Source organism: Roseburia sp. OM02-15 (assembly GCF_003481835.1).
GTDB lineage: Bacteria > Bacillota > Clostridia > Lachnospirales > Lachnospiraceae > Eubacterium_I > Eubacterium_I ramulus_A.
This window is the reverse complement of sequence record NZ_QULX01000004.1, coordinates 1-57,671: the sequence shown is the minus strand read 5'-3', so window position 1 is coordinate 57,671 and position 57,671 is coordinate 1. Positions and strand designations below refer to the sequence as shown.

The following is a 57,671-nucleotide window of genomic DNA, read 5'->3' as shown; positions in this document are numbered from 1 at the left end:
ATAAACCGGAATCTCAGCTACGCGGTTGATTTCTTTCATGGTATGAAGATTCAGCTCATGCTCCGCGTCATTGTCGGACAGGTCAAACAGGTAGATTTTGTCAATACCGTTGTCGTTGTACAGACGGATCCGTTCGATTAGATCATCCTGCTCGGTATGATCTTTGAAACCGTTGACCAGTTTTCCGTTTTTTAAATATATGGTTGCAATTAAATTTTTTTTGTTCATCGTTATAAACTGCCTTTCGTCGATAAAATATCCGTTACACGCGGATCATAGGAGGAAGCATCATCCAGCGCTTTCCCGAACGCTTTAAACAGTGCTTCTATAATATGATGATTATTCGTTCCGGACAGAACCTTCATATGCAGGTTCATGCCTGCGGCGTAGGAAATCGCATAGAAAAATTCACGTACCATTTCTGTATCCATATCTCCCACTCGATCAGTCGTAAAGTCTGCGTCAAATGCAAAATACGGGCGTCCGGACAGGTCAATGGCACATAAGACCAGGGTTTCATCCATTGGCAGGATCATACTGCCAAACCGTTTGATGCCTTTTTTGTCGCCCAGTGCTTTCCGTATCGCATTGCCAAGGACAATACCGGTGTCTTCGATGGTATGGTGGCAATCTACTTCCAGATCTCCCTTTACCTGCAGATCCAGATCAAAGAAGCCATGTCTGGTAAAACCGGATAACATATGGTCAAAAAATCCAATTCCGGTGGAAATATTCTGTTTACCGTTTCCGTCCAGATTCAGAGACAGGGCAATATCTGTCTCGTTTGTTTTTCTCTGAACCTGTGAGATGCGTTTTTCTGCCATTTTTTCGCCCTCCGAATTATTTGTCTTCGTCTTCAAATCTGACGCGGATAGAATTTGCATGTGCAGTCAGCTGCTCACAGTCTGCAAACTGTGCAATATCTTTGTATACCGCATGCAATGCATCTCTGGAATAAGAGATAATGCTTGATTTTTTAATAAAGTCATCGACACTCAACGGAGAAAAGAATTTTGCTGTTCCGTTTGTCGGAAGGACGTGGTTTGGTCCGGCAAAATAGTCACCAAGCGGCTCGCTGCTGTATTCACCAAGGAAAATAGCTCCTGCATTTTTGATCTTTGTCATAACCTCAAATGGATTTGCAGTTACGATCTCCATATGCTCGGATGCAATCTCATTTGCAGTATCGATGGCAGTATCCAGATCCGGTGCAATCAGGATATAGCCATAGTTTTCCAATGATTTTTCAATAATTGATTTTCTGGAGAGAACTTCACAGAAACCATCTACTTCTTTGGATACTTCTTCTGCCAGTTTTTCACTTGTGGTGATCAGGATTGCGGAAGCCAGTTCATCATGCTCTGCCTGAGATAACAGGTCTGCTGCTACAAAACGTGGATTTGCAGTCTCATCTGCCAGTACAAGGATCTCACTCGGACCAGCGATGGAATCAATACTGACATGTCCAAACACTGCTTTTTTTGCCAGAGCAACATAAATGTTACCCGGTCCTACGATCTTGTCTACTTTCGGGATGCTCTCCGTTCCAAATGCCAGAGCAGCAATCGCCTGTGCGCCACCTACTTTAAAGACGCGGTCTGCACCTGCTTCTTTTGCGGCAACCAGTGTGGAAGGATTGACTTTACCCTCTTTGTTACATGGAGTTGTCATAATAATTTCTTCTACACCGGCGACTTTTGCAGGCATAATGTTCATCAGTACGGAAGAAGGATATACAGCTTTTCCACCCGGAACGTACACACCTGCTTTTGCAATCGGAGTTACTTTCTGACCAAGCATGGTTCCCGGAATGGAGCTGTCAAACCAGCTGTACTGTTTCTGTTTTTCATGATACACACGAATGTTTTCTTTTGCTTTGCGGATAACCTCTAATAATTTCGGATCAACCTGCTCATAAGCCTCTGCAATCTCAGCCTCTGTGACTTCGATATTTTCTGGCGTTACGGTTGCACCGTCAAATTTCTTTGTATAGTTAAAAATCGCTGTATCACCGTTTGTGCGGACATTTGCAATGATCTCATTGACACTGCTTTCATACTGGGTATAATTGTTCGGGCTTCTTTTTAACAGGTCTGTCAATATATTCTGAATGGTTTCCTTTGTAAGTTTTAACGTACGCATCTTAGTTTTCTCCTTTATTCATTACTTCACGCAGATCGGAGATCAGTTTGCCGATTCGCTCCTGCTCCATCTTCATACTTACCGGATTGACTACCATACGGGCAGATAACGGGCAAACTTCTTCTAAAACAGTCAGTCCGTTTTCGCGTAAGGTAGATCCGGTTTCGACGATATCCACGATGACATCAGCCAGACCAACAATCGGTGCCAGCTCAATGGAACCGTTTAATTTAATGATCTCTACGGTCTGATGTTTTTTATTGTAAAAATAATCTTTGGCAATTTTCGGATATTTGGTCGCTACGCGGATCTGCTCATGATGCTGCAGCAGATCTCTGGCAGATTCCGGTCCGCAGACGCACATTCTGCATTTCCCGAAACCAAGATCCAGTACTTCATAAATATTGCGGGCTTCCTGCAGGATCGTATCTCTGCCGACGATTCCGATATCTGCGGCACCGTACTCTACATAAGTCGGTACATCCGGTCCTTTGGAGAGGAAGAAACGCAGTTTTAAGTCTTCGTTTACAAAAATCAGCTTTCTGGTATCTTTATCTTTCATTTCCTCGCAGGTGATACCGATTTTTTCAAACATTTCAAGGGTCTTATTTGCTAAACGTCCCTTTCCTAATGCAAATGTTAAATATCTCATGGCTCGGTCCTCCTACATGTAAAAAATAATATCCTGAATATGATTCTGCTCGGCATATGTCTCGTATACTTCCCGGGTATTCTGCTCGGTTAATGGCATCAGTTCTACCTGCTCGCCACGGCTTCTGAGTACCTGTGCATCTTTGATGGCATCCTGACGGTATTGCCCACTGTAAATAAACCATTTGGTTGTATTCTCAAATGGAATACGTACGTTCTGTCGCTGCAGTGCCGCCATTAACTGATTGATGACAACCGCAAAACCAATGGATGGTGCAGATTTACCGAAAGACTGTAACAGATTGTCGTATCGACCACCGTTTACAATGGCTTCGCCGCTTCCGAATGTATATCCCGCAAAAATGATGCCGGTATAATAATTGAATCCGGATATCATTGCCAGCTCGTACGAAACATATTTGCGGATCTTGTATACTTCCAGAAGCTCATCCAGTTCTTCTAAACGTGTCAGTGCGTGGAATACTCTCGGATAATCAGCAGCCCATGCTTTGGCAGCTGTAATTTTTTCCTTATCCAGCATAACATCCGTCAACAGACCGAATAACTGTTTTAAATTCTCGTCTGCCACATGCTGCTCTACTACTTCCTGTACGCCGTACAGATTGCGGTTTAACAAAAGATTTCGGATCTCTTCCATAACATCTTCTTCCAGATTGGCAGCTTCAAATAAGCCTCTCAGGAAATCTGCATGCCCGACACTCAGCTGAAATTCTTTCAGTCCTGCTGTTTTTAAAAGCTGTGCGGAAAGTGCAAGCATTTCTGCATCTGCTTCTACACTTCCATCACCGATCAGCTCGGCACCGGACTGAGTATTTTCTTTTAAACGTCCCTGATAGCTGGAATTATTCCGAAACGTATTACCGGTGTAGCACAACCGGATTGGAATCGCCTGCTCCATATAATATTTGGACGCGCATCTTGCGATAGACGGTGTGATATCCGGGCGAAGCACCAGGGTATTTCCTTCCCGGTCAAAAAACTTGTATAAATCCTTGGACGGTGTGGTACCGATTTCTTTTCCAAAAATATCAAAAAATTCAAAAGTCGGTGTCTGAATCGGATGATAGCCGTAAGATTTTAATACGGTCAGCAGCCGTTCCTCCAGAATGATTTTGCGTTCACATTCATCATTATAAATGTCTCTGACACCTTCCGGCGTATGTAATAATTGATTCATCTCTTTTTCAGTCCCCTTTATGTTCCATTTTCAACTGTTTTTCACGCATTTTTCCGGAATCACTTTACCGTGCTACCGTGCTAACACACAAAAATCTTTAATCATTATATGAAATTACCTTTAAAATGTCAATCCCTGAGATTCAAATCTGTCTGTAAAGCATCCAGATAGGGAACCAGCAGTCCGTTATGACCGGTAAAAAAGTAACATTCTTCCAGTTCATCCAACCGAAAACTCTTTCTGCCACCTTCTTCCATTCGGATCCAGAACTTCTCTAACTGACGGAAGGTCAGGTAATAGAACTGATCCCGGTGAGAGTAAAAGATCAGGAAAAAAGCGATACCGCCCTGCCGTTCAAATTCCTGCATAAAGTCTACCTGATGCTGATGAATGTTTTGCAGCGGAAACGTATCCGTCTGACATTCCTTTGCATCAAAGCAGACCGGGATGCCCTGTACCGCACCGATATAATCAACGGTACTTTTCTGATCAAAATAAGCCAGCGTGATATGGCGGTTCTGCTGATCAATTTTGATAGGCGTGATCGGGGTTGGGACTTTCTGGATCAGTGCCAGATGATTTTCCCGGTAACATTCATTGGTTCGGTTGATAAATTCCTCCAGTGTGGAGCCACGCAGTCCGCGGGAGTTCCAGGTTGGCATTACAGTACTCCCCGATGCAGCAGTTCCGGATCGTCATAATATAAGATATTTTCCTTTTCAATCGTAAAGATCCCGTTTTCCAGACGAATCCGGTTGACACAGCAGTTTGGTTGATGGATCGACCAGAATTCATCTAACGGCATCTTGCGAAGATAGGTCAGAAATGCCCGGATGACAGCACCATGACAAACCACCAGAATATTTTCAATGGAAGGATCCTGTTCCATCGGAACTATCTCATCCTTTAAAAATGCGGCAATGCGGTCATAGAGATCCTGAAAGGAATCTGCAGTCTCATCTGCCATATACAGGGATGGGTGATGGAAACAGTTCGCGATATTTTCATCTACTTCTTTTACCGCTTTGATTTTCTCACCTTCATATTTTCCGAAACACATTTCCCGTATCCGCATGTCTACCTGTACGTCTGCTTCCTGTTTTTCTGCAATGATTTCTGCTGTACGGACTGCCCGTTTATATGGACTGCTGTAAATGCGCTGAAAATGAATCTGATCTTTTTCAAATCCATCTCTGGTATCACGCGCCAGTTCTTCTCCATAAGGAGTCAGCTCAATATCGGAAGAACCCTGAATCAGTCCTTTTTTGTTCCAGAACGTTTCTCCATGTCTCATAAGATATAAATACATTTGTTTCTTACCTCTTTTTTCTGTTGTTTTCCGTAGGAGCGGTATGCAGCGCCCACTGCTCTGCTTTCTGAAAAGTTCCCGGTTCCGGTGCGGTAACGACGGTTCCTCCCGGAAATTCCATGTGGTATGCATGTAAAAGCTGAGAACGAATGCCACAGGCTTCCCGCAGCTTCTTATTTTTTGCCGGATCTCCGTATTTGCCATCTCCAAGAATCGGATGTCCGATGCTTGCCAGATGCGCACGGATCTGATGAGAACGACCGGTGATCAGATGCACTTCCAGCAGCGTTGTGTTTCCATAAGTCTGAACCGGATGATATGCTGTTTCAATATAGGACGCATCTTTTGTTTCTTTTGATTGAATAGAAACTTTATTCGCTTTGTGGTCTTTAACAAGATACCCCTTTAAATGTGCATCTTCGGTAATCTGTCCTGCCACCAGACAACGGTAATATTTTTGCATACTCCTGGATTTCAGAGCTTTAGCCATCTCCTGCAAACCATGCATGGTTTTTCCGGCAATCAAAAGTCCGGATGTATTGCGGTCTAACCGGTTGCAGATAGACGGATGAAAGGTACGAAGTTCTGCTCTGGTCAACTGACCACTCTCTAACAGGTAGTCGATGACAAGTTCATTGGCAGAATAATCGGTCTTTTCCGCTTTCTGTGATAACATGCCAACCGGTTTGTTCAAAATCAAAATATCATCATCTTCATAGACGATCTGAATTTTCGGATGGCGTACTGCTGTTGTTTTTGCAGCAGTTTTGCCTGTTTCAGATGCTGCTGAAACCTTTGATGCAGCTTCCGGAGTTTCTACCAGTGCAGAAGCAAATTTGGCAAAGGTTTCGTCAGACAGATAGATTTTGATCTGATCCTCTGCCTTTAAAACTTCCTGTCCGGTTGCTTTTTTGTCGTTTAATACAATGTTTTTCTTGCGAAGCATTTTATAGACAAAGCCTTTGGATGCCTGATTTAGTACTTTAAACAGGTATTTGTCCATGCGCTGTCCCGCTTCTTTGGATGAAATAGAAAATTCTTTCATAAAGGATGTTTTTCTCTTTCTATAAAATATTCAAAAATGATTTTGTCATTCTTATTGTGAGATGTGCATCATGCAATACATGATATTTTCTTTTGCACAGCTCTGTAATCTAAATAGTTATTTCTGCTTTTTCTTATGCACGTTACGAATGGATTTTTTCTTTTTCGGACGTGCTGTAACGGCAGTTCCGTTTTCCGGTCTGTTTCCAGTCTGGGAACGGTTGTTACCTTTTGTATGATTGCCTTTTTGGTTATTGTTCTGTCCTTTGTAAGAACCTTTGCCCCGATTAGTGTTGCCGGATTTGCCAGTTGCTTGTCCACGATATCCGCTGTCATTATCTGAATGTCCGCTATGCTTCGGACGAATCAGGCATTTCGGTCCAAATCCAATCAGATCCGTACGATGTGCCAGATGTAATGCTTCATAAACCAGATCATAATTTTTCGGATTCCGATACTGGATCAGGGCACGCTGCATTGCTTTCTCATGCGGATTATTAGTGACGTACACTTTTTTCATGGTTCGCGGATCCAGACCGGTGTAATACATACAGGTTGAGATCGTGGACGGTGTAGGATAAAAATCCTGTACCTGTTCCGGCATATAACCAAGATCGCGCAGATATTCTGCCAGTTCCACCGCTTCTTTTAAGGTCGAACCCGGATGGGAAGACATCAAATACGGTACCAGATACTGTTTTTTATCCAGACGTTCGTTGATCTTTTTATATTCGTCTTTGAATTTATTATAAACAGCTACCGGCGGTTTTCCCATCAGGGAAAGGACCGAATCGGAAATGTGTTCCGGCGCCACTTTTAACTGTCCGCTGACATGATGTTCACACAATTCCCGGAAAAAGGTCTTGTCCTTATCACAGATCAGATAATCAAACCGGATACCTGAACGGATAAACACTTTTTTTACGTTTGGCAGTTTCCGCAATTTACGAAGCAGACTCAGGTAGTCCGAATGATCTACTTTCAGATTCGGACATGGTGTCGGGAACAGGCATTGCCGGTTCTTGCAGACACCTCTGGTGAGCTGTTTGTCACAGGATGGTCCACGGAAGTTTGCCGTCGGACCGCCCACATCGTGAATATACCCCTTAAAATCCGGATCATGCACGATCTGTTCTGCTTCGGTTAAAATAGATTCGTGACTTCGTGTCTGAATGATACGTCCCTGATGAAACGTCAGTGCACAGAAACTGCATCCGCCGTAGCAGCCGCGATTGCTGACCAGACTGAATTTTACTTCCTCAATTGCAGGTACACCGCCTGCTTCTTCATAGGACGGATGATACGTTCTCATGTAAGGGAGTGCATATACATCATCCATTTCGCTGGTTGTCAGCGGTTTTGCCGGTGGATTCTGCACCACATAACATTTGTTTGGATACGGTTCAATCAAACGTTTTGCGGTAAACGGATCGGTATTGCAGTATTGCGTATAAAAGCTGCGCGCATAGGTTTCTTTGCTGGCGCAGATATCCTCAAAGGACGGCAGCATAATGCCATCGTAAACACTGTCAGGGTCTTTTGTTTTGTATACTGTACCATCGATATATGTCAGGTCTTTGATACTGATGCCGCTTTTGAGTCCCTCTGCCATGGCAATGATACTGCGCTCTCCCATTCCGTATAATAACAGGTCGGCGCCTGAGTCCAGTAAAATCGAACGTTTGACCTTATTTGACCAGTAGTCATAATGTGCCAAACGGCGCAGACTTGCTTCCAGTCCACCAATGATCAGTGGATTATGCTTATATGTTCGGCGGATCAGATTGCAGTATACAATGGTTGCATAATCCGGGCGTTTTCCCATAACACCGCCCGGTGTAAAAGCATCTTTCTGTCGGCGTTTTTTGGAAACAGAATAATGGTTTACCATGGAATCCATATTTCCGCCGGTTACGATAAATCCAAGTTTTGGCTCGCCCAGAATAGTGATGCTGTCCGGATCTTTCCAGTTCGGTTGCGAAATGATTCCCACCGTAAAACCGTTTGCCTGTAATATTCTGCTGATGATCGCGTGCCCGAAGGATGGATGATCCACATAGGCATCGCCGATCACGTAGACGAAATCAAGCTGTTTGATGCCCTGTGCCTCCATATCGGCACGACTGATTGGTAAAAATTGCTTCATTTTCTTAAATCCTCATAGGTATGATCCAGAACCTGTCTGAAATCTGTAATATAGTAATCCGCCAGCGCTTTTTTCTCAGCGGTAAGGTGGATGGAATAATCATCTTCGATGGCACACACCTGCATGCCTGCCCGTTTTCCTGCCAAAATTCCCATTGGGATGTCTTCAAATACCAGACAATGTTCCGGTTTTACCTGCAGTTTTTCTGCTGTTTTCAGATAGACATCCGGCTCCGGTTTGCCTTTGTTGACATCGCAGCTTGTGGTAACTGCATCGATATACGGTTCCAGATCCCGTTCTTTCAAAAACACATCCAGTAATAACCGGGAATTACTGGTGGCAATTCCGGTTTTGATGTGATGCTCTTTTAAATATTTCAAAATTTCACCGGCTCCGGGTTTTAACGGTGTCTCATGTGCATATTTATCCAGTGCGATCCGATTCCAGATATCTTTTAATTCCTCTACCGTTTCCGGAAGCTGAAAGGTACGGATAAAATATTCTGCTGTCTCCGTAAAACTCATTCCCTCGATCTCTTTATTTAACGTCGGCGGCATCGGAATCTTTCGCTGTTCGAAAAAGGTACGGTCAATATCTGCCCATACCCACATGGAATCCGTAATCGTACCGTCCAGATCAAAAATAACGGCTTCTTTATTTTCTAACATCATGATTGTTCTTCCTTTAACTGTTGTATTTCGCTTTCGGTCAGCTCCCGCCATGCACCCGGAGCAAGTGTCTCATCCAGCTGTAACGTTCCCATGGAAAGCCGTTTCAGATAAAGCACTTCCATTCCGACAGCATGAAACATGCGCTTTATCTGATGAAATTTGCCTTCTGTAATCGTGACACGAATCTCTGACTGCTCTGCGGAATGTAAAATTTCCAGAATTGCAGGAGCGGTCGGTTTCTTTTCTCCAATCTCCAGTCCTTCAGCAAAAAGTGTCACTTCCCGTTCGGTCACTGTTCCATCAATTTTGGCATAGTATGTTTTGGGGACATGTTTTCCCGGTGCAAGAAGCCGGTGATTTAAGGCACCGTCATCCGTCAGTAAAAGCAATCCTTCGGTATCTTTATCCAGTCTGCCTACCGGAGACAGATTACGCCGGCGTTCTGCCGGGATATAATCCATTACCGTTTTCGCATGTGCATCTTCGGTGGCAGTGACACATCCTGCCGGTTTATACAGCATCAGATAATGAAATTGTTCATACTGAATCGGCGTTCCATCCAGACAGACAACATCCGTCTGAGGAATTACTTTTTCTGCACCATCTTTGCAGACAACCTCATTTTTGCTGATGCGTCCCTGTTTGAGCATTTTTTTTGCTTCTGTGCGCGTTACGTTCAGCGTCTGGGATAAAAATTTATCCATTCGCATTGCTTTTATCTGTTTTTCCATTTATTTATTGTTCCTTGTTCTTTTCTTATCGTTATATGCTTCATTTATTATAGGTGGCAGACCCAAAATCTGCAAGTTTTTTATAATCTGCCAAAATCTGTTTAGATTCTGCTTTTTTCAGGTAGGGATAAGCATTGACGGCAACATCTTCTCCATTTGCATCCTGAACATAGATTCCTACATGCAGATGAACGGCAAACTGCCCGATAGTGCCCTCTGCACCATAGCCGGTATCACCCACAAACCCAAGAAACTGTCCGGCTTTTATGTTACTGCCCTCTGTCAGATCCTCTGCATAAGATTCCATATGTGCATAGTAATAATAAATGCCGGAAGAACTGCGAATACCAATGCGATACCCGCCAAGGCGCAGCCATCCAAGGGCTTCAATCACACCATCCGTCATACTGACGATCGGATAAATGCCGCGTTCGTTTTCGGTTGTCATCAAATCGGTTCCTTCATGATGCCGGTTTCCACCAAAAGTGCGCTCTGCCATCCAGGAATCCACATACTGACAGGGCAATTCTGCTTCGTTACGATCCGATGCAATGGGAAAATATTTGATTTCGTCACAGATCCTTTGATCTAATACCGGATCAATGGTTATTTCCGATGAAAACGGCAATTTTTTTACAAGAAAACAGTCAAACAGCGCACAGCAAAAAATAAGAACAAGCCAGATCAGAATCTTTTTCATATTTCGCTCCGGATTTAGGAATTACTTTATGATATGTCTAATAAAATGCAGTATGAAAAAGATTTTCTCTATCCTGATATTTACCCTTTGCCTGTTATATTGTATCGTTCGTCCAAGGCAGATTGCATTGGCTACCGCCGGTGGACTCGCCCTCTGGTATCATTCTGTCCTGCCGACACTTCTGCCTTTTAGCATTTTATCCGGAATTATGGTGCGTTCCGGCATTTATGACAGTCTGTCAGAGCGGATCTATCCATGGTTTTCCAAAATATATCCGGTCAGAGCGCCGTTAATTTATCCACTTATTGCAGGATTTCTATTTGGCTTTCCCCTGGGAAGTAAAATCTGTGCTGATCTGTATGACACCGGCAAGATTACTGCAAAGGAAGCAGAAGTTATCAGTTGTATCAGCAATAATTTCGGTCCGGCTTTTCTGTACAATTATATGGTGCTTTCTTTAAATGGCGGTTTTCTGTCAGGGTGGATGCTTCTTTTGATCTGCTATCTTCCACCATTGCTGCTTGGACGTTTCGTTCTGTTTTCAGTTCAACATCAACTGTCGGAAAAAAGACCGCAAAAAATGCCGGCATCCAGATCTGCAATAAGCTTGAAAATCATCGATGACGGCATTATGAACGGTTTTTCTACAATGATAAAACTCGCCGGATATATTATGTTATTTGCAATTGCTGCGGATTTTCTAAAACAGTTTCCAATAAAAAACGACCTGATACTTTGCCTCTGTACCGGACTATTGGAAATTACCAACGGAATCCATCTGACTTCCGGGGCTGCATTGCCCTTTCATGTCAAATATCTGATCGACATTTTTATCGTTTCCTTTGGTGGTATCAGTGGTCTGTTTCAGACTGCTTCCATGCTGCGACAACTTTCATTCTCCCTGCGGCATTATGCATGTTTTAAACTTGCATGTGCAATTTTAGCAACAGGATTTCTGGAACTGGTCTGTCGACTCTATGTGATATAAACGAAGCGAAAATCCTGCTATGTATTATAACTGCTCCGGTTTGTTATCAGAACCAATGATATCATACTCTTCCGCATTGGAAGCTCCCTGATCTTCTGAAGCGGTATCTGCTTCCGGATCAGTTGCTTCTTCTTCCGAAGGAGTCAGTTCGTTTCTGTTTGCTTTTACAATATCGTAGCAGTTCTGAAGAGAAGACATCAGTCCGTCATATTTTGCTTTGTTTGTATCAATTGCATGAGTTACGATGTTCTCCAGGTTTCCAAGAAGATTATCGGTATACTCAATTGCAGCTGTACGGATATTGTCTGCATCCTCTGTTGCCTTGTCCAGAATCTCCTGTGCCTGGTTTGTAGCAATGGAAACGACCTCGTTTGCCTGTGCGTAAGCCTGCTGCATGATCTGGTGCTCGCTGACAAGTTCATTGGTCTGAATCTGTGCCTGAGCCAGAATCTCCTCTGCTTTTGCCTGTGCATCTGCAAGGATGGCATCTTTGTTGCTGATGATCTTCTGGTAACGTTTGATCTCATCCGGTGTCTTCATACGAAGCTCGGTAAGTAATTCTTCCAGTTCCTCTTTATTTACAATGATTTTTGTGTTTGACAGTGGCTGAAATTTGCAACTGTCTACGTATTCCTCGATTTCAGAAATAATCTGTTCAATACGGCTGGTCATTTGAATCTCTCCTTTTTATCTCGTTATGTTGAATTTGCTGTAAACTCTGTCAATCAGATCCTTTGGGACGAATTTGGAAATATCGCCGCCATAGGATGCAACTTCTTTCGTGATCGTAGAACTCAAATATGCGTACTGAAGACTGGTCGTCAGAAAAATAGTATCAATCTTGGGATTGATGGCATGATTTGTCTGCGCGATCTGCAGTTCATATTCAAAATCTGTTACCGCACGCAGTCCACGCACGATAATGGTTGCTCCGGTCTCATCTGCATATTCCGCTAAAAGTCCGTCGTATGCAGTCACAGTCACGTTCGGAAGATGTGATGTAAATTCTTTTATCATACTAACACGTTCATCCGCAGAAAACAACGGATTTTTCGCATTATTCTTTAAAACGGCAACGTTCAGTTCATCTACCATTTTGGATGAACGTTCAATGATGTCAAGATGTCCCAGAGTCATTGGATCAAAACTTCCGGGATAGATTGCTTTTTTCATTTTATCTTTGCGCTGTAAATTTGGCGCTCCCCTTTACTGTATTCTTTTCAGGAAAACATGCTGATTTGTCTTATAGCGTTTTATGCGGGTAATCTCAAATCCATATTTTTCCATCTCATAAGGATCGGTATCCAGTGATTCTTCCACAATAATGAGGGTGTCTTCTGTCAGAATGGAAGAATCTTTCAGATGTAATAACACATCATACTCCAGTCCAAGGCCGTATGGTGGATCCATAAAAATAATGTCAAACACATATCTGCGCTCCAGCATACGAAGGGCAGACAGGGCATCCATGCATTTCAAATCACAACTGGATGTAAATTTGGTAAAACGGATATTCTCCTGAATACATGCGGCGGCTTTCTTACTGTTCTCGACAAAAACAGCTTTTTTCGCACCGCGGCTGACTGCTTCCAGACCAATTCCACCGCTTCCGGCAAACAGATCCAGAAAAACAGAACCTGGAACATCCATTTGTAAAATATTAAATAACGTCTCTTTGATTCGATCAGTGGTAGGCCGCGTATCTTTGCCTTCAATTGTCTTTAACGGCATACTACGGGCTGTTCCGGCTATAATTCTCATAGCGGACCTCCTAATATAATATAAATGAAACCAGATGTTTTTGATTACATCTGATTAATCCTGCTCTTTTAAAACAGCTTTGTTCTTGTTCAGATAATCGATCAGGGATACGATGGTCAGAACAAGTGCTACATAAGTTGCGATCGTTGCCAGTACATGGATCACACCAACACCCGCGATATAGAAATCAACATTGATGTTCAGGATAATCAAAATGATCATTGCCATCTGGAAAGTTGTCTTAAACTTGCCCCACATGCTTGCAGCGATAACGATCTGATGCTCTGCGGCAATCAGACGGAATCCGCTGATGATAAATTCGCGGGCAATAATGATGATGACAATCCATGACGGTAACAATCTTAAGTCTACCAGACAGATCATCGCGGAGCACACCAGCAGTTTGTCTGCCAGCGGATCCATAAATTTTCCAAAGTTTGTGACCAGATTGTATTTACGGGCAATTTTTCCATCCAGCATATCGGTGAGGCTGGCAACGATAAAGATCACAAGTGCCAGATAATCCCCGCTTGCGCCAAGTACGTCGGTCAGCAGGAAAAACACAAAAAACGGAATTAAAATCACACGAAAAATCGTAAGTTTATTAGGTAAATTCATAAGTTCCTCCTATCTCATATCATATCAGTTCGCCGATCAGATCATATTCATATGCACCTGTAATACGGACTTTTGCAAAATCACCGCTGACCAGTTCGGCATCTGTGTTGACAAAGACCAGACCGTCAATATCCGGTGCATCGCGGTAGCTTCTTCCGACATAAGCATTTTCATCAGCAACTTTGCCTTCGATCATAACCAGGATCTCCTGACCTATCATGGTCTCATTTTTGTCAAGAATAATTTCTTCCTGAAGTTCCATGACATCTGCCTGCCAGTCTTCTTTCACAGATTCTTCCACCTGATTGTCAAAGGTGGCTGCCGGTGTATTTTCTTCCGGAGAATAGGTAAACGCACCCAGTCGGTCAAACTCGGTCTTATTGATAAATTCCATGAGTTCTTCGTGCTGCTCCGGTGTCTCACCCGGGAATCCGCAGATCAGTGTGGTACGGATCGCAATATCCGGAATTGCGGCACGTAAAGCTGCGATCTTTTTCTCCAACATTTCGCGGTTTGTCTTTCTTCCCATCCGTTTTAAGATGTCAGAATTGATGTGCTGGATCGGCATATCAATATAATGACAGACTTTTTCGTTGTCACGAATTGCTTCGATCAGTTCATCGTAAATCTCCTCCGGATAACAGTACATCAGACGAATCCAGTAAATGCCCGGGATTTTGTTTAATTCGTTTAACAGAATATGCAGAGATTTTTTGCCATACAGATCAATACCGTACAGGGTTGTCTCCTGTGCCACAAGAATAAGCTCTTTGACACCTGCCTCTGCCAGATCTCTTGCCTGACTTAAGATTTCTTCCATCGGTACGGAACGGAAATCACCGCGGATGGACGGAATGATACAATAAGTACAATGCTTGCTGCATCCTTCCGCAATTTTTAAGTGTGCATAATGACCACCGGTAGATACACTTCGTTTTGCTTCGTGTATTTCAATACCGGTCAGTGGCTCGTATGCCTCATATTTATTGCCAAGCAGTACTTTCTCAATGGCATCGCAGATCTGCTCGGTAGAGTTGGTTCCAAGCACCGCATCTACTTCCGGAATCTCTTTTAAAATTTCATCACGGTATCGCTCTGCCAGACATCCGCACACGATCAGCGCCTTACAGGAGCCGCTGGTACGATACTGTGCCATGTCAAGAATTGACTGAATACTTTCTTCTTTTGCATCATGGATAAAACAACAGGTGTTGACTACGATTATATCTGCTTCCTGCTCATCATCCGTCACTGTAAATTTATGCTTTGTCAGTTTACCAAGCATAAATTCAGAGTCTACAAGGTTTTTATCACAGCCAAGTGAAATAAATAATACTTTCATTTGGTTCCTCCACTAAATTTTGTAATTGAAAAATTTTCGGTTCCAGAAATAACAATGCTGCCTTTTCACAGGCAGCATGTAACTTGAGACCGGAATTTCTTCCCGAAAAAGACGGATTAACGATCGCCTTCTTCTTTGATATCGTCGTCCTCACCAAGGATTTTTACATTTCCTGTGTATAACTCCTCAACGGCGATGGATAACGGCTTTTTGCCTGCTGCATTCGGTACAGTCGGCTCTGCGCCACCGATAATCTGGCGTGCACGTTTTGCAGATGCGATCACAATGGAATAACGGCTGTTTACAACCGGCTCCTCACCGTACTCTGCGTTGTTATTTACGACTTTCATTAATTCATTATAAGATGGATGTATCATGATAAATCTCCTTTCACAAACTGTTTTAAATCATTTTTTATTGTTTCAATGGTGTCAAGATTATGCTGCATACGCTGACGCTCTCCGCGGATGATCCGATGTACGTTCTCTACAGCGGCATCCAGTTCATCATTGATCACCAGATAATCGTATACTTCACAGCCATCGGCTTCTTCTACGGCTCTGGCAAGTCTGGAATTGATGACATCTTCTGTCTCCGTTCCACGTCCTGTCAGACGATCTTTTAAAATCTGTGCGGAAGGCGGTGTCACAAACAGTAATAATGTCTGTGGAAACTGCTCTTTAATCTTTAATGCACCCTGAATCTCAATCTCCAGAATGACATTTTTCTTTGCGTCAAGCTGTTCCTGCACATATGCTTTTGGTGTACCGTAGTAATTTTCTACATATTGTGCATATTCTAACAGTTCTCCTTTTTCAATCATAGAAAGAAATTCTTCTTTTGTCTTGAAAAAGTATTCTCTGCCATCTTCTTCGCCTTCACGCGGTCCGCGTGTGGTTGCCGATATGGATAATGCATACTCTTCCGGGTAACGTGCGATCAGTTCTTTCATGATCGTTCCTTTTCCGGAACCCGAAAATCCGGATATTACAATTAATAATCCTGAACCTGCCATGATTCAATCTCCTCTTTACAGCATTTCTTTTGTATTTTGAAATCTGCCTGCCAGTGTCTCCGGCTGAAGTGCAGATAGTATCACATGCTCACTGTCGGTCAGAATGATACTTTTGGTTCTTCTTCCCTGGGTCGCATCTATGATCCGTTCTGATTCTTTGGCCCGCTGAACGATTCGTTTTGCCGGTGCGGAGTCCGGATTAATGATGGTCACGATTTTATCTGTATTTACCACATTTCCAAAACCGATGTTGATTAATCCTGCCATACCTGCTCCTTTTATTCAATATTCTGAATCTGTTCCCGGACTTTTTCGATTTCCGTCTTTAATTCAATCGCAATGTCGGAAGTCTCCAGATCATTGGATTTGGAAAGAATCGTATTGGCTTCGCGATTCATCTCCTGTGCGATAAAATCCAGTTTTCGTCCGATGCCTTCACTTCTCTCCAATGCATTTAACATAGAAGTAATGTGGCTTTTCAGACGAACCGTTTCCTCATCGGTACAGATCTTATCGGCAAACAAAACAATCTCTGTGGATAATCTTGCCTCATCAATCTGGGTATCACCAAGCAGCTCGTTTACTTTTTCCATCAGTTTGCTGCGGTATTCCGCAATGATCTGTGGCGCACGCTGCTCTACTTTATCTACATTATCCCGCATGTGATGCAGTTTTTCAACCAGATCCTGCTTCAGATGTTCGCCCTCTGTGGTACGGGTAGCTACAAACTGTGTGCAGGCTTCACGAATTGCCTGGGACAGATCAGACCATAATTCGTCTTCATCTGCAGACTGTTCTTCCATTGTAAGCACTTCCGGATAACGGGATAAGCTGCTGACGCGGATATCATTTTCCAGGTTAAACTCGTCTGCCATCTGCTGCAGATAAGTCAGATATTCTTTTGCAATCGTGGCATTGTATTTAACTGCCAGAGTCTGTTCGGAATAGTCTTCGTAGCTGATGAACATATCTACTTTTCCGCGCTGCATATACTCTTTTAATAAAGTACGGATCGCTGATTCGAAAAAGTTCAGTTTCTTCGGCATGCGAATGTTAACATCCAGGTATCTGTGATTTACTGATTTCAGTTCCACTGTAATTTTGCGCTTCTCATTGGAAAGCTCACAGCGACCGAAACCTGTCATGCTTTTTATCATCTGTTTTGCACCTGCTTTATCTCGAATTCTTTTGTATACACATAATTACTGCTATACATAATCAATTTATTATAAAATGTTTTCTACCGGAAGTCAAATATTTCCGGCTTCCTTTTTCTTCATATCCTGAAACTGGCGTAAAACAAACCAGATTGTGATCACTGCGGCTGCCAGATCTGCGATCGGTCCTGCGTACATAACACCGTCGATGCCCATAATTAATGGGAGAATCAGGATCAGCGGCAGTAAAAACAGGATCTGTCTGGTCAGAGATACGATCATACCAAGTTTTGCCTTACCGATAGAGGTAAAGAAACCGGAAGACATCGGCTGGATGCCGTTGATAAAGGTCATAAACATAAAAATACGGAAATAACGTTCCGCAAACCGGAAATATGCTTCACTTCCTCCGCCGAACAGAGAAATGATCTGTCGCGGGAAGATCTGGAAGCAGATGAAAAATACAATACCTGCCACTACCGCTGCTGTAGCTGCTTTGCGGTAAGTTTCACGTACTCTGCTGTATTTTTCCGCACCATAGTTAAATCCGAAAATCGGCTGACACCCCTGAGAGATACCGATTCCAATCGACATAAAGATCATATTGACTTTGGAAATAATACCGGCACAGGCAATCGGAATATCTGCTCCATAGTCAGACTGTGCGCCGTATTTTCGCAAAATATTGTTCATTGTGATCTGTACGATTGCCATGGCAACCTGATTGATTCCGGAAGCCATGCCAAGTGCTGCTATTTCTTTCGCATATTTTCCCCGTGGGATCAACTGAGACTTTGTCAGTTCCATTTTGGAGAATTTCCAGAAATAGATCAAAATCATAATTCCGGAAACCACCTGTCCTAAAACGGTTGCCCATGCAGCACCTTTGATGCCCCAGTGACAGACAAAAATAAACAGCGGATCCAGAATCGTATTGATGATCGCACCAGTCAGCATACAAGCCATGGAAAAAGACGGGCTTCGATCAGCACGCACCAGATGGCATCCTCCGGTTGTCAGTGTCAGAAATGGAACACCGATGGCTGTGATCCCCGTATAATCAAGCGCATACGGCAGTACTTCCTCGGTGGCGCCAAACACATGCATCAGCGGACTTAAAAAAGCTAATGTCACGACAGTAATGATCACACCACAGATGACCAGTAACGATAATCCACATCCGGCATAATTTTTCGCTTTTTCTGTATGACCGGCACCGGATTTCAGATTAAAATTGGAGGCACTTCCGATTCCAAGCAGCAAGGCTACCGCGGTACAGATGATATTGACCGGGAATGCAATATTTGTCGCTGCATTTCCAAGCATACCAACACCCTGTCCAATAAAAATCTGATCTACGATATTATATAAGGAACTTACCATCATGCTGATGATCGCCGGAATCGTAAATTTTAAAATCAGGGAGCTGATCTTTTGAGTGGCAAGCGGATTTTGTTCTTCTACAGACATGGAAAAGCACTCCTTTCGCTTCGTTATTTGTATCTTGTTATTTCAGTCGTAAAATCATATATATTTCACTTTTTCATTTTTTACGGTTAAACATCCAATATAATAACACACCATTTCCGTTTTTTCCAGTTTTAATTTGCTTTTTTGCCAAAATCATGCTACCATTTTTTATTAGCGAATCACGCATTTTCAAATAAAAATCGTATCAAAATGATATGTAAAAATTTTATTTGCATCAAAAAAGTGATTCAGACAGTGAAGTTAGGAGGAGTTTTATGGCTCTTGATGGTATTGTAGTTGCCAGTCTGGCAAAAGAACTACAGGAAAATTTTACAAATGCAAGGTTGAGTAAGATCGCGCAGCCGGAAAAGGATGAGCTGCTTCTTACCATGAAGGGATCAAACGGTCAGAAACGTCTGCTTTTGTCTGCAAGCGCTTCTCTGCCGCTGATCTATATTTCAGATAAAAATAAACCAAGCCCGATGACAGCACCGAATTTCTGCATGCTGCTTCGAAAACATGTGGCAAATGGACGGATCACTGCGATCACGCAACCGGGAATGGAACGAATCATTGTGTTTGAGATCGAACATCTGGATGATCTTGGTGATCTCCGGCATAAAAAACTGATCATTGAGTTGATGGGAAAACACAGTAACATCATCTTTTGTGATGAAAATGACATGATCCTTGACAGTATCAAACATATTTCCGCACAGGTAAGTTCTGTCCGTGAAGTACTTCCGGGGCGCACCTATTTTATTCCGGCGCAACAGGACAAGATGAATCCATTAGAAGAAACGGCAGAACATTTTACAGAGCATGCGCTTTCCAAGCCATGCGGAGTTGCTAAAGCAATCTATACTTCTTATACTGGTATCAGTCCGTTAGCTGCGAATGAATTCTGTTATCGGGCAGATGTAGATGGTGATGCGCCATGTGCTTCTCTGAATGAAGCTCAGAAAGAAAAACTGGCAGAGGTCTTTCTGGCAGCGATGATCGATATCCGGGAAGGTCGTTTTTATCCAAATATCATCATGCATCAGGACGAACCGGTGGAATATGCGGCAATCCCGTTGACTTCCTACGCATCGGATACCGTAGTTTCCTATGATTCTATTTCGGAAGTGCTGGAAAACTATTACGCACAGCGTAGTCTCTATACCCGTATGCGGCAGAAATCCGCGGATCTGCGTCATGTGATCACAACACTGCTGGAGCGTAACCGTAAGAAATACGACCTGCAGAAAAAGCAGTTAAAAGATACAGAAAAACGGGAAAAATACAAAGTATACGGCGAACTGATCCATACGTATGGATATCAGTTAGAGGAAGGATGCAAAGGATTTGATGCGTTGAATTATTATACGAATGAGACGATTCATATTCCGTTGGATGCTACGATTTCACCACTTGACAATGCGAAAAAGTATTTTGACCGGTATGCAAAACTGAAACGCACGTATGAGGCGTTGACAGATTTGATTGAGGATACACAGCTTGAAATTGATCATCTGGATTCTATTGCTACTGCATTGGATATTGCAGAGACAGAAGCTGACTTACAGCAGATCAAGGAAGAAATGATGGAAAGCGGTTATATCAAGCACAAATATTCTAAAAAGAAAACACAGGGCAAGAGCAAACCGTATCATTACCGTTCTACCGATGGATTTGACATCTATGTCGGTAAAAACAATTTCCAGAATGATGAGCTTACCTTCAAATTTGCAGAAGGCAATGACTGGTGGTTCCATGCAAAAGGCATGCCGGGTTCTCATGTGCTTGTGAAAACAAAAACAGGTGAAATGCCGGATCGCACGTTTGAAGAAGCCGGACGTTTGGCTGCTTTTTATTCCAAAGGACGTGGTAATGAAAAAGTAGAAATTGATTATCTGCAAAAGAAAAATGTAAAAAAACCGAATAAAGCAAAACCGGGATTTGTGGTTTACTATACAAACTACTCTCTCACCATTCAACCGGATATTACAGGGCTGGAACTGGTTTCTGAATAATCTGTTTCGATCGTATATTATTCTTACAATTATGTGACTATGGTGAAATGAGCGCAAAACATTCAACATGCTAGTATGGTTGACAAATGTAGATCATGAACTGATTTTGCTCATGACATAATATTTGAAGTCAAACCTTTTTGCTTCATAAGTTAACAAAAAATGGATGTCAAGATTTCTGACATAAACTGTTCAGAAAATGGCATCCATTCTTTTTGATTATTTAACTTTAAGATTATTTTTCCGGTAGATTACGATTACAGGTTTTCTTTTGTCTCTGGATTTCGTGCATATTCCTGCCGCTGCTCATCACCCCAGATCGCATGTTCATTCTTTTCATTCGTACGAATCTTGGTAGCGGTGCGGAGTTCATAGCTGAAAATTTTTCCGTCACCGACATTTCCAGTGTAAGCTGTTTTTTGGATCGTATCAATGACCTTTTCTTCCCATTTTTCAGAGGAAACTACAATCTCCAATTTAATCTTCGGCAACAGGTTGATTTCTACCTCAGAACCACGGACATAACGCTTTAATCCACGCTGGGTGCCACAACCCATGACCTGTGAAACCGTAATACCATTGACATGAATGGCATTTAATGCCTCTTTGACATCTTCGAATTTTTCTTCATTTATAATTGCTTCTACTTTGATTAACATAGATATCTCCTTTTGATTGTCCTGATTTTTTCAAAATATCATCTGATTTTCAAACTTTCACGTTTTTCAGAACATCGAATATTTTTCACATATATGTATTAATCCCAACCATTGAAGGACGGATAAGCTTTCTCACCATGTTCGGACAGATCCAGACCGATGGTTTCAGAACGGTCATCCACACGAATCTTTGTAAAGATGCGTACGATTCCGATACAAACCAATGTTCCGACTACTGCGATGGCAATTGTGATACCGATACCTGCCAGCTGTGCCAGAAACAGATGTACATCTCCGAATACAAGTCCATCCCAGCGTGCAGCACTGTTGATCGATGATTTTCCAAATAATCCGGTTGCGATACCGCCCCAGATACCACCGATACCATGGCATCCGAATGCATCTAACGCATCATCGATTTTCAGTTTCTGTTTGATCAGTTTTACGCCGAAGAAGCAGATTGGGCTGACTAATGCTCCAATGATAAATGCGGACCAGATCGGGACGAAACCTGCTCCCGGTGTGATTGCAACTAATCCAACAACTAAACCAGTGGATGCACCAACCAGTGTCGTTTTCTTATCCATGATCACATCCAGAAGCATCCAGGATAATAATGCAACTCCGGCGGAAATAGCGCTTGTCATAAACGCATGTGCGGCAAGTCCGTCTGCTTTTAAAGCACTTCCGGCATTGAATCCGAACCATCCAAACCACAGCATGGAAGCTCCCAGAACAACGAATGGAATGTTATGTACACGATAAGCAACTTTATTATATCCTTTTCTGCGTCCAAGTAAAATAGCTAATGTTAAAGCAGTGATACCGGAACTGATATGAACGACGTTTCCACCTGCGAAATCAACAGATCCGATGGCTGCCAGCAGTCCGCCTTCGCCCCATACCATATGTGCCAGCGGATAATATACAACGACTGACCACAAAGCGATAAAGAAAAATAATGCTTTAAATTTCATTCGACCAACAAGAGATCCTGTGATCAGTGCCGGTGTAATGATGGCAAACATCATCTGGAAAGCGATGTATACCAGATGTGGGATACTGTCTGCATAAGGTCCTGCCTCTGACATGTTAATGCCATGTAAGAATGCCCAGCGGAAATCTCCGATAATGCCTCCGTGGTTGCCACCAAAAGCAAGGGAATAACCAAAGGCTACCCACATTACAACGGCAAGCCCCATGATGGATACACATGTCATCATTGTGTTTACTACATTTTTTCTTCGAACCAGTCCTCCATAAAAGAATGCCAGACCTGGTGTCATAAAAAATACCAGCGCTGAGCAAATCATCATAAAAGCGGTATCTCCTGTGTTCATTTTCAAAATCCTCCTTAATAACCGGAAAATGCGACTCCATTCATTTTCTCTATTTCAACTCTCTGTGTTACCGAAAAATTATCCAGGAACACAAAAAGACGCCTGGATGAATTCATCCAGACGTCTTTGTCTTTCTGCGTCTGATTCTAGCACAGTAAAAATGTAATTGCAACACTTATTTGTGCCAGAGCCTTAAATTTTATACACAATAACAAATTTTACCCCTGCATCGTGGAAATAATCAGTAATTCTACCGCAAGCTGATCGGCCATCTGACCAGTTTTAATATTTTCATCGGTCTGTACGCTGGCACGCACGATCTCCTCTAACTGAGCCAGAGAAAAACTTTTTGCCTGTCCAAGATATTTGCGTACGGCAAATTCCGGAACACCGGCTTTTGCTGCCATTTGTTTGTTGTCAAAGCCTTTTCCCGTCATATCCCGAAGTTGCATCAGAATCTGGAAATGACGTGTCACCAGATACAAAATCCGCATGGCAGGTTCTTTGAGCATCAGCAGGTCATAATACAGATCCAGTGCTTTTTTCTGCTCCTTGCGTCCAATGGCATCTACCATATCAAAAATCTTACCATTGATCTGGTTGGCACAGATTGCTTCGACATCTGCCGCTTCAATCACGTCTTTTTCCATGGTATAGCAAAGCAGTTTTTCTAATTCCTGCGTGATCAGCTCCATATCGGTGCCGGTTTTGTCTAAGAACAGTTCCATCACCGGACGGGTGATCCGCTTGTTTTCTTTCTTTAATTTTCCAAGAATCCATTGCATCAGTACGGCATCCGTCTGACGCTTAAATTCTACCACGCTGCCAAACTTTTTGACCTGCTTATACATTTTGCCGCGCTTATCCACTTCTTCTTCCACAAAAATAAAATACGTGGTTTCCGGCAGTTCTCCCAGATATGCTGCAAGATCTTCGGGACTTTTTTTGAAAAATCCACTGTTTTCCACAAAAATCACACGCCGCTCTGCAAAAAACGGCATGGTCTCCGACAGATCGATCAGCGATGCCGGTCGGATATCTTTTCCGGAAAAGACAGAAGTGTTCATTGTATCTCCTTCTACACACAAACTGTCTCTCAGACGGTCTCTGTACTGCCGGACCAGATATGCCTCTTCGCCATATAGCAAATAAATATGTTTAAAATTTCCTGTTTTTAAATCTTCCTGTAATGTTTTCATGTCTCAAAGTATAATATGATTCCGAAAAAAACACAAGGCAGGAAAGAAAAATCTCTCCCGCCATAAGTAATTATAATATTACAATTTCTCATATAGATTCAAACACAACAATACCCAGTGAATATTTCACACACGCATAATTATTCCCTGAGTATATGACTGTGAACAGCAATACATGATATTCATCAACCGCCAAGTTCTACCATACGGTAAATACATCTGCCGGCACCTTCCATGACATGCTCCGGCAGGGTAATTTCTTCGCCGCCGCAACCTTTCAGGCAATTATAAATATCCATCAATGTTGTGATCTTCATATTCATACAGGTTAATTGTACAGTCAGTGGATAAAACTGCTTCTCCGGGCAATCAAACTGTAAATGCTGTACGATGCTGTTTTCAGTACCGATAATAAACTCTTTATGATCGGATTTTTTTGCAAAATTCATGATTCCGGTAGTCGAACCGACATAGTCTGCCTGTGCAACGACTTCCTGCCGACATTCCGGGTGAACCAAAAGCAACGCGTTCGGATGCAGCTCTTTTGCTTTTCTGACGTGCTCCGGCGTTACGATCATATGACGCGGACATCCACCGGTGTAAAAAGCAAATTCTTTCTCCGGAAGCTGCTGTGCCACATAACGACCAAGGTTCGGGTCCGGAATAAATAAAATCTTATCTGCATCTAATTTTTTACAGATTTCAACAGCAGAGGATGAAGTAACACATACGTCACACTCTGTTTTCAGTTCAGAAGTGGTATTGATATAGGCAACCACTGCATGATCCGGATATTTTTGCTTTAAAGCGCGTAAAAAATCAAGGTCTAACTGCTCTGCCATCGGACATCCCGCTGCCGGATTGGCAAGCCATACCGTTTTTTCCGGACTTAAAATTTTACAGGTCTCTGCCATAAAACGGACACCGCACATAATAACGCCTTTGCAGTTACTTTTGGATGCCTGTACGCTTAAGCCATAAGAATCACCCATATAGTCAGCTACTTCCAAAATTTCCTGTCCCTGATACGCATGTGCAAGGATACAGACATCCTGCTCCTTTTTCATACGCATGATTTCCTGCTGTATTTCTGCTATTGTCATTTTATTTTCTCACTTTCTTACACAAATTCTGAATCAATCTCCTTTTGCATGGCATGACTCATTTGTATAAATTTGTTTCTCTACGTATGTTATGAAAAGAATCGTTCACGAATCTCCCATATTAAATCGCATGTAAATGTTTCATGGAAATATCCAGAATCGGTGCAGAATGTGTCAATGCACCGCTGGAAACAAAATCAACACCGATCTCCCGGATACGGGCAATGTTTTCTTTTGTGATATTTCCGGAACACTCTGTCTGTGCACGTCCATCGATCAGTTCTACTGCCTGACGCATAGTGTCCGGTGTCATATTATCCAACATAATAATGTCTGCACCGGCATCAACTGCCTCTTTTACCTGCTCTAAAGTCTCTACTTCAATTTCGATTTTACGGACAAACGGCGCATAAGCTTTTGCCATTTGGATAGCATTTGTAATGCTTCCGGCAGCTCCGATATGATTATCTTTTAACAAAACACCGTCTGAAAGGTTGTAACGATGATTGCAGCCACCACCAACCCGTACGGCATATTTTTCAAAAATACGACAGTTCGGCGTTGTTTTTCTTGTATCCAGTAAAGTTACTCCACTGCCTTCCAGAAGGTCTGCCACCTGACGGGTATAAGTTGCAATGCCGCTCATCCGCTGCAGATAGTTCAATGCCACACGTTCTCCGGAAAGTAATACGCGGATATCACCGGTAACCGTTCCAATCAGATCTCCCGGTTTTACGCGGTCTCCGTCTTTTACCTGAAATGTCACAACCGTTGCCGGATCCAGTAACGTAAACACGCGGGCATAGACATCCAGACCTGCCATAATGCCATCTTCTTTTGCAATCAGATCTACGGTTCCCTGCTGCGCCGTTGGCATTACCGCATTGGTAGACACATCTTCGCTTGTAATATCTTCTTGCAGTGCCAGACGGATCAGTTCGTCTGCCTGCAATTTCATCGTAATACTATTCATGACTCTTTTTCATCCTTTCGATCTCACTGCGTACTGCTTTATGGTATTCACCCAAAATAGCATCCCGGTCTTCGTATCTGCTGCAATCCAGTCTGCCCGATGCATCAAATTCCGGTTCTTCCCCAAACATAATGTCATCTGCGGCTCTCCGTGCAAATACCAGAGACTCCAGCAGAGAATTGCTTGCCAGACGGTTTTTGCCGTGTACACCGTTACAGCTTGTCTCTCCACAGGCATACAATCCTTTCATGGAAGTACGACTTCCCAGATCAACTTTGATACCGCCCATAAAATAATGCTGTGCCGGAACAACCGGGATTGGCTCTTTGCATGGATCATATCCCTCATCCAGACAATGCTGATAAATATTCGGGAAATGCTTCAGAATCGTATCCTTGCCCAGAGGACGCATATCTTCCCAGACACAATGACTGCCCTCTTTTTCCATCTGTGCAAAAATTGCTTTACTTACTGTGTCACGCGGTTGCAATTCGTCCGTAAACCGCTGACCATTTTTATCCAGCAGCAGAGCACCCTCACCACGAACGGACTCTGATACCAGAAAACGTCTTCCCGGCTTTTTTGAATACAACGTGGTTGGATGAATCTGTATGTAATCCAGATGCTCTAATACAATCTGGTGCTTCATTGCGATTCCAAGAGCGTCACCGGTAATATGTGGAAAATTGGTGGAATTCTGATACAATCCACCCAGACCACCACACGCTAAAACGACATGTTTGGCACGTACCGGGTATACCTCATTTTTTTCATCCATGATAATAATACCGCCGCACACGTTATCTTTGACGATCAGATCTACCATGGTCATATATTCACAGATTTCGATATTATCTTTCGTATTTACCTCATCTAACAAAGTCTGAGTGATCTGTTTTCCGGTCTCATCTTCATGAAACAGGATACGTGGCTGGGAATGTGCACCTTCTCTGGTAAAAGCCAGATTTCCCTGTGCATCCCTTGCAAAATCAACGTGTCTGCGTACCAGATCCCGGATAATACTGTTTGAACTGCGGATCATCAGTTCCACTGCTTTTTCATCGCTTTCAAAATGTCCTGCACGCATGGTATCCTGAAAATAATCGTTGTAATCGCCTTCTCCACGAAGCATGCAGATACCACCCTGCGCCAGAAATGAATCGGACTGATCCGCTTTCTGCTTTGTGAGTAATAATACTTTTTTTCGCTCCGGAAGATTCAATGCACAGTACAAACCAGCAGCTCCCGTACCAACTATAATGACATCATAATACTCTTTCATATTCATACTCTTATCCTCTTTCCGGGCAGCATATATTAGCATGCGATTTCCCGATTTGGCTTATAGGGAAAAAGCGTTTAAACTGACCTAATATACACTGCCCGGATTCTTTTTGTGCTTTTGCCATTATACTATCATGGTTTACAGGTGTCAAGACACCTGTTATTATATCTGTCAGGATATGTAAAAATACATAATAGTTTACACGCGACATTTGTAAAAATAATCATTTCCCGAATACATGTGATGCGTAAACTATAACAAAAATACCTACCTTTTATCTTTGATAAAATACACTTCCTTCCATTTGCCATGCTCTTTTACAACGGAAATCTGTCCGCTTTTCATCGTATATGCAATGGATGTGTCTGCCTGTTCCAACCGTTCGATTGTCTCCGATGCCGGATGCCCATATCGGTTCTTTTCTCCACAGGAAATTACAGCTACCGCTGGTCGTATAGATTCCAGAAACGTTTCGCTGCTGGAATAAGCAGAACCATGATGTGCTGTTTTTAAAACAGTTACTGGTTGCAATAAGTTTCGTTCCACCAAAATCTGTTCCTGTTCACTGCCAAGATCCCCTGTCAATAGAACAGAAAAACCATCGGATTCATAACGCCACACCTGCGACAGCGCATTTTTCTCCGTTTCTGCTTCTTCTGCCTCTGGATACAGACAGGTCATCGTGGCATCCTGCATCGTTAAAGTGGTATTTGCCTGAACAAATACAACTTCTGTTCCGTTTTCTTTTGCCAGCGTTACCAGATGTTCCAGTGCATCATCCGCCGGTGCTGCTTTTGCCAGCAATAATCGGCGAATCGGATAGCCGGATTCTAACGCTTCTGTCAAACCGGAAATGTGATCAGCATCTGTATGTGTCACGATCCATGCATCGATCTGCCGGATACGGTGATATTTCAGAAATGGCAAGACGCGATACGTTCCCACAGCACTTTCACTGGTGCTTCCACCATCAATAAAAATATGTTTCTGCTTTCCATCAGAAATCATAATGCCGTCGCCCTGCCCCACATCCAGAAAATATATTCCAGACAGATCTTTGGGCGGCACCAACAGGCACAAGGCAAAACATGCAACACATATTCCAGCAAAAACAGATCTTATTTTAGAATAAAGATTCCACTTTTTCCCAAAATGATATACGATCACATATCCACCAAAGATTCCATAATATAAGATCAGTAATTTCATAGACGGTTGTCCTGTAATCCACAAATGTCCCGGGAGCCTGTCCGTCAGATCAATTCCGGTTTCGTAAATATTTAAAATCCAGTGGCAGAGAATCAGAATCCACTTGGAACAAACCGGTAATTTCATACCGACAACTGCGCCAAGTACTCCAAAGCCAAGCAGCCAGCCACATAACGGGATCACCAGAAGGTTTAAAAACAGTGCATACACCGGAATTTCATAATAAAACCATGCCGTCAATGGCATCAGCCATAATTGCAAAAACAGATTCAGTCGCAATCGTTTCCAAAAGTCCTGAAACCATGTCCCAACACGACCTTTTATATGATTTTTTCTCTTCTCTGATGCAGTTTGTATTGCTTTTTCTCTCTCCGATCGCAGACCGGAATATACCGTAATCGCAAGTAATGCTGTAAAAGAAAATAAAAATCCACTCTGATAAATTGCAAAGGGATTGCGAAGCAAAATGATACAAGCAGCCAGCGCCAGTCCATGGGAAGCATCGTATTTTCGCCCAAGTATTTCTGCGCCCATGATACATAGATACATGATGACTGCCCGCTGCGCGGACACACCAAAACCACTCATCATGGCAAAGTCAATCACACAGAGACTGCTAAGCAGCGCTGCACAGGGGTAAGAACGCCGACAGCGGCGGAGAAAACGGTACACACTAAATCCAAATACCGATATATGTAATCCTGAAACTGCCAGAATATGCGAAATCCCGGCTTTTCGATAGCTTTCCTTTGTCTGCGCATCCAGTTGTGCATTACTTCCCGCTACCAGCGTCGATAAAATGCCGGCATCACGCTCATTTAACTCTGTAGTATATGTTTGCATAATTTTTTGTTGTAACTGATACAGAACTTCCCGTATTGAAAAACGCGAAGGCTTTTGTACGGTAACAGTATCCGCGTAAAAACGGCAGGTAATATTCATTTGCTGATAATAAGCAGCAAAGTCAAAATTGCCTTCATTCCTTGCAGGTAAAAAAACGTCCAGTTCTCCTTCAGCGGTAAGTATTGTTCCGATAGAACAGTTGTCTTTTGTTGTATATAATAAAATATTGCCCAGAAACACGGGCGTTTGATCTGTCTCCAGATACATTTGTTTGATTTGATATAGATATTTGTCAGATTTTTGTTCTTTTTGTGTCAGGATTCCACTGATACGAACCGATGTTTCCATGTGCTGTTCTGCCAGTGAAACCCGTTTTGTGTACTGCATTGCCTGATGCCGTGTCAATCCAAACCCGGATAGCACAGCACCTGAAAGAAGCAATGCTAATATCACGCATTCTTTTTTTGCCGGGTGCAGATAACACACTGCACCAATGCCTGCCAGAATCAAAATGGCAGGAAGTATCTGGTGCTGCGGCATTTGCCCGGCAAGTAAAATTCCCGTCGTATAAGCTGCCGCAAACAGCCAGATGTGATGCCTATTCGCCAGAATCAAGCAATCCCTCCTTCTCCTGTTTCTGTACGATCTCCACATCGTCGCCTTCTTCCGTCACAAGATCCAGATTGCGTTTATAATATTCTTTCAGGGACATCTTATCCCGATAAGTCAGGTTTGTTTTTCCGTTGACTGCGATCTGGACGGTCTTTACCGTATCCAGTTCCGTCAGTGAATCAACGATCGAATAAATGATTACATCTTCCCGAATCTCAAAATTTTGAGCTAAGAATCCTTCATCCAGATTCACCAGACACACACCATCCATAACGGATACGCTGACCAGATTTGTTCCGAACGGAATCGCTGCCTGCGCATTGGAAGAACGCGGTCCGTCTAACAGCTGCTCCATTACCAGTTTTTCAATAGAAGTATTGCTGGAGTAATAAACATGCTGCGTCTCACGTACAAGTCCGTCACCATTCTCCGAAGCAAAATACAAGGTCAGGTTCGCTTCCTGAATGTTGTTGATCTTCTCTCCCGGATTTTCCACAAAGGAATCATTGGTCAGAATGCCAACCTCTACGCCGTTCGCATCCTTCAAAGGCAGGTTATCCACATACATGGAAACGCCTTCGACGCCTTCGATCTGCATCATATTATGCACAATCGCACCCCGGCATAAAACCTCCTCCAGCGGCGCAATCTTGCCATATTCTTTGTTAAAATACAGATAAAGCTGATGATCGGTATATTCATAACGTTCAATTTCCACTTTGTCCGGTAAAATCTGCTGATAATCCACATCGTCGGTCTTTTCCGACATCTGTGTGATAAATTCTTCAATCAGTCCTTCCGTATCTGTAGCAGAAGGATCATATGGTTTGTTTACAATTTTTGTTCGCTGTTTGTTCAGATAATACATGGAATAGCCGCTGCTTTCCGCTTTTTCTTTTTTACAGGCGGTCAGCATACTGCCCATGGAGATCAGAACAAACAGTAAAATACCAAAACGTATTAATTTTCTCATGGAATCCCCCTTACCGGTTACCCTGCAATATAGGTGAGCGGAATACGAACCGTAAATGTCGTACCTTCGCCCTCCAGACTGTGAACCTTAATGGCGCCACGATGCATAATGATCGCATTTCGTGCAATGGCAAGTCCCAGACCGGTTCCGCCGATTTCTCTGGAATGTGATTTATCCACGCGGTAAAAACGCTCAAAAATATGTGTCTGTGCCTCTTTTGGAATACCAATGCCGTTATCTTCTACTGTTACAAAGAAATTCTGATGATCTGCGTTCAAAGTCACGTGTACCCATCCTTCTGCATTGTTGTATTTGATACCATTTTCAATGAGGTTCGACAGTGCAAGTGTCAGCTTCACCTCATCTACTTCTGCCACAACCGGGCGGAAACTTTCCATTACCAGCTCTACATTCTGCCGCTGTGCGATCGGTTTCAGCCGCTTCATAATACGTTCCAGAAGTTCATTGATGTTTACACTTTCGATATTGATATTTCCTGCCGCTTTATCCATTTTTACCAGTGACAGCAGATCGTTGATGATCTTGTTCTCACGGTCAATTTCCGCACCGATATCGGACATAAACTCCCGGTAAAGTTCCACCGGCGTATCCTCCTGACCGATCAGGGAATCTGCCAGTACTTTCATGGAAGTCAGCGGTGTCTTCAACTCATGAGACACATTTGATACAAATTCCTGACGGCTTTCATCCAGCGTCTGAAGACGGCGGAGCATTTCATCACAGGCATTCGATATTGTATCAGTTTCAGAATAAGAATGGACACTGATAAAGTCTGCCTCATAACCATCCTGGACATCTGTAATGGATTTCGTTAAACGCTTAAACGGTTTTACCAACACTCCGGATACAGCAAAGGCAACGATCACTACTGCCACGCCTGCCAAAAATTGAAGCATCAGTGCGTACTGTTTTAAAATCTGCAGCGTTGCAACAATACTGTCGGTAGACACGCTGACCAGCATCACACCAATGACATTTTTGCCGGATTCATCGTTGATCGGCAGTGTCATTTCGATATAACGGTTATCAGAATCGTATTTCTGGACGGTTTCTCCCTGATATGCCTGCATGACTTCTTCGGAAAGAATCGTTTTCTGCTCATCCAGCGCATATGTATCTTTTACAATGTGAAACGCCTGATCAATCAGCATCACCCTTCCATCATAAATGGTAGAAAGCTGTTCTAACTGCGTCGTAATATTCTGCGAGGAAGTATTTTCCAGATAATTATTTGCCACGATCTGTGTTGCCAGCAGTTTTGCCTGACTGGTAATATCTACCGTGCGGGTTTCCACAGCCCGGGATTCGTAGGCAGATAAAATGCCCGCCCGCAGCGAAAAGCCGGGGGCGATGCCAAATACGATCAATAATAGAAAAATTCGAAATTTCAGACTTTTAAAATATGAGATCACTGTTTTCAATGCCATTACCTCTGCTGATCAGAATGATAATAATAGCCGACGCCCCATTTGGTGTGAACGTATTTCGGCTCACTTGGATTGGTCTCCACTTTTTCACGCAAACGACGTACATGTACGTCTACGGTACGAAAATCTCCCTGATTCGGGTTCTGATATCCCCATACAAGGTTCAGAAGTTTTTCTCTGCTGTATACTTTCTCCGGTGTCTTTACCATCAGTTCCATCAGATCAAACTCTTTTGCAGTCAGCTTGATCTCACGTCCGCTGATAAATAACCGTCTGCTCTCGCAATCCAGTCTGACGTCTCCGTCCACAATGACATTCGGATTCGTATCTACTTCCTTCTTCGCGGTACGACGCATAATCGCTTTTAAGCGGGCTTTTACTTCCAGAATGTTAAACGGTTTCGTTATGTAATCGTCTGCACCGTATTCCAGTCCCAGAATTTTGTCCATATCATCGCCTTTTGCGGTCAGCATTACGATCGGAACGGAAGAAAATTCACGAATCTGCTGGCACACCTGAAATCCATCCAGCTTCGGCAGCATAACATCCAATAGAATGATATCATAACGGTTAGCATGCGCCATTTCCAACGCTTCCTCGCCATCATAGGCACAATCCACTTCCATACCATCCTGTTCCAGACTGAACCGGATTCCTTTCACGATTAATTTTTCATCATCTACAACCAGCACTTTCCTTGCCATTTTGTCACCTCATTGCACTGTAATATTATCTTTTAACTTATCAAATGTTCCCTGTTTGATGCCATCCACTTCCATAATTCCTTCAATCGAAGCAAAGGCACCATGTTTTTCTCTGTAAGCGATGATCTGTTCTGCTCTGGTCTGTCCAATTCCCTTTAATGTCATCAGTTCTTCCGCGGACGCTGTATTAATATTCACTTTCCCGTCGGATCGGATACCACTGTTTTGTGTGGCAGCGTCTTCCTGTGTGACAGTCTCCTCTCCCTGAAAGGGAATCCGGATCATCTGCCCGTCCGTCAGCGGTTCCGCAAGATTTACAGCTTCTGTTTTCGCTGTATCCAGCATGCCACCCGCCTGCTCCACAGCTTCATAAATTCGACTGTCAACAGACACTTCATAGACACCCGGTGTTGCCACCGCGCCGCACACATAAACGTACAAAGACTCTGACACGGGTTCCGCTTCATTGACGGAATCAGCGGAAGCCTGTTCTTTCGACGTTTGTTCCGTAACAGACAGTTCGTAAGCATCCTCGGCACCATTATCCAGAAACTGATCCGGATTTGCCCCACATGCGGTCAGCATGCAGATCATACCGATGCTCACGATCATCCTTAACCATCGTTTCAATATAGAATTCACTCCTTTACCTGTCGGCAAAGAAGGTTCCCTCAAATACCTGTAACAATTTTATCAAATATTACAAATATTACAAGCCTTGTTTTTGTTATCTAAAAAATTCTTAATAATTTCTAAACAGCAAGGCAAAAGTTTTTCGCGTTAGCAAAGCGTACTTATCTATTTCGAATTCGTACACCAGTTTTACTACTTCCGCTCCCACTGAAATATAACTACGCCTGTGATCGCAATTGCCATTCCAATCAGTTTCTGCATCGACCAGTCTGCTTTCTCCGTCCCAAACCACCCAAGCAGTTCAATGACGTACGCTGTAATCATCTGAGCAACCACGATAAACAGTACTGCCTGCGCCGGACCAAGAGTATTCATACTTTTTACAACCGTCAGTGTGATAAACGCACCGATCACACCGCCCACCAGCACATATTTCGGTTGTACTTTCCAGAGTGCTGCAAAGGAGCTTCGATCTGAAATGCCCCACGCCGCCAGGCAGACTGCCAGCGCGGTAAACTGTACCCAACTGTTTGCCACCCATAGACTGCTCTGCTTTGTTACATCGGTATTAAATACACCTTGAACACTCATTAACATTCCGGATAAAATCGCAATTAAAATTCCCACCATAAGTCCCGCTTCCTTTTTACTTTACATGATATATTTGCATAAATATTCTGCGCATTCTGGCAATACGCCAATCGCTATATCAAACGAATCGTTAGAAATAATCAAAGCGCGTTATTGATATAGTTTTTTCATTTGCGTCTGATATATTTTTATGCATGTATCTACTATCATGTCACGAAACAGATTTTTTATACTTGAGAACTTTTCCTTTCCGTTGAGAGCACGTATCCGCTTATGCACGCGTAAAAACAGACAGTCATGCTTTCCAAAAGAAAAACACAACTGTCTGCCTGATTTTTCAAGTCAAACGATTCAAATTGGACATATGTAAGACTTGGTGCATGATTCTGGTCAGCGTAAGCTGTCATATTCTTCTCAGAATCACTGCACTCTGCATTTGCTTAAAATGTAGCAAGAACCTCATCTAATTTCGCGATCATCTCATCCACATGCTCTTTTTCAATCACAAGTGGTGGAACAAAACGAACTACGTTAGAACCTGCCGTAATGATGATCAGACCTTTCTCCAGTGCTTTTGCAGCTACCTGACCAACCGGAATAGTCATTTCCAGTCCCTGCATGAGTCCCATACCACGGCGGTCTGTGATAAAGTCATATTTTGCAGCCAGTTCATCCAGCTTCTGCTCCAGATACGGTGCGATCTCATGTACATGGTTGATGATCTGATCTTTTTCAAAAATATCAAAAACTGCGCTGACAGCAGCTCCTACGAACGGGTTTCCACCGTAAGTGGTTCCATGATCACCAGGTGCCAGAGATTTATCTGCCACTTTCTGTGTCATCATAAATGCACCTACCGGCACGCCACAGCCAAGTGCTTTTGCAACGGTCATGATATCCGGCTTTACACCATAATTCTGCCACGCAAACATTGCTCCGGTACGTCCCATACCACACTGGATCTCATCCAGAATGAGTAAGATGTCTTTCTCATCACAGAGTGCACGCACACCTTTTAAGGACTCCGGATCAGCCGGATAAATACCACCTTCGCCCTGTACGGTTTCCATAATGATCGCACATGTTTTATCAGTGATCTGTGCTTTTACGCTCTCCAGATTGTTATACTCTGCAAAACGAATACCCGGGATCAGCGGCTCAAACGGCTCCTGATAATGTTTTGTTCCGGTAACAGATAACGCACCAAGACTTCTTCCGTGGAAAGAATGCTGCATTGCGATCACTTCGTGACCTGCATGTCCATCTCTGGTATAAGCATATTTTTTTGCTGCTTTTAATGCACCCTCGATAGCCTCTGTACCACTGTTGGTAAAGAAAATACGATCCATATCTGCGGCAGCCAGTGCTTTTTCAGCTGCTTCCATGGTTGGTACATTATAATATAAATTAGAAGTATGTAATAATTTATCTACCTGATTTTTCAGAGCATCATTGTACTCTTTTTTGCCATATCCAAAGGCGCAAACGGCGATACCAGCCGCAAAATCAAGATACTGTTTATTGTCTGTATCATACAGATAAACGCCCTCGCCGTGATCTAAAACAACCGGGAAACGATTGTAAGTATGAAGCAGCGCCTGCTCTGCATGGTCAATATAATTCTGTTTATTCATGGTCAAATCTTGCCTCCTCATCTCCAAGGATCGCTGTACCGATTCCTTTGTTTGTGAAAATTTCCAGTAACAGGCAGTGAGCCATACGTCCGTCTAAGATATGAACTCTGGAAACACCGTTTTCTACTGCATGGATGCAGTTATTTAATTTCGGAAGCATACCACCAACAACATAACCGCTGTCAAGCAGGTCTTTTGCTTCAGAAACTGTCAGTTCAGAAATTAGTGTAGACGGATCTTTCGGATCACGATAAACACCTTCGATGTCTGTTAAAAATGCAAGTTTTTCCGCATGAACTGCTGTTGCAATCGCACATGCCGCATCATCTGCATTAATATTATAAGTTTGATAATCATCATCCAGACCGATTGGGCATACGATTGGAAGAAAATCTTTCTCTAACAGATCAAATAAGATCTTTGGATCTACAGATTTTACATCGCCGACAAATCCAATGTCCTGTCCCTGAGATAATTTTTTCTCAACTTTCAGTAATCCGCCGTCTTTACCGCTGATGCTGACTGCCTGTACACCCAGTTTTTCTACCATAGATACCAGAGATTTTCCAACTTTTCCAAGTACCATTTCTGCAATCTCCATGGTTGCGGCATCTGTTTTTCTCAGACCGTTTACAAACTCCGGCTCCATTCCGGCTTTTGCTACCCATTTGCTGATCTCTTTTCCACCACCGTGTACGATGATCGGTTTAAATCCAACCAGTTTCAGCAGTGTTACATCCTGAATAACACGCTGTTTTAATTCTTCATCCAGCATGGCACTTCCACCGTATTTTACAACAATGATCCGGCGGTTGAAACGCTGGATATATGGTAATGCCTCAATCAGCACTTCGGCTTTCGCCCGTAATGCTTCGTATTTATCTTCGTTCATCTATCTGTCCTCCTGTAACAAATCACTTTTTTACATTTTTATGCATATCTATTTCTTATTTATCTATCAAACATCTGTCAAATCAGCCTTTCTGTTTATAACAAAAAGCTGGTTATGCACTCTCACATATTTTACTATAACAGATCAAAGTATATTTTCATTAAGAACGATAATCCGCATTGATTTTTACATAATCATAGCTCAGATCACAGCCCCATGCAGTTCCCTGTGCTTCACCAAGCTTCAGATCTGCAATAGCTGTCACTTCCGGCTCGGATAAGATCTTGGTTGCTTCTTCCTCACTATAATCAAGTGCAACACCATTTTCGATTAGTTTGATCTTACCGCCTTTGCTTTCAAAATACAGATCTACTTTATCTGGATCAAAGGTCGCTCCGGAATATCCCATGGCACAGAGGATTCTTCCCCAGTTTGCGTCATGTCCGAAAATAGCTGCTTTTGTCAGGCTTGAACAAATAACGGATTTTGCAAGTACCTGCGCCTGCTCTTTTGTCTCTGCATTGACAACAGTTACCTCAAATAATGCAGTTGCACCTTCACCGTCTCCTGCCATCATTTTTGCCAGTGTCGTGTTGACAAAATTCAGCGCCTCACAGAATGCATCATAATCTGCACCTTTTTCTGTAATCTCCGGATTTCCTGCCAGACCATTTGCCATCAGAAGCAAAGTATCGTTTGTAGAAGTATCTCCGTCAACAGAGATCATATTGAAGGTATCTTTGACATTGGCAGAAAGTGCTTCCTGTAATAATTCTTTGGAAATTGCAAGGTCTGTTGTCACAAAGGCAAGCATGGTGCACATGTTCGGATGAATCATACCGGAACCTTTGCACATACCACCGATAGTAACGGTTTTTCCGCCAACTTCAAATTCCACTGCCACTTCTTTTTCGTGTGTATCTGTGGTCATAATGGCTTTTGCTGCCGCATTTCCTGCTTTCACACCGTCTGCAAGCTTCGGTGCTAATGCCTCAACACCTGCCATAATACGGTCGATTGGAAGCTGTTTTCCAATGACACCGGTGGATGCCACGCAAACAGCACTTGCCGGAATACCAAGCACTTTTGCTGCCTGATCCGCTGTCTTCTGACAGTAATCTAAGCCTTCCTGTCCGGTGCAGGCATTAGCGATACCTGCATTAACAACAACTGCCTGTGCATATTCACTGTTTTTTACGATATCCCGATCCCAGAGTACCGGTGCCGCCTTTACAAGATTTGTTGTAAATGTTCCTGCCACACGACATGGTACCTGACTGTAAAGCATTGCCATATCGGTACGATTTTCATATTTGATTCCGGCTGCGGTGCAAGCTGCCTGGAATCCCTTTGCCGCTGTCGCGCCACCTGTAATCTGTTTCATGATCCAATCCTCCTGTAAGATACCTGTCACATATGTTTCAATGCATATCCGGTATCATTGTATCTGTTATTTTTATCTTTTTATTTCATTTCAAAGTTCATCTGAAAAATCATTTAAAAACATTGCTTTTTATTCGTTGAATTTTGTAATGTTTTCATCATTTAAAACAAAGTCATAATAATTTACATCGTCTCGCATCTTCCAGCCTTCTTCCTGCCAGAATTGATTGCCAAGTTCATTTTTCTTAAATGCGATCAGATTGACTTTGTTGATCTGTTCACTCTGTAAGGCACGCATTGCTGCAGTTGCCATCTGTTTTCCAATACCGCGGTTACGATAGGCTTCATTCACGCATACATGGTAAAAACATCCGGTTCTGCCATCATGTCCGCATAAAATCGCGCCCACCAGTTTGCCGTCAGCTTCTGCCACGATACTTGTGGTTGGATTCCGTTTCAGGAAACGTTCGGTTCCCTCTCTGGAATCATCAATGCTTCGAATGCCAAAGCCTTTGATCGTCATCCACAGTGCATATACTTCATCGTAATCTTCAATCGTCATCGGACGAATCTTTATTTCCATAAAATCCTGTTTCCTTCCATATATTTACGGGAACATTGGAACAAGATTCAATCCTTCGCTTTCATCCAGACCAAACAACAGGTTCATATTCTGAACTGCCTGTCCCGCAGCACCTTTCACAAGATTGTCAAGTGCTCCCATCATAACGATTCTTCCGGTACGCTCATCAATCTTGAAATTAACATCTACATAGTTGCTGCCCTCTACCCATTTTGTCTCAGGCACAACATCTTTTTCCAGAACACGAACAAATTTCTCATTCGCATAATATTTATCATAAGCAGCTTTCACTTCTTCATAAGCAGGAAGAGAACCGTCTGCTTTCTTCCTTAAAGTCGCATACTCTGTTGCCAGGATACCACGGTTCATCGGAACCAGATGCGGTGTGAAATTGATCACGATCTCTTTGCCGGCCGCATAACCAAGCTGCTCCTCAATTTCCGGGGTATGACGATGCGTTGCCACACCATATGCTTTCATATTTTCATTTACTTCACAGAACAGGTTTGCTACTTTCGCACCACGACCGGCTCCGGAAGTACCGGATTTTGCATCGATGATCAGTGTGTCCGGATCAATCAGTCCTTCTTTTACCAGCGGATAAGCGGTTAAAATAGAACAGGTTGTATAACATCCCGGATTTGCCACCAGACGGGCACCTTTCACTTTATCACGGTTAATCTCACACAGACCGTAAACAGCTTCCTCAATGAACTGTGGGCTCTTATGCTCGATCTTGTACCATTTTTCATAAGTAGCAACATCTTTGATACGAAAATCCGCACTCAGATCCACGATCTTTGTCTTGGACAAAATCTTCTCTGTCAGAACAGATGCTAAAAAACCCTGTGGTGTAGCGGTAAAAATCACATCTATCTGCTCACAGAGAGCTTCCATATTATCATCCAGACATGTCGCATCTACGATTTCAAACATGTTGTGATATACGGATGCATATTTCTGGTCAATGTAACTTCTTGATCCGTACCAGACAATTTCTACTTCTTTATGTCCCATCAGAATACGTACAAGCTCTGCTCCTGCATAACCTGTCGCTCCGATAATACCTGCTTTTATCATTTGCATCCTCCTTAATCTTCAACTGAACTGTTTCTTATAATAATACTTCTCGCGCAATTCGTAAAGTATTGATTTTCTGCTTTGCATATTTTATACATAAGAATGCATAATTATACATACATTCAGTTTTTTATTCATTCTGCCTTTTTCGGGTTTTTTTTGCTCTGCATCAAATAATAGCACAAGTTTTTTCAAATGAAAAGGACTTTTTACTTTTTTTGCCATTCTGTGCGTCCTGAATAAAAAGGTGTATTTTTATAAGTAAAATATGTATAAATTTACACTTGCAATCTCATTCTGATTGTAGTATGATGAATCAGGTCGAAAACAAAAGGTAAATTTGTTTTCAGAAAAATATTCAGAAGAAACGGTCTGTGACAGACAGATCTGCTTAATGATAAGAAAGAAAGGAACTATTACAATGAAAGAGAAAGTTATTTTAGCATATTCCGGCGGACTTGACACAACAGCAATCATCCCGTGGTTAAAAGAGACATACGACTATGATGTAGTATGTTGCTGTATCGACTGTGGACAGGGCAAAGAGTTAGAGGGACTTGAGGAGCGTGCTCAGTACTCAGGTGCTTCCAAATTATATATCGAAGATATCTGCGATGAATTTGCAGAGGATTACATCATTCCTTGCGTTCAGGCAGGCGCTGTATATGAGAATAAATATTTACTTGGTACTGCTATGGCTCGTCCGGGTATTGCAAAAAAATTAGTTGAGATTGCAAGAAAAGAAGGCGCTGTTGCTATTTGCCACGGTGCTACAGGAAAAGGAAACGACCAGATTCGTTTTGAGCTTTCCATCAAAGCACTTGCTCCGGATATCAAGATCATTGCTCCATGGCGTGATCCGAAGTGGACCATCGATTCCCGTGAAGGCGAAGTTGAATATTGTAAAGCACATGGCATTGATCTTCCATTCGCTATGGATCAGAGCTACAGCCGTGACTGCAACTTATGGCACATCAGCCATGAAGGACTGGAGCTGGAGAACCCGGCCAATGAGCCGAACTACGATCACCTGCTTGTATTAGGTGTTTCTCCGGAGAAAGCACCGGATGAACCGGAATACGTTACTATGACATTTGAGTCTGGTGTTCCGAAAACAGTAAACGGCAAAGAGATGAAAGTTGCTGATATCATCCGTGAGCTGAACCGTCTCGGTGGAAAACATGGTATCGGTATCATCGATATCGTTGAGAACCGTGTCGTTGGTATGAAATCCCGTGGTGTATATGAGACTCCTGGCGGAACAATCCTTCTTGAGGCTCAGAAACAGTTAGAGGAGCTGACTCTTGACCGTGCTACTATGGATGTAAAAAAAGATATGGGTAACCGCATGGCCCAGATCGTATACGAAGGAAAATGGTTCACACCGCTTCGTGAGGCAGTTCAGGCATTTGTAGAGTCCACTCAGAAATATGTAACCGGTGAAGTTAAATTCAAACTTTACAAAGGTAACATCATCAAAGCTGGTACTACTTCTCCATACTCCTTATACAGTGAGTCTCTGGCAAGCTTCACAACTGGTGACCTTTATGATCATCATGATGCAGACGGATTCATTACATTATTCGGTCTGCCGTTAAAAGTTCGTGCAATGAGAATGCAGGAACTGGCAAAAGAAAACCAGAAATAAATTTGTGCTTTGCACAAACGATAACTTCTTGAACGACAGTTCAAAAATTTCCCCCGGTAACAGAATGTTCTTATCACTCTGCTGCCGGGGCTTTTATCTCAGTCTGAGTTGAGACTCCCACTTCTGCAAATGGTGAGTAATAACAAATCTTTCTCAGTGGGAGTTCAATCTCCGACTGAGATAAAAGCTCCGCGAGGGCGCACATTGTCTGGGAGACAATGGTTTTGCGCCGACCGGAACGGAGTGTAGAGTGCAGTGATTCTGAGAAGAATATGTCAGCTTTCGCTGACCAGAATCACGCACCAAGTCTCACGTGCGTTCGACTTGAATTATCATAGAAATCAATCCTCTTTCAATGTAATGTCTGCCTTGCAAAAGAAAATTAAAGTTTATTTCTTCTCATTTGGAAACTGTTTCTGCCCCAATACATCCACTCTGCTTTTTCTGATTCTTCTCAAGAATGCATATCCCACCAGACAAGCCACAAACTCTGTTATCGGGAATGTCCACCAAATCAGTGAAACACCTGCTATTCCTTTTATTACCGTTACAGCGACAGTCTTATTTTTAGTTCGTACTCTGTTTTTCCTTTAATAAATAAATTCTGGATTCAAAATCCGTACATGGCTCTGCACCTTGCGGAACTTCTCCTGCACTCACATCCGTAGTGATCAATCCAAGGTTCATCAGTTCATCACCATAATGTTCTGTATTTGCCAGTTCATTCTCATACAGTTTATCCGGATCTAATCCCTGTAGTTTTACGCAGCTATATGGCAGATTTACACCATTCAGAACTCTGTAATAGCCAACAAGTGCTTTACTTTTGTCTTCACTGACAACCATCCAGACCGTTTCATTTCCGTCAAACGGACTTTTCAATCTGTAAAATGTACCGAACTGAAGTAATTCACGATATTCCTTCATAAATCGGATCTGTGCTTTCACTTCTTCTATCTCTGCATCAGACAACTTATTCAAATCCAGTTCATAACCAAACGTTCCAAAATACGCAACATTTGCCCTTGTATGTAACGGTGTATTACGAAAAACCTGATGATTTGGTATTACAGATACATGGCTTCCCATGCTGCTGAGCGGATAACACATGGATGTCCCATATTGTATTTTCAACCGTTCTACAGCATCTGAATCGTCACTAACCCATCCCTGCGGTGCATAATAAAGCATTCCTGGATCAAAACGCCCTCCTCCGCTTGCGCAGGACTCAAAAAGCACCTCCGGGAACGCTGAAGTCAGACGTTCGTACAGATCATAAACGCCCAAAATATAGCGATGAAAAATTTCTCCCTGCTGATCCGCCGGATATGCGATACTGTAACATTCCGTAATGCTCCGGTTCATATCCCATTTTATATAGGATATGTTTGACTCAGAAAGCAATTTTGCAATCATCCCATAAATATAATCCACAATTTCTTTTCTTGAAAAATCCAGTACATATTGATATCTTCCATGAGATACTCGTCGTCCCGGTGTCTGTAACATCCAGTCTGGATGTTTTCTATACAGATCAGAATCTTTATTCACCATTTCCGGTTCAATCCAGAGACCAAATTTCATTCCAAGTTCTTCGATTCGATCTGCAAGTCCACTGATTCCATTTGGCAGCAACTCCGGATTTGCAATCCAGTCTCCCAGTCCAGCGCGGTCGTTTCTTCTGGCACCAAACCAACCATCATCCAAAACAAATAATTCTACGCCACATTCTTTTGCTTTCCTTGCAATCGCAACCAGACGTTCTTCTGTAAAATCGAAATAAGTAGCTTCCCAGTTATTGATCAGAATCGGTCTGCATCGATCCCTCCAGTAGCCTCTGGCCAGACGTCTTCCGTAAAGCTTATGAAATGTCTGACTCATTCCATTTAATCCGTTCTCTGAATAGACCATGGCTGCTTCCGGAGTTTGGAACATTTCTCCAGCTTCCAGTTTCCAGTCAAATCCTTCCGGATTTATTCCCGCTGTTACTCTTGTCACATTGTGCGTGTCTACTTCCGCCTGAATACGGAAATTGCCACTGTAGATCAGACTGAATCCGATTGCTTCTCCCCGATATTCATTCGTATGTTTTCTCCGTAAAACCATAAATGGATTGTGTTCATGAGAAGAATTTCCGCGCCTGCTGTCAATTGCTGTGATTCCCTGTTCCAATGTTCTTTCTTTTATATAGCGTTCTCTCGCCCATGCTCCTGATAGCTGCATCCACACATAATCCTGATCTGGGAGATCCAGACTCAGACTCATTACATTTAACAGATGCACCGTTTCTGTTCCCGCATTTTTCACACAAACGCTCCGTGCAATTGCATTATACTCAGAAAAAACAGTATACAAAAGTTCCAGCAGCACTCCGGTCAATGCATCTTTCAAATAAACCCGAAGTGTCATTGCTTCTTCGTCTGATTCTGTATAAGTAGCCGGAAGCCCCTGTAATTTTACCTTTCCCGCTGTAATCTCATATCCTTCATACACAAATTCTGAGATTCGACTTCCATTTTTTTGCAATATTTCAATTGCAGGATGTCTGTAATCCGTTGTCCCGTATACCGGATATTCCTGCCTGATATGCTCCAGAGAAAAATTCCGGTCATCCTCATATATATACGAAGTCATGGGACGCTGACATTCTTCGACCAGATAAGAAAAATCTGCCTTATCATGAATTCTTTTTCCAAAATAAAGGTGTCCCATATGTCCGTTTTTTAATACGCACATAATGTAACTTATTTTGTCATTATATAAATGAAATGTTTTTGTTTCTTTGTGAAATACAATATTTCTCATAAATGTCTCCTCCAACAGATGCTACCAAATAGCTACATGAAAAAATCAGTTAAAGCAATACCGCATCTGTTCTGTTCCCTGTAAATTTTTCCATATAAATTTGCCATTTTCATATATCATATATCCATGCCAACTTTCCTCTTTTGGAATAGAAACAGATCCGGGATTCATATAAATATAATCCGGATGCTCTACGCATTTTGGTACATGGGTATGCCCATTCAGCAAAATGTCTCCTTTCTGAAGAGGTGGCAGATTGCCCTCATTAAAATGATGACCATGTGTGGCATAAATTATATTTTTTTCATCTGCAATCACACAATAATCTGCCAGAACCGGGAACTCCAATACCATCTGATCTACTTCCGTATCACAATTTCCCCGCACACAGAGAATGTCCTGTTTACGTTGATTTAACAATGTAATTACTTCCTTTGGATTGTAGGCTTTTGGCAGATCATTTCTTGGACCATGGTACAAAATGTCACCAAGCAATAATAACCGGTCTGCTTTTTCTATGTCGTATGCTTCCAGCAATTCTCTGCAATAATATGCTGATCCATGAATATCTGATGCGATCATCCATTTCATAAGTATTTTCCTCCACGTATCGTATTTACCAAATCTATATTATTATGCTTATGTTTTTGCGTTTTATAATAATAGTTACTAAATAATATTTTCTTTAAAGAACCAATGTCTCCAAATCTTCTGGTACAAAAATAGTTCCATTGAAATACTTTCTTCCCTCATTTTGATAAAGTTCTTTTCTCAGCAACAGATTTTTGTCTTCTGTGTGATATAACAGCAGATTTTTTACATGCAATTCTTCTGCCAGTTTACTTGCATCTGCCACTGTGGAATGATGCTTTTCATACGGATGAAAAATATCTGCTTCGCTCTCCAGACAGAATGCTTCATGTAATAACCATGTGCTGTTCTCTGCGTACTGTTTTTCACATGGATTATATGGCTCATCGCCGCAACAGGTAAGTTTTTCTCCATTTCCCAGTTCCATACAGAAACCGAATTGTTTCGCTTTCGTCGACTGGATATCGAAGAACGTAACTTTTTTAGATAAAATGCTGACAGACTCATCATCTGCAACGGAAATGAGATGCAAACGTTTTCCAATAAATGCAACATCTTTCTTTTGCAGAAGTTTCTCTGCCAGATCCTTCAATAGCTCAATTACTTCTTCATGTGCATAGATTGTCGCATCTCCTTCGTATTCACCCTGTCTCATGTGCTGGCAGATCATCCGCATCATCCAAATGATACCAGTAATATGATCAATATGCTTGTGCGTCACAAAAATGGTTTTGATATCTTTCCAGTTAATTCCGGCATGTTTTAACTGATGCAGTATCGTACTTCCACCACCACCGTCTACCATAAAATATTTCTGATCTTCCTGTAATACAAAGCAGGTATTGTAGCACTCCGTCACAAGCGCATTTCCTGTTCCAAGCATTGTGAGTTCCATAATTTTCTCCTTCTGAATCAAAAAACTATGGGAACATTATAACACATATGATTTGTAAATACATATTTTTTCCATTCCTCTACACATTTCTATCACGCAATGTTATAATATACAAACATGATACGAAAACATTATTGAGGTGAAAAAATGACTATACGAACTGCTACTATGAATGACTTAAATGCGATCACTGCTGTGGAAGCAGAATGTTTTCCGGCGGCAGAAGCGGCTTCCAGAGAAGAATTTTCCAAACGACTGACATATTATAACGACCATTTCTGGTTGATGTTTGATGAAGATAAACTCATTGCCTTTGTGGATGGATTTGTAACAGATGAAGAAACTCTGACCGACGAAATGTTCCATGACGCTTCCCTGCACAACCCTAACGGCGCATGGCAGATGATTTTTGGTGTAAATACGATTCCTGATTATCGCAAACATGGCTATGCCGGTGAACTGATCAAATCCTGCATTGCAGACGCAAAAGCGCAGGGCCGAAAAGGACTTGTTCTGACCTGCAAAGAAAAATTGCTGCACTACTATGCAAAATTCGGTTTTGTAAACGAAGGACTTTCTGAATCCGATCATGGCGGCGCAGAATGGTATCAGATGCGTATTACATTTTAAAAAGGAGCCATTTTCGGCTCCTTTTGCTTCTCATATAGAATATTTTCTAAAGATAGCATACTAAGAAATAAATTACTTAACATCCTTAATCCACTGGTCAATCTGGCTTTGTGGTGTCTTTTTGTTGTTGCCTCCTGTGCATTTCTTTTTCTGTTGGTATCATAGCACTTGGAGTTCACTCCATGTCAAGAAATTTTATTCGCTCTACCGTAAAATGTAATGGCAACTTCCTGCTTATAGGACTTAATTCCGGGTAGCTGACGTTAGCCTTATATGACATTCTACTTCCAACGATAATGTCCCACAATATCATCCCGTTTTTCCAAAATATCCTGTTCATAGGATTTCTGCCACGGATCATTGTGATGAATCACATATGAAACACCATTTTTATTTCTTCGGTCTGAAACAATCCCGATATGCTTTTGAAAAATGATGATATCTCCGCCCTGCCACTGCTCTGTTTTGGAAACATCGGTGGTCAGGCTTTCTGCATTATTGGCAAAAAACACCTGTAGATTTTTCACTCTGCGAAAGTCAATGTTTGAATCTGGCTCTTGGATATCATAATCTTCCGGATGATTCTGAATGTCTTCATTTACAAGCTGCATCAGATCATAACCGGCAGCCTGCATTGCAAATGCTACCACATCCGTACACACACCATAATTATCATTCGAATAACCACTGTTATAATATTTACTCTTATACTTCGGTTTTGTGTTAATATAATCCAAAGCTCCCTGAAGGATGTCTGTCTGATCGTCAATGTCATCCTGATCATAATCTATGGAGCTGTGCACTTGCTCATACTTTTGTTCGGATAAATCAGGTAACCTTTTCGGAGAAGTATGCTGATATCGAAGGAAAATGCCAATAACTATGACGACTACTATCACAAGTATAATAAAAATAAATTTCTTCTTTTTCATAAAATCTAACCTATAATTTGTACAAGTCCAAGTTTCATGTGTTCTTCTCTCCAATTCTTTGTAAATGGTGGATCTGCCAAGTTTGTCTGCTATTAGAATATCAACAATCTCAATTTTTGAGTGCATTTATTTCGTTTTGCAGATATTCAAAAAATAACCCGATATGATAGCCATCCGCTACCGCATGAGCAATCGTAATATTTACGGGCATATCTATTCTATTACCATTTTTTTCATATTTTCCCATCGTAATAATTGGGAAAAAAGTCGGTTCCCCATTTGCCACTCTGCTTCCATAACCAGTAAAAGCCGTCCAAGGTGTACAGGAGATACAATAAAAATTTGCCGGTTGTTGTTCTTTTACTTTAATTCCTTTTTTATCCTTATAAGTATGCATATCTGTTGTTATATTCTGAAAGCATTTTTCAAAATCTTCCTCATATTCCGACCAGCAATCGGAAAAAGTTTTGTCATCCTGATGGAAAATCGTATAGTTTGGATTTATTTTATCCCATACGCATAAATTTCCTTCGTTGTCCCGAAACATCTTGAAATTTTCTATTTTATTAAGAACTTTGGTAACAATATATATTACAGTCGGATAAAATTTGTAGTTGTGAATATAGCAGAAATCCATTAAATTTTTAATATCAATTGGTGCTGTCATATTTACTTCAATTTTTAACTTCTCTGTATAATAACGATAATGTTCTTTACGCACCCATTTTTCAATATCTAGCTTTTTATAATTCATAAATTATGCCCTCCCTTTTCATTTAGTTTTCTCCATTCGTTCACTGGAACGCTGAATAACTCGCGCATATGTATTTTCGGAATCCATCCTCTGTCAATATTTTCTCATAAGGTAAAAATCCGGCAAATTCCTCTGCTGCCACCTCGCCTCAATTGACATAACTTACAATACAATCTTCCCGGACAACATATTTCGGTAATTTTACCACATGCACTTCTGCCTGATATTTCAACAATAATTGGCAAATCTGATGAAATTTCTATCATATATCATGCCGCCTTTGCACTGTAATTTGTAAATCAACGATTTTATTTATCTATAAATATCTAAATCAGTATTCTATTCAACCATATTGTTATCGTTTTTTATACTATTTCATATCAAGTAAAATACCATACACAGCTTCATTCCCTTTAACTACAAAAGCCAGATTTTCCTTTGCCTGATTCAATAAGTGAAACAGTTGACGTACCTCGGACTGTCCGTTTTTCATCGGATGTATAGATCTTAAATACAGTTCATCGTCATAGTAATAACGTTCATCTAACACTACAACCATTTGCTCTGTATCACGAACCGCTGTAATCCCAAGCTCTGCATTTCCCATTTGCGAAAAATACTGATATCCCTGTCGTATATAATCCTGCACCAACGTATCTGCTTCTTTTGTATCATTTGCATACACCACAGACACATGCGGAAATTCATTTTGATTTTTCCTTACAGGCAAGTGCATCATATTTTGAATAAAAGAAGAAAGTTCCGCATTAGTTCGAATCCGATTTGTCAAGCGGAATGTCTGTAGATTCGGCAGTTCTTGCATCCGTTTCATCGTGCTCTGATCCATTTCTTTCGGTGAGATCATTTCTTCTGAATCACTGGAAAAAATGATCGGACGATCTTCACTCATATCCAGTAATACATTTAATTTTTCAACCGAAAGCAGATGTGCCTCATCCACCAATATCGCATGATAATCCTCTAACGAAAATTGTGTTTCCAACTGATTATCTGACAAAAAATCAATTCGCTGTAAACGTTTATGTAAAATTTCCCATTTCTTTCCTGCTTCCCCACAATGAATGATACAGACCTGCTGTCGGTTGGATAGTTTCATGGCAATATCATAAAGAAGCAATGTCTTTCCGGTCCCAGGCAGACCACTGAAAGAAAAATATCCGGTCTGTTCCTCGCGGATTTTCTTTAAAATCTGACGTTTGATATCCCGCTGCTGTGCCGTCAGAAAATATTCTTTGTTTAAAAATCGATTCGGTTCTGTCAACGGCGAAAACAGATACCATTCTGCCCGAAACAGATTTTCAATATCACCAGAATAGTCCTTACCCCCTTTTTGCAAAGCCGCACACAACTGATTCCAACTTGCCTCTATTACATGATCGTGATTTGTCAACCGCATCAGACGATTCTGACTGCTGATATAGGTATAAGACTGAATCGGCTTGCCAAGTACAGACAGATAATAACGATTCTGTATCAACTGCTTTTGTATCGCTTCCTCCGAAACAGCTCCACTTTTCAATTCAATATTGATGATCTGATTTTCTTTAATTTGCAGGAGATCAAATTCTTTGCCTAAACGCGGAATCTGAAAAGAATAAAACAGACGAAGTGCCGATACGTCTGGCACATGAAGTTCCAGCTGTTCGACCAGTGCCCGCATACTTTCCAGTTCCCACTCTTTCATTTTCAGCATGTGTTCTCTGCCGGATAACTGCTGCTCCAGTTTCTGTAAATGTTCAATATTCTGTTTTCTGGTTAATGCATAAATAGATATTGATTTCATAAATTACCCTTTATTTATTGTACAAAGATTTACTGCATTGTATCATTTTATGATTTCATTTCACTGTTACAATAATTTTATTAAAGTAGCACCAAACACCATCACGCAAACACCAACGATTTTCTGTACATTCATCGTTTTTTTCGGAGATTCAAATAACCCGAAATGATCTACCAGTATGCCGCCGGTTGTCAGACCAATCAGAATAATGATGACTGCCAGTCCCGTTCCAAAAATTTCTGCCAACTCTACGTTTGCAAGTACATAAATGCCACCGAATACGCCTCCGATCCACATCCACCATGGATTTTTCTTATTCATATGTTCCCGTGTCTCCACCACCGCACATTTCCCCTGCATCAATCGTAAACCGATGCAAATAACGCATAAACAGCTTAATCCAACTGTAAATGAAATAGCAGACGCTTTGATCGGAGAATCGACAACTTTTCCCAGATGTCCGTTAATGGCAGTCTGCACACCACTTAATGCACCGGACAATACACCAAATATTCTCCATAGCCAGATATCCGCATGTGCATTTTCTTTCGGATTATTTTTGCCGGCTTCTCTTTTTGCCAGAGATACAATTACTACGCCAGCTACAACCAAAACCGCTCCAAAGATCCGAAATACGGAAATCGGTGTTTTCAATGAATAAAAGAATCCAAAATGATCAATTACCAGCCCCACCAGAATCTGCCCCAGAACCGGCAATATAACCGCAAGCGTTCCGCCCAATTTTGCAAACAGTAAAATATTTCCAGTAACATATATAAAACTACAGATTCCACCAAACCAAATCCAGACTGGCTCCTGCAACATTTTATCAAATGGAATATGTACACCCTGTCCTAAAATCAATAATAACAATACTAAAAATATCAATGAAACTGCAAAAGATACAAGCGATGCCCGATAAGGGGAACCTACTTTTTTCCGTAATCTTGCATTGATGCTTGTTTGAATCGGGACACCAATACCTGCCAGTATTCCAAAAATAATAGACATTTTCCAACCTCTCCTCTACTTCCTATTTTCTATCATACACCAAAAAAGACTATAAACCAAACTGTTATGTTCAGAAACAGTAAAATTTATAGTCTTCTTTTATGTTGAGACAAACTTATTATTCATTTATTTTTTTATATTAACGATGTTATATGTATTTGTCAATCATTTATAGCATTTCGCCTTCCTATACCATTCCAGGAAGACATCTAACGTAAGCCTATTATCCAGATTCAATGTTCTACTGATAACTTTTCTTTCTCAAATTCACGGTCAGTTTTGATTCTATCATATAGTAATCCACTCAATCATACATGTTTTCCCATATCATATGCCTGTTGTAAAACCTGTGGACATTCTTTTACCAATCCGGCCTCCATGATATTTGGCGCATAAATTCTTCCCTTCACCACAGAATGATCCAAATGCTCCACAAATCCATCCAAATCTCCAAGGGAACGTTCAATGATATCTGTTCCAAGTCCTGCTGAAACAATATAATAAACATCCTTATGTCCAAGATTTTGCCAGATTGGATATGTTCTGTCGATAAAACATTTCATCTGTGCTGTTACACCATAAAAATAAACCGGAGTTGCCAGCACAAGCACATCTGCCTTCTGAAATATTTCTAAAATTTCAGCCATATCATCATACAGAACGCAGATTCCATTATTACGCATGCAGCCATCACATGCACGGCAAAATCCAATCTGCCTTTCCGCAATTTGAATCAGATCAACATGATGTCCGGATGCTTTTGCCCCTTCCTGAAATCTTTCACATAATAGTTGTGAATTTCCATTCTTTCTCGGACTTCCTGATATAATCAATACACGTTTTTGCATACTTTGTTCCTTCCTATTTTGATATATACATAAAAATTCCGGATAAGAATATATCTTTATAAATAAGAATATACTTTTTGTTCTGTTTATTAAAATAAATCCAACATACTATCCAGATAAATTGCTTCTCTGACCTGCAGTTGATACTCTGGTTTGGTCATATAATACAATAAAAATTCTAATACAATGGCACTACCTAATCCACGGCCTTCAATTTTAAAATTCGTAAATCCCATTGGCACATACACATTCTGAATATCGCCAATACTGATAAATGCTGGATTTTTCATCGCCTCTGAAAAACGATATCCATATGCAGCATTTGGTGCTGTACAACGATGATCTGGACAGTTCTCCCCCAGGTTTTGGCGACTGACCGTCTCATAACATCTCTTTCTATCAGTGCAGCCAATCCAGCAACACTCATTGCACAAAAATTCTGCTTTGTCTTTTTCTGATTGCGTCAATGTATTTAACTGTTCAAATGCCTTATTCAATCTGAAATCAGGTACAACATACTGAAACTCTTCTCGTTTTACTTCCTTTGCAAATTCGTGAAAATCGGTCAATACTTTCGTTGTAGAAGATACTAAATAAAGATTCGGATAGTTTTGTTTTAAATAATCCACCAGTAATTCCGAATGGACGATAACACCATTTTTTACACTATTATTTTCTGAATTACCATCTTCACTTCCTTGCTCAAATAAGGCACATAATTCGTTGCACTTTCTATCTGATAAATGTGCTTTTCTAAGCATGGAATTACTGAAAGTCAATCGGGCAGATATGCCATATTCATTTATCAATTTTAAAACTTCTTGCGGATTTTCGTCTCCACTTCCGATTCGCCCACCGCCCCAGAGACAGTCTGTCGGTGCACCGTAAATGGAACTGATCTCACACCAGTCATAAAAATATTCTCTATGCTCCTGATAAAGAGAAAGGAATATTCTATACAGTTCATAAAATTCAAACAATCCCGGCAAATGGTAATATGCTTTTTTCTTAATGACATTCATTTTTCATCACTCATCTATTTAAATACATTCCAAGCATTTCATTTACACAACTTTTTATCTCAGTTATGATATCCATACAGAGTTCTTTTTTTATTCCAGCCATAGTTCCAACTGCAAGAAGCTCTTTCTTTCCAGGATTACGACCATTTCCATCTACCGTAGTCGTATGTTCCCCATAATATGTGTTGCTGTATGTGAGATCATATGCCGGACTCAATCGCCAGCTATCTGCAGATTCATCATACAAATAGGTGAAATTTTTAGAATGATCATCTCTGTTATGTGCAAAAACATTGAAACACATACGTCGGAACATATTTTCAACATCATCTTTGTTATCTCTTGTAATTATTTTCGTTAATTTCATCAAACTATGATAATCCAGACTTGGTTGCTCAAAATCTAACTCTAAAAGTGCTGCTGCTGTCAACATATGCACCCTTTTTGTCCCAGATATATCCGATATACGATCAAATCGTTTTATCCCAAAATATCCTTCACAGACCTCTGATGGGAACAATTTTGTCTCACTCATTGTAATTCCGCATTTTCTGGCACAACAGGAATAATCATATTCCATTTTTCCTGCATTCTCACCATCTACATGTGCTGAAAATTTAATGATCCAATCCTCATCATTTATCGTAGTCATAATTTTAGGTCTGGCACCACCACTCGTTCCACCCAGGCGATATAATTCATCAAGTTTATCCGAATATTCTGTGTGCAAAATCTTCTGACATTGAAAAGCTAATTCGTCCAAATCCGTATTGTCATTCTCTTCCGAAAAACTTTGCTCTGGATAATAGGTCAATGCACCCATACCCGATTTTCCAACGATTGCCAGTCTGTCAATCACCGTTAGTTTGTCAGGATTCTGTTCATGTGCCAACAACAATCGTTTCAACAATAATCTCCCCCAATGATCCGGAAGACTATCAGCAAACACTCCAAAAAGGCCATCAAAATAATCTTTTGTGGGAACAAATACCTGATTTTCTAAAGGCAGTGAAAAAGGGCTGATTGAAAAACCTTGTTCTAGCCAACTGTCATCATATTGAAAAACCACCTTATGATTTGCAGCCAGCGCTAATGTTCCAACAACTCTGTTATCAAAAAGCACTTGTAATGCTTTATTTTGTTTCATTTAGAACCTCCTGTATATTTCTGTAAGGTACCTGTAAAAAAAGACTTCTGAGTTCATCTGCAATATCCAGCGCCATTGCTATTTTCGTCAATGAGATCAGAGAAATCTGCCCGGTAGTTTCAAATCTTTTTATTGATCCGTGGCTGACTCCACTCATAGCTGCCAGCTTTTCCTGTGAAATAGATCGCCTTTTTCGAATATTCCGTACTCGCTGTGCTAGCTTTTGATCCAATTCTTCTGCTGTTTCCCATACTAACCGCTCCATATGCCACCTCATTATATAGATAATATTTTATCTAAAATTACATATTTTTATTCAAAATAGATAATATTCTATCTATACAAATTTTATCATATAATTCATACAACATCAATATCAGTCCGATAAATAATAGGTTGTAAAAGATTAATCAAAAATTTTTTCAAAAGTATATCGTGGTTTTCCTTCGCTTTTCTTTCCATATTCGATTGCTTCTGCCGGGCAATAACAGATACATGCCATACAGTGCGTACAATTTGAACTCCATGCAGGTTTTCCATTTTTCAACTGAACATTGTTTAACGGACAGACCTGTACGCATTTGCCACAACTTATACAAGCATCCGTAGCCACAAACTTGTCTGCTTTTACAAACATTGGATAAAAAATAGTATTTACCGCGCTGCTCATAATTTTATCATACATATTATTACGCGGCTTTGAAAACTCCCGTTTTGCCTGAATATCTTTTATTACGTCATCAATCGACGGTTCTGCTTTTGCAACAATCTCCTTTGCTTCCACTTTATCTGGAACTCCAAACATTGCAATATAGTTTTCTGGCATCACAATCTGTGCAGTTCCCATATAAGAAAGATGCAATTGTCGACTTAATTCCTGATTGTATTTTGCTGCATTTCCAATTTCGCCACCACAGTCCATCACAAACCAGATTTTCTTCGCTTCTGGAAATTTTGTCTGCTGTAACCAGCTCAAAACAACACGCGGAATTCTCCATGCATAAGTCGGAACAACAATCACCATACTTTTACCCGTCATTACGTTATCCGTATTTCCTGCTTTTATCCGATCATTCATACTCAATATGTCATCATTTAATGCCATTGCAATCCGTTCAGCGATATATTTACTGTTTCCAGTTCCTGTAAAATATAAAACCATTTTAAATGCTCCTTCTCTATATTTTTTTCATATATAACAGTGGATATGGATTTCCTTCCTCATCATAATCCGTCCGTTTATACGTTTTAAATCCCATATGTCTGTAAAATCCAACTGCCTGTGGATTCTGTTCATTCACAGTAAGTTCTTGTATTCCATAATTTTCAATACCGTATTGTAACAATTGTTTTCCAACACCTTTCCCGCGTTCTGCAGACAAAAGGAATAACATTTCCAAGCGTTGGTTTTCAATTCCCATAAATGCAATCATTTTTCCTGATTTATCTTCAGCAACAATCAGATGTGCTACGTCACTTAAAGCCTGTGGTACATATTCTTTAATCTGATCTATCTCTTTACCCGAAAGGAAATCATGCGTTGTACGTACAGAATCTTCCCATATCTTCAACAAAACATTCATTATTTCTGGTGTTCGCTCCTCAATTTCATACATGTTCATATCTCTACTTCTCCTCATATTTATCTATCATACCAAAAATCATAAGAAAAAAGAATCAAAAACCACTTATATTTTCATCTGGTACAACAGTTTTAAAAATGCTATCATAAAAAGCAGAAACATAAACACAGAAAGGATGACACGTTATCATGAATAAAAGAAAACTGCGTAATCTGGAAGTAAATCCAATTGGTGTGGGATGTATGGGTTTTTCTCACGGCTATGGTGAAATCCCATCTGAAGAATACAGCATTCAGGCCATTCAGAAGGCACAGGCGGTTCATCCACTTTCTGCCATTCAGAATATCTATTCCATGGTGGAACGAAGCTGTGAAGAAGAAGTCATTCCTTATTGCATGGAACACAATATTGCACTGGTACCGTTTTCTCCAATTGCCAGTGGACTTCTGTCCGGAAAAGTAAACACAAGCACTGATTTTTCTCATAATGACGATGTCCGAAAATTCGTTCCACAGTTAAAAAAAGAAAATCTGGAAGCCAATCAACCATTGATCCAGCTGATTGAAACATATGCCAAGGCAAAAAATGCTACTGATGCTCAGATTGCCCTTGCATGGATGCTCCACAAATATCCAAACGTTGTTCCGATTCCGGGTTCCAAAAATCAGGAACGGATTCTCGAAAATCTTGCAGCCTGGGATGTGATACTGACCGATGAAGAATTTAACGACTTAGACAAGGCTTTAGAACAGCTTCCTGTTCAGGGATTCCGCGGTCATGTAGAATTTCAGGGTGGAACCATGGCAGACTGGGGAAAAAGGAAATAATACTTTCATAAATTACAATGGGGGAGATACGATAACATATCTCCCCCAAATTATTCTTTCTATCGTTCAAATTTCACTACATATGTACCAAGTACCTGATTACATGGAATTTTTGCAGCATTCTCTGCTGTAAACGCTTCTTTTGGATAAATATGTTCCGTCTCTGTCGGATAAGCAGGCAATGTCTTTCCAATGCTGACACCATGTGCATCGCCATCTGTAAATTTCCACTGAAAACTGCAATCACAGAATTCCTTTTTCTCTGAAATATGCTCTGCCGGTTTTAATATTTCTGTCTCTCCTAAGAAAAAACAGCCATCGTTGTCTTTCTCTGCCGGGCAGGAACCTTCCACAGCGACACCAGTAAAGGATAATTCCAGAAAATCCGTCTGAAATATCGTTGTTTTTCCATTACGTGTAAAAGGTACGTTCTCCCAGTAACCGATATTCAGCCAGCCTTTCTTTCCATCTTTTTCAACGGCAGTGTTAAATTCCACATATCCATTTTTTTCATCACGGATTTCTGCATTGATACGAAGCACCGGACGAAGAGAAACAAATCCTTCCGGAAGGATTGCACGCACCCGATCCTGCTCAATGCCATACGCCATTACATACTGCTCTACTTTCATAGTTATACTTACCTTTTCACTATTTTTCTATAAGCCTATTTATTTTCAAAAGTAATATTTCGAACCATGTTGCGGTTAATGAGCTGTGTACCTTTCTTTGTCTCTACTTTCAGCCACTGCGCATCACCGTCCATCAGTTTCCCTTTAATGGCTCCAACCTCATTAAACAGACTTACCACACATTCTTTTCCCATATACTGCTCTAATAATGTACCCATTTTCTCATATTCCTTTCCATCATTTACTACAAATATTGCATTTGCTTCCAATTGCATTGCCACCATCAGATTCATGGTATTTATACTATTGATGGCAGCCATTGTCGCTACATCCATATTGTACCTCGCAATTCTCTGTATTTTTATAAAATATGTATGTCACAAATTATATATGTCTTTTTGACTATCTTTTTATATCTTCTTAAATGTCCGCAAAGCCTT

General features: G+C 41.5%; 60 protein-coding genes (1 of these 60 running past the window's edge). 5 read left to right on the top strand and 55 right to left on the bottom strand.

Annotated elements, in window-relative coordinates; translation table 11 throughout:
• From hisIE to DXB15_RS05110, 12 genes are all read right to left on the bottom strand, one after another.
• Positions 1-228, bottom strand: the start of a protein-coding gene (gene hisIE / locus DXB15_RS05165) for a bifunctional phosphoribosyl-AMP cyclohydrolase/phosphoribosyl-ATP diphosphatase HisIE (protein WP_118702247.1). It extends 1,056 nt beyond the left edge of the window; only the first 228 of its 1,284 coding nucleotides appear in the window; it begins with the start codon at positions 226-228; its stop codon lies off the left edge, out of view.
• Between the two features lie 2 nt (positions 229-230).
• Complete coding sequence (hisB, locus tag DXB15_RS05160) at positions 231-824, bottom strand: imidazoleglycerol-phosphate dehydratase HisB (protein WP_118702246.1); 594 nt, start codon at positions 822-824, stop codon at positions 231-233.
• A 16-nt stretch (positions 825-840) separates the two neighbouring features.
• Positions 841-2,142: a histidinol dehydrogenase gene (gene hisD, locus DXB15_RS05155; protein ID WP_109214602.1), complete on the bottom strand. Its 1,302-nt coding sequence runs from the start codon at positions 2,140-2,142 to the stop codon at positions 841-843.
• A 1-nt stretch (position 2,143) separates the two neighbouring features.
• Positions 2,144-2,794 carry an ATP phosphoribosyltransferase gene (hisG, locus tag DXB15_RS05150; protein WP_109214601.1) on the bottom strand — a complete coding sequence of 217 codons (651 nt, stop codon included), beginning with the start codon at positions 2,792-2,794 and terminating at the stop codon, positions 2,144-2,146.
• A gap of 12 nt (positions 2,795-2,806) precedes the next feature.
• Entirely contained in the window at positions 2,807-3,991 is a 1,185-nt protein-coding gene (gene hisZ, locus DXB15_RS05145) for an ATP phosphoribosyltransferase regulatory subunit (protein WP_109214600.1), read from the bottom strand.
• 128 nt (positions 3,992-4,119) lie between these two features.
• Entirely contained in the window at positions 4,120-4,653 is a 534-nt protein-coding gene (locus tag DXB15_RS05140; protein ID WP_109214599.1) for a Holliday junction resolvase RecU, read from the bottom strand.
• Complete coding sequence (locus DXB15_RS05135; protein WP_158582194.1) at positions 4,653-5,300, bottom strand: histidine phosphatase family protein; 648 nt, start codon at positions 5,298-5,300, stop codon at positions 4,653-4,655. Before DXB15_RS05135 ends, DXB15_RS05140 begins: the two co-directional genes overlap by 1 nt.
• 7 nt (positions 5,301-5,307) lie before the next feature.
• Positions 5,308-6,345, bottom strand: coding sequence for an RluA family pseudouridine synthase (locus tag DXB15_RS05130; protein ID WP_118702244.1), 1,038 nt, complete (start codon positions 6,343-6,345; stop codon positions 5,308-5,310).
• 117 nt (positions 6,346-6,462) lie between these two features.
• Positions 6,463-8,490 carry a YgiQ family radical SAM protein gene (locus tag DXB15_RS05125; RefSeq protein WP_109214596.1) on the bottom strand — a complete coding sequence of 676 codons (2,028 nt, stop codon included), beginning with the start codon at positions 8,488-8,490 and terminating at the stop codon, positions 6,463-6,465.
• Positions 8,487-9,161, bottom strand: coding sequence for an HAD family hydrolase (locus DXB15_RS05120; protein WP_330427469.1), 675 nt, complete (start codon positions 9,159-9,161; stop codon positions 8,487-8,489). The genes DXB15_RS05125 and DXB15_RS05120 overlap by 4 nt, the downstream gene beginning before the upstream one ends.
• On the bottom strand, positions 9,158-9,892 hold the full coding sequence (locus DXB15_RS05115) for a pseudouridine synthase (protein ID WP_243115598.1): 735 nt from the start codon (positions 9,890-9,892) through the stop codon (positions 9,158-9,160). Before DXB15_RS05115 ends, DXB15_RS05120 begins: the two co-directional genes overlap by 4 nt.
• 40 nt (positions 9,893-9,932) lie before the next feature.
• Entirely contained in the window at positions 9,933-10,592 is a 660-nt protein-coding gene (locus DXB15_RS05110) for a M23 family metallopeptidase (protein ID WP_109214595.1), read from the bottom strand.
• Positions 10,593-10,620: 28 nt separating this feature from the next.
• On the opposite strand from DXB15_RS05110, the gene DXB15_RS05105 reads away from it, so the two are divergent.
• Positions 10,621-11,580 (top strand): hypothetical protein, encoded by a 960-nt coding sequence (locus DXB15_RS05105; RefSeq protein WP_147404767.1) that lies wholly within the window; start codon positions 10,621-10,623, stop codon positions 11,578-11,580.
• A 24-nt stretch (positions 11,581-11,604) separates the two neighbouring features.
• Here the strand turns inward: DXB15_RS05105 and DXB15_RS05100 are convergent, their stop codons facing one another.
• The 10 genes from DXB15_RS05100 to DXB15_RS05055 form a co-directional block, all read right to left on the bottom strand.
• Positions 11,605-12,252, bottom strand: a complete 648-nt coding sequence (locus DXB15_RS05100; RefSeq protein WP_109214593.1) for an ATPase — start codon at positions 12,250-12,252, stop codon at positions 11,605-11,607.
• A gap of 15 nt (positions 12,253-12,267) precedes the next feature.
• Positions 12,268-12,753, bottom strand: coding sequence for a pantetheine-phosphate adenylyltransferase (coaD, locus tag DXB15_RS05095; protein ID WP_109214592.1), 486 nt, complete (start codon positions 12,751-12,753; stop codon positions 12,268-12,270).
• A gap of 33 nt (positions 12,754-12,786) precedes the next feature.
• Positions 12,787-13,341, bottom strand: coding sequence for a 16S rRNA (guanine(966)-N(2))-methyltransferase RsmD (gene rsmD / locus DXB15_RS05090; RefSeq protein WP_109214591.1), 555 nt, complete (start codon positions 13,339-13,341; stop codon positions 12,787-12,789).
• A gap of 54 nt (positions 13,342-13,395) precedes the next feature.
• Positions 13,396-13,959: a CDP-diacylglycerol--glycerol-3-phosphate 3-phosphatidyltransferase gene (gene pgsA / locus DXB15_RS05085; RefSeq protein ID WP_109214590.1), complete on the bottom strand. Its 564-nt coding sequence runs from the start codon at positions 13,957-13,959 to the stop codon at positions 13,396-13,398.
• Positions 13,960-13,978: 19 nt separating this feature from the next.
• Entirely contained in the window at positions 13,979-15,301 is a 1,323-nt protein-coding gene (gene rimO, locus DXB15_RS05080; RefSeq protein ID WP_118702242.1) for a 30S ribosomal protein S12 methylthiotransferase RimO, read from the bottom strand.
• A gap of 116 nt (positions 15,302-15,417) precedes the next feature.
• Positions 15,418-15,678, bottom strand: a complete 261-nt coding sequence (rpoZ, locus tag DXB15_RS05075; RefSeq protein WP_109214588.1) for a DNA-directed RNA polymerase subunit omega — start codon at positions 15,676-15,678, stop codon at positions 15,418-15,420.
• Positions 15,675-16,316, bottom strand: coding sequence for a guanylate kinase (gene gmk, locus DXB15_RS05070; protein ID WP_109214587.1), 642 nt, complete (start codon positions 16,314-16,316; stop codon positions 15,675-15,677). Before gmk ends, rpoZ begins: the two co-directional genes overlap by 4 nt.
• 15 nt (positions 16,317-16,331) lie before the next feature.
• Positions 16,332-16,583: a DUF370 domain-containing protein gene (locus DXB15_RS05065; protein WP_109214586.1), complete on the bottom strand. Its 252-nt coding sequence runs from the start codon at positions 16,581-16,583 to the stop codon at positions 16,332-16,334.
• 11 nt (positions 16,584-16,594) lie between these two features.
• On the bottom strand, positions 16,595-17,473 hold the full coding sequence (locus DXB15_RS05060) for a YicC/YloC family endoribonuclease (RefSeq protein ID WP_109214585.1): 879 nt from the start codon (positions 17,471-17,473) through the stop codon (positions 16,595-16,597).
• A gap of 93 nt (positions 17,474-17,566) precedes the next feature.
• Entirely contained in the window at positions 17,567-18,943 is a 1,377-nt protein-coding gene (locus DXB15_RS05055) for an MATE family efflux transporter (protein WP_118702241.1), read from the bottom strand.
• 275 nt (positions 18,944-19,218) lie between these two features.
• Here DXB15_RS05055 and DXB15_RS05050 point away from each other — a divergent pair, with 275 nt between their 5' ends.
• Positions 19,219-20,958: an Rqc2 family fibronectin-binding protein gene (locus DXB15_RS05050; RefSeq protein ID WP_118702240.1), complete on the top strand. Its 1,740-nt coding sequence runs from the start codon at positions 19,219-19,221 to the stop codon at positions 20,956-20,958.
• 257 nt (positions 20,959-21,215) lie between these two features.
• Here the strand turns inward: DXB15_RS05050 and DXB15_RS05045 are convergent, their stop codons facing one another.
• From DXB15_RS05045 to DXB15_RS17420, 18 genes are all read right to left on the bottom strand, one after another.
• Complete coding sequence (locus DXB15_RS05045) at positions 21,216-21,617, bottom strand: P-II family nitrogen regulator (protein WP_109214582.1); 402 nt, start codon at positions 21,615-21,617, stop codon at positions 21,216-21,218.
• Between the two features lie 98 nt (positions 21,618-21,715).
• Positions 21,716-22,957, bottom strand: a complete 1,242-nt coding sequence (locus DXB15_RS05040) for an ammonium transporter (protein ID WP_118702239.1) — start codon at positions 22,955-22,957, stop codon at positions 21,716-21,718.
• A 218-nt stretch (positions 22,958-23,175) separates the two neighbouring features.
• Positions 23,176-24,156 (bottom strand): DNA polymerase III subunit delta, encoded by a 981-nt coding sequence (holA, locus tag DXB15_RS05035; RefSeq protein WP_118702238.1) that lies wholly within the window; start codon positions 24,154-24,156, stop codon positions 23,176-23,178.
• 185 nt (positions 24,157-24,341) lie between these two features.
• Positions 24,342-25,259, bottom strand: a complete 918-nt coding sequence (gene nadA / locus DXB15_RS05030) for a quinolinate synthase NadA (RefSeq protein ID WP_118702237.1) — start codon at positions 25,257-25,259, stop codon at positions 24,342-24,344.
• A gap of 121 nt (positions 25,260-25,380) precedes the next feature.
• On the bottom strand, positions 25,381-26,232 hold the full coding sequence (nadC, locus tag DXB15_RS05025) for a carboxylating nicotinate-nucleotide diphosphorylase (RefSeq protein WP_109214578.1): 852 nt from the start codon (positions 26,230-26,232) through the stop codon (positions 25,381-25,383).
• Positions 26,225-27,514, bottom strand: a complete 1,290-nt coding sequence (locus tag DXB15_RS05020; protein ID WP_118702333.1) for an L-aspartate oxidase — start codon at positions 27,512-27,514, stop codon at positions 26,225-26,227. Before DXB15_RS05020 ends, nadC begins: the two co-directional genes overlap by 8 nt.
• 270 nt (positions 27,515-27,784) lie before the next feature.
• Entirely contained in the window at positions 27,785-30,184 is a 2,400-nt protein-coding gene (locus DXB15_RS05015; RefSeq protein ID WP_158582193.1) for a DNA internalization-related competence protein ComEC/Rec2, read from the bottom strand.
• Positions 30,168-31,154 carry a GerMN domain-containing protein gene (locus DXB15_RS05010; RefSeq protein ID WP_118702235.1) on the bottom strand — a complete coding sequence of 329 codons (987 nt, stop codon included), beginning with the start codon at positions 31,152-31,154 and terminating at the stop codon, positions 30,168-30,170. The genes DXB15_RS05015 and DXB15_RS05010 overlap by 17 nt, the downstream gene beginning before the upstream one ends.
• A 17-nt stretch (positions 31,155-31,171) precedes the next feature.
• Entirely contained in the window at positions 31,172-32,602 is a 1,431-nt protein-coding gene (locus DXB15_RS05005) for a sensor histidine kinase (RefSeq protein WP_118702234.1), read from the bottom strand.
• A complete protein-coding gene (locus DXB15_RS05000) occupies positions 32,602-33,306 on the bottom strand; it encodes a response regulator transcription factor (RefSeq protein ID WP_109214574.1) in 705 nt (234 codons plus the stop codon). Before DXB15_RS05000 ends, DXB15_RS05005 begins: the two co-directional genes overlap by 1 nt.
• 9 nt (positions 33,307-33,315) lie before the next feature.
• Positions 33,316-33,936 (bottom strand): helix-hairpin-helix domain-containing protein, encoded by a 621-nt coding sequence (locus DXB15_RS04995; RefSeq protein ID WP_146190165.1) that lies wholly within the window; start codon positions 33,934-33,936, stop codon positions 33,316-33,318.
• Between the two features lie 195 nt (positions 33,937-34,131).
• Positions 34,132-34,569 carry a DMT family transporter gene (locus DXB15_RS04990; protein WP_109214572.1) on the bottom strand — a complete coding sequence of 146 codons (438 nt, stop codon included), beginning with the start codon at positions 34,567-34,569 and terminating at the stop codon, positions 34,132-34,134.
• A gap of 401 nt (positions 34,570-34,970) precedes the next feature.
• Complete coding sequence (locus DXB15_RS04985) at positions 34,971-36,164, bottom strand: aspartate aminotransferase family protein (protein WP_118702233.1); 1,194 nt, start codon at positions 36,162-36,164, stop codon at positions 34,971-34,973.
• Entirely contained in the window at positions 36,157-37,056 is a 900-nt protein-coding gene (gene argB, locus DXB15_RS04980) for an acetylglutamate kinase (RefSeq protein ID WP_118702232.1), read from the bottom strand. Before argB ends, DXB15_RS04985 begins: the two co-directional genes overlap by 8 nt.
• Positions 37,057-37,216: 160 nt before the next feature.
• On the bottom strand, positions 37,217-38,440 hold the full coding sequence (gene argJ / locus DXB15_RS04975) for a bifunctional glutamate N-acetyltransferase/amino-acid acetyltransferase ArgJ (RefSeq protein ID WP_118702231.1): 1,224 nt from the start codon (positions 38,438-38,440) through the stop codon (positions 37,217-37,219).
• A gap of 129 nt (positions 38,441-38,569) precedes the next feature.
• Positions 38,570-39,022, bottom strand: coding sequence for a GNAT family N-acetyltransferase (locus tag DXB15_RS04970; protein ID WP_118702230.1), 453 nt, complete (start codon positions 39,020-39,022; stop codon positions 38,570-38,572).
• A 24-nt stretch (positions 39,023-39,046) separates the two neighbouring features.
• Positions 39,047-40,102 (bottom strand): N-acetyl-gamma-glutamyl-phosphate reductase, encoded by a 1,056-nt coding sequence (argC, locus tag DXB15_RS04965; protein ID WP_118702229.1) that lies wholly within the window; start codon positions 40,100-40,102, stop codon positions 39,047-39,049.
• A gap of 90 nt (positions 40,103-40,192) precedes the next feature.
• A complete protein-coding gene (locus tag DXB15_RS17420) occupies positions 40,193-40,327 on the bottom strand; it encodes a hypothetical protein (RefSeq protein WP_256385905.1) in 135 nt (44 codons plus the stop codon).
• A 196-nt stretch (positions 40,328-40,523) separates the two neighbouring features.
• On the opposite strand from DXB15_RS17420, the gene DXB15_RS04960 reads away from it, so the two are divergent.
• Complete coding sequence (locus DXB15_RS04960; RefSeq protein ID WP_109214570.1) at positions 40,524-41,750, top strand: argininosuccinate synthase; 1,227 nt, start codon at positions 40,524-40,526, stop codon at positions 41,748-41,750.
• A 567-nt stretch (positions 41,751-42,317) separates the two neighbouring features.
• Here DXB15_RS04960 and DXB15_RS04955 read toward each other — a convergent pair.
• The 3 genes from DXB15_RS04955 to DXB15_RS04945 form a co-directional block, all read right to left on the bottom strand.
• Entirely contained in the window at positions 42,318-44,555 is a 2,238-nt protein-coding gene (locus DXB15_RS04955; RefSeq protein ID WP_118702228.1) for an alpha-galactosidase, read from the bottom strand.
• A 45-nt stretch (positions 44,556-44,600) separates the two neighbouring features.
• The gene (gene yfcE / locus DXB15_RS04950; RefSeq protein ID WP_109215156.1) at positions 44,601-45,146 is read right to left on the bottom strand and encodes a phosphodiesterase; all 546 of its coding nucleotides are present in this window, start codon (positions 45,144-45,146) and stop codon (positions 44,601-44,603) included.
• Positions 45,147-45,240: 94 nt separating this feature from the next.
• Complete coding sequence (locus DXB15_RS04945) at positions 45,241-46,041, bottom strand: MBL fold metallo-hydrolase (protein WP_109215157.1); 801 nt, start codon at positions 46,039-46,041, stop codon at positions 45,241-45,243.
• A gap of 147 nt (positions 46,042-46,188) precedes the next feature.
• Between DXB15_RS04945 and DXB15_RS04940 the strand changes: the two genes are divergently transcribed.
• On the top strand, positions 46,189-46,671 hold the full coding sequence (locus DXB15_RS04940; RefSeq protein ID WP_022035651.1) for a GNAT family N-acetyltransferase: 483 nt from the start codon (positions 46,189-46,191) through the stop codon (positions 46,669-46,671).
• Positions 46,672-46,952: 281 nt separating this feature from the next.
• On the opposite strand, the gene DXB15_RS04935 is transcribed toward DXB15_RS04940, so the two are convergent.
• The 10 genes from DXB15_RS04935 to DXB15_RS04890 form a co-directional block, all read right to left on the bottom strand.
• Positions 46,953-47,603, bottom strand: a complete 651-nt coding sequence (locus tag DXB15_RS04935; RefSeq protein ID WP_109215158.1) for a DUF1287 domain-containing protein — start codon at positions 47,601-47,603, stop codon at positions 46,953-46,955.
• A gap of 109 nt (positions 47,604-47,712) precedes the next feature.
• Positions 47,713-48,357, bottom strand: coding sequence for a chloramphenicol acetyltransferase (locus DXB15_RS04930; RefSeq protein WP_118702227.1), 645 nt, complete (start codon positions 48,355-48,357; stop codon positions 47,713-47,715).
• A gap of 370 nt (positions 48,358-48,727) precedes the next feature.
• On the bottom strand, positions 48,728-50,161 hold the full coding sequence (locus tag DXB15_RS04925) for a DNA/RNA helicase domain-containing protein (RefSeq protein WP_118702226.1): 1,434 nt from the start codon (positions 50,159-50,161) through the stop codon (positions 48,728-48,730).
• A gap of 66 nt (positions 50,162-50,227) precedes the next feature.
• Positions 50,228-51,172 carry a DMT family transporter gene (locus DXB15_RS04920; protein ID WP_118702225.1) on the bottom strand — a complete coding sequence of 315 codons (945 nt, stop codon included), beginning with the start codon at positions 51,170-51,172 and terminating at the stop codon, positions 50,228-50,230.
• 308 nt (positions 51,173-51,480) lie between these two features.
• Positions 51,481-52,020 (bottom strand): flavodoxin family protein, encoded by a 540-nt coding sequence (locus DXB15_RS04915; protein WP_118702224.1) that lies wholly within the window; start codon positions 52,018-52,020, stop codon positions 51,481-51,483.
• Positions 52,021-52,109: 89 nt separating this feature from the next.
• Entirely contained in the window at positions 52,110-53,042 is a 933-nt protein-coding gene (locus tag DXB15_RS04910) for a hypothetical protein (RefSeq protein WP_118702223.1), read from the bottom strand.
• A gap of 10 nt (positions 53,043-53,052) precedes the next feature.
• A complete protein-coding gene (locus tag DXB15_RS04905) occupies positions 53,053-54,189 on the bottom strand; it encodes a type II toxin-antitoxin system HipA family toxin (RefSeq protein WP_118702222.1) in 1,137 nt (378 codons plus the stop codon).
• Positions 54,176-54,454: a helix-turn-helix domain-containing protein gene (locus tag DXB15_RS04900; RefSeq protein WP_109215168.1), complete on the bottom strand. Its 279-nt coding sequence runs from the start codon at positions 54,452-54,454 to the stop codon at positions 54,176-54,178. Before DXB15_RS04900 ends, DXB15_RS04905 begins: the two co-directional genes overlap by 14 nt.
• 141 nt (positions 54,455-54,595) lie before the next feature.
• Positions 54,596-55,351: an EFR1 family ferrodoxin gene (locus DXB15_RS04895; RefSeq protein WP_118702221.1), complete on the bottom strand. Its 756-nt coding sequence runs from the start codon at positions 55,349-55,351 to the stop codon at positions 54,596-54,598.
• A 16-nt stretch (positions 55,352-55,367) separates the two neighbouring features.
• Entirely contained in the window at positions 55,368-55,805 is a 438-nt protein-coding gene (locus DXB15_RS04890) for a GNAT family N-acetyltransferase (protein WP_330427467.1), read from the bottom strand.
• A 155-nt stretch (positions 55,806-55,960) separates the two neighbouring features.
• Between DXB15_RS04890 and DXB15_RS04885 the strand changes: the two genes are divergently transcribed.
• Positions 55,961-56,599, top strand: a complete 639-nt coding sequence (locus DXB15_RS04885) for an aldo/keto reductase (protein ID WP_109215171.1) — start codon at positions 55,961-55,963, stop codon at positions 56,597-56,599.
• Positions 56,600-56,658: 59 nt separating this feature from the next.
• Here DXB15_RS04885 and DXB15_RS04880 read toward each other — a convergent pair whose 3' ends face one another.
• Both DXB15_RS04880 and DXB15_RS04875 read right to left on the bottom strand, forming a co-directional pair.
• Positions 56,659-57,231, bottom strand: a complete 573-nt coding sequence (locus tag DXB15_RS04880; RefSeq protein ID WP_109215172.1) for a hypothetical protein — start codon at positions 57,229-57,231, stop codon at positions 56,659-56,661.
• 35 nt (positions 57,232-57,266) lie between these two features.
• Entirely contained in the window at positions 57,267-57,566 is a 300-nt protein-coding gene (locus DXB15_RS04875) for a hypothetical protein (protein WP_109215173.1), read from the bottom strand.
• Between the last annotated feature and the right edge of the window lie 105 nt (positions 57,567-57,671).

Coding starts and splice junctions, on each gene's coding strand:
- hisB (WP_118702246.1), bottom strand. CDS start 824: ATGGCAGAAAAACGCATCTCACAGGTTCAGAGAAAAACAAACGAGACA.
- hisD (WP_109214602.1), bottom strand. CDS start 2,142: ATGCGTACGTTAAAACTTACAAAGGAAACCATTCAGAATATATTGACA.
- hisG (WP_109214601.1), bottom strand. CDS start 2,794: ATGAGATATTTAACATTTGCATTAGGAAAGGGACGTTTAGCAAATAAG.
- hisZ (WP_109214600.1), bottom strand. CDS start 3,991: ATGAATCAATTATTACATACGCCGGAAGGTGTCAGAGACATTTATAAT.
- DXB15_RS05140 (WP_109214599.1), bottom strand. CDS start 4,653: ATGCCAACCTGGAACTCCCGCGGACTGCGTGGCTCCACACTGGAGGAA.
- DXB15_RS05135 (WP_158582194.1), bottom strand. CDS start 5,300: ATGTATTTATATCTTATGAGACATGGAGAAACGTTCTGGAACAAAAAA.
- DXB15_RS05130 (WP_118702244.1), bottom strand. CDS start 6,345: ATGAAAGAATTTTCTATTTCATCCAAAGAAGCGGGACAGCGCATGGAC.
- DXB15_RS05125 (WP_109214596.1), bottom strand. CDS start 8,490: ATGAAGCAATTTTTACCAATCAGTCGTGCCGATATGGAGGCACAGGGC.
- DXB15_RS05120 (WP_330427469.1), bottom strand. CDS start 9,161: ATGATGTTAGAAAATAAAGAAGCCGTTATTTTTGATCTGGACGGTACG.
- DXB15_RS05115 (WP_243115598.1), bottom strand. CDS start 9,892: ATGGAAAAACAGATAAAAGCAATGCGAATGGATAAATTTTTATCCCAG.
- DXB15_RS05110 (WP_109214595.1), bottom strand. CDS start 10,592: ATGAAAAAGATTCTGATCTGGCTTGTTCTTATTTTTTGCTGTGCGCTG.
- DXB15_RS05105 (WP_147404767.1), top strand. CDS start 10,621: ATGATATGTCTAATAAAATGCAGTATGAAAAAGATTTTCTCTATCCTG.
- DXB15_RS05100 (WP_109214593.1), bottom strand. CDS start 12,252: ATGACCAGCCGTATTGAACAGATTATTTCTGAAATCGAGGAATACGTA.
- coaD (WP_109214592.1), bottom strand. CDS start 12,753: ATGAAAAAAGCAATCTATCCCGGAAGTTTTGATCCAATGACTCTGGGA.
- rsmD (WP_109214591.1), bottom strand. CDS start 13,341: ATGAGAATTATAGCCGGAACAGCCCGTAGTATGCCGTTAAAGACAATT.
- pgsA (WP_109214590.1), bottom strand. CDS start 13,959: ATGAATTTACCTAATAAACTTACGATTTTTCGTGTGATTTTAATTCCG.
- rimO (WP_118702242.1), bottom strand. CDS start 15,301: ATGAAAGTATTATTTATTTCACTTGGCTGTGATAAAAACCTTGTAGAC.
- rpoZ (WP_109214588.1), bottom strand. CDS start 15,678: ATGATACATCCATCTTATAATGAATTAATGAAAGTCGTAAATAACAAC.
- gmk (WP_109214587.1), bottom strand. CDS start 16,316: ATGGCAGGTTCAGGATTATTAATTGTAATATCCGGATTTTCGGGTTCC.
- DXB15_RS05065 (WP_109214586.1), bottom strand. CDS start 16,583: ATGGCAGGATTAATCAACATCGGTTTTGGAAATGTGGTAAATACAGAT.
- DXB15_RS05060 (WP_109214585.1), bottom strand. CDS start 17,473: ATGATAAAAAGCATGACAGGTTTCGGTCGCTGTGAGCTTTCCAATGAG.
- DXB15_RS05055 (WP_118702241.1), bottom strand. CDS start 18,943: ATGTCTGTAGAAGAACAAAATCCGCTTGCCACTCAAAAGATCAGCTCC.
- DXB15_RS05050 (WP_118702240.1), top strand. CDS start 19,219: ATGGCTCTTGATGGTATTGTAGTTGCCAGTCTGGCAAAAGAACTACAG.
- DXB15_RS05045 (WP_109214582.1), bottom strand. CDS start 21,617: ATGTTAATCAAAGTAGAAGCAATTATAAATGAAGAAAAATTCGAAGAT.
- DXB15_RS05040 (WP_118702239.1), bottom strand. CDS start 22,957: ATGAACACAGGAGATACCGCTTTTATGATGATTTGCTCAGCGCTGGTA.
- holA (WP_118702238.1), bottom strand. CDS start 24,156: ATGAAAACATTACAGGAAGATTTAAAAACAGGAAATTTTAAACATATT.
- nadA (WP_118702237.1), bottom strand. CDS start 25,259: ATGACAATAGCAGAAATACAGCAGGAAATCATGCGTATGAAAAAGGAG.
- nadC (WP_109214578.1), bottom strand. CDS start 26,232: ATGAATAGTATTACGATGAAATTGCAGGCAGACGAACTGATCCGTCTG.
- DXB15_RS05020 (WP_118702333.1), bottom strand. CDS start 27,514: ATGAAAGAGTATTATGATGTCATTATAGTTGGTACGGGAGCTGCTGGT.
- DXB15_RS05010 (WP_118702235.1), bottom strand. CDS start 31,154: ATGAGAAAATTAATACGTTTTGGTATTTTACTGTTTGTTCTGATCTCC.
- DXB15_RS05005 (WP_118702234.1), bottom strand. CDS start 32,602: ATGGCATTGAAAACAGTGATCTCATATTTTAAAAGTCTGAAATTTCGA.
- DXB15_RS05000 (WP_109214574.1), bottom strand. CDS start 33,306: ATGGCAAGGAAAGTGCTGGTTGTAGATGATGAAAAATTAATCGTGAAA.
- DXB15_RS04990 (WP_109214572.1), bottom strand. CDS start 34,569: ATGGTGGGAATTTTAATTGCGATTTTATCCGGAATGTTAATGAGTGTT.
- DXB15_RS04985 (WP_118702233.1), bottom strand. CDS start 36,164: ATGAATAAACAGAATTATATTGACCATGCAGAGCAGGCGCTGCTTCAT.
- argB (WP_118702232.1), bottom strand. CDS start 37,056: ATGAACGAAGATAAATACGAAGCATTACGGGCGAAAGCCGAAGTGCTG.
- argJ (WP_118702231.1), bottom strand. CDS start 38,440: ATGAAACAGATTACAGGTGGCGCGACAGCGGCAAAGGGATTCCAGGCA.
- DXB15_RS04970 (WP_118702230.1), bottom strand. CDS start 39,022: ATGGAAATAAAGATTCGTCCGATGACGATTGAAGATTACGATGAAGTA.
- argC (WP_118702229.1), bottom strand. CDS start 40,102: ATGATAAAAGCAGGTATTATCGGAGCGACAGGTTATGCAGGAGCAGAG.
- DXB15_RS17420 (WP_256385905.1), bottom strand. CDS start 40,327: ATGGCAAAAAAAGTAAAAAGTCCTTTTCATTTGAAAAAACTTGTGCTA.
- DXB15_RS04960 (WP_109214570.1), top strand. CDS start 40,524: ATGAAAGAGAAAGTTATTTTAGCATATTCCGGCGGACTTGACACAACA.
- DXB15_RS04955 (WP_118702228.1), bottom strand. CDS start 44,555: ATGAGAAATATTGTATTTCACAAAGAAACAAAAACATTTCATTTATAT.
- yfcE (WP_109215156.1), bottom strand. CDS start 45,146: ATGAAATGGATGATCGCATCAGATATTCATGGATCAGCATATTATTGC.
- DXB15_RS04945 (WP_109215157.1), bottom strand. CDS start 46,041: ATGGAACTCACAATGCTTGGAACAGGAAATGCGCTTGTGACGGAGTGC.
- DXB15_RS04940 (WP_022035651.1), top strand. CDS start 46,189: ATGACTATACGAACTGCTACTATGAATGACTTAAATGCGATCACTGCT.
- DXB15_RS04935 (WP_109215158.1), bottom strand. CDS start 47,603: ATGAAAAAGAAGAAATTTATTTTTATTATACTTGTGATAGTAGTCGTC.
- DXB15_RS04930 (WP_118702227.1), bottom strand. CDS start 48,357: ATGAATTATAAAAAGCTAGATATTGAAAAATGGGTGCGTAAAGAACAT.
- DXB15_RS04925 (WP_118702226.1), bottom strand. CDS start 50,161: ATGAAATCAATATCTATTTATGCATTAACCAGAAAACAGAATATTGAA.
- DXB15_RS04920 (WP_118702225.1), bottom strand. CDS start 51,172: ATGTCTATTATTTTTGGAATACTGGCAGGTATTGGTGTCCCGATTCAA.
- DXB15_RS04915 (WP_118702224.1), bottom strand. CDS start 52,020: ATGCAAAAACGTGTATTGATTATATCAGGAAGTCCGAGAAAGAATGGA.
- DXB15_RS04910 (WP_118702223.1), bottom strand. CDS start 53,042: ATGAATGTCATTAAGAAAAAAGCATATTACCATTTGCCGGGATTGTTT.
- DXB15_RS04905 (WP_118702222.1), bottom strand. CDS start 54,189: ATGAAACAAAATAAAGCATTACAAGTGCTTTTTGATAACAGAGTTGTT.
- DXB15_RS04900 (WP_109215168.1), bottom strand. CDS start 54,454: ATGGAGCGGTTAGTATGGGAAACAGCAGAAGAATTGGATCAAAAGCTA.
- DXB15_RS04895 (WP_118702221.1), bottom strand. CDS start 55,351: ATGGTTTTATATTTTACAGGAACTGGAAACAGTAAATATATCGCTGAA.
- DXB15_RS04890 (WP_330427467.1), bottom strand. CDS start 55,805: ATGTATGAAATTGAGGAGCGAACACCAGAAATAATGAATGTTTTGTTG.
- DXB15_RS04885 (WP_109215171.1), top strand. CDS start 55,961: ATGAATAAAAGAAAACTGCGTAATCTGGAAGTAAATCCAATTGGTGTG.
- DXB15_RS04880 (WP_109215172.1), bottom strand. CDS start 57,231: ATGAAAGTAGAGCAGTATGTAATGGCGTATGGCATTGAGCAGGATCGG.
- DXB15_RS04875 (WP_109215173.1), bottom strand. CDS start 57,566: ATGGATGTAGCGACAATGGCTGCCATCAATAGTATAAATACCATGAAT.